Below are 56,505 nucleotides of genomic sequence, written 5' to 3' on the forward strand. Positions count from 1 at the left end.
TGTAGGCCGGATAAGGCGTAGCCGCCATCCGGCATACAGGCTGGAGTCTGGGTCAATAAAAACCCGGAGTCGGCGCGAGCGCCTCGTCCGGGTTACCGGTAAACGGGCATGTCTGCCGCCAACTCTCAGCGCCGGGAGCGCACCACCTGGTAGCGGCGGGTGAAATACTCTATCGGTGCGCTCCAGACGTGAACAAGTCGAGTGAACGGGAAGATAAGGAAGATAGTCATCCCCAACACCAGATGTACGCGATACACCCACGCGACGCCGTCCAGATGCGCTGATGCGCCGCCGTGGAAGGTGACCACCGCCTGCGCCCAATCCACCAGTTTGAGCATTTCGCTGCCGTCCGGATGCTGGGCTGAGAACGGTATAGTCGTTAGCCCCAGCGCGCACTGAATCAGCAGAATGCACAGGATCAGGATATCCGCGGTGGTGGAGGTGGCGCGAATACGCGGGTTGGTCAGGCGGCGCGCCAGCAGGCCAATGCCGCCGACCAGGGTCAGCACGCCGCAGACGCCGCCCAGCACCATCGCCATCACCTGTTTCTGCGACATCGGCAGGAACCATGAATAGACCCAGTGCGGCGTCAGCATCCCGAAGAAGTGGCCGAAGAAAATGCCGAGGATGCCGATATGGAATAAGTTCGACCACAGCACCATGCCCCGTTTATCGAGCATCTGGCTGGATGACGCGCGCCAGGTATACTGCCCGTAATCGTAGCGCAGCCAACTGCCCACCAGGAACACGGTACCGCAGAGGTAAGGGTAGATATCGTAAAAGAAGACGTTTAAGTACTGTATCATTTCGGGCCTCCGGCGCGGATGTCGACGTACTGCGGCGCCACATCCTGGCTAAAGCGTCGTTGATAAGCTTGCATTGGCGAGCTATCGCAAGCGGTTGCATTATCTTCAATAAACTTCACCTGTTCCTCTTCCCACACCGCATCCAGCGCCTGGCGGGTGTCGTCACGCTTCTCACTCGCTACCTGCCTGGTGACACTGTCACTATTGAGTGGGCTATCCGCCAGCGCAAGAAGGGTGTCAAAGAGTTGATAGTAATCGCATTCGCGCTGCTTTAAGCGTCCACCCAGCAACGCCAGAATAGGCGCGACGTTCTGCAGTCCTTCACGGGCATCGGCCAATGGGAGAGTGCTGAGATATTCAAGATATAAAGGCAGGTGGTCTGGTAGTTCGCGACAATCGATCTGCAGGCCCGCCTGTTCATACTGGTTCATCAGATCGACCATCGCCTGGCCGCGGTCGCGCGATTCGGCGTGTACATGTTCAAACAGCAGCAGCGAGGTGGCGCGACCACGCTCAAACACCTCACACCATTCGGCCTGACGGTCGAGCAGCGGCGCCGCCAGTAATCGCCTAACAAACGGCGTCAGGGCGGGCGCATCGGCGCTGACCAGCGCCAGCGCCTCCTCGCGGTTATCCCACAGCGCGTCGTCGGGATACTCCAGCAACAGAGCAATGACTTTGAGGATCCGCATTACTCGCCCTCCCCATGTCGACGTACGTCTCCTACATCAATCGCGTCGATGCGCCGACTGTTGAACAGATTGAATTTAGTATCAGAACCATGGCAACCATCGCCAAAAGTAAAGCCGCAGCCGTTGCGTTCGGGGAAGGCGTCCTCCGCCAGTTCGCGGTGGCTGGTGGGAATCACGAAGCGGTCTTCGTAATTAGCGATCGCCAGGTAGCGATACATCTCTTCCACCTGCTCGACGCTAAGACCCACTTCTTCAATGGCGCGGGTATCGGTCACGCCTTCAACGGTTTGCGAGCGTTTGTAATGGCGCATCGCCATCATGCGTTTTAACGCGCGCAGGACCGGGCCGGTATCGCCGGCGCTCAGCAGGTTCGCCAGATACTGTACCGGTATACGCAGGCTTTCTACCGCCGGCAGAATGTTGCCGTTGCTCGGCAGGCCGCCGGCGTCCGCGACTGACTGAATCGGCGACAGCGGCGGCACGTACCAGACCATCGGTAAGGTGCGGTATTCCGGGTGCAGAGGTAGCGCCAGCTTCCAGTCCATCGCCAGTTTATACACCGGTGATTTCTGCGCCGCTTCAATCACGTTATGCGGAATACCCTGTTTCAAGGCCTCTTCGATGACCGCCGGATCGTTCGGATTAAGGAACACATCGCACTGGCGCTCGTAGAGGTCGGTTTCATGCTCGGTGCTGGCCGCTTCTTCGATGCGGTCCGCATCGTACAGCAGCACGCCGAGATAGCGGATACGGCCGACGCAGGTTTCGGAGCACACCGTCGGTTGCCCGGACTCAATGCGCGGATAGCAGAAGATGCATTTTTCCGATTTGCCGCTCTTCCAGTTAAAGTAGATTTTTTTGTACGGACAACCGCTGATGCACATCCGCCAGCCGCGGCATTTATCCTGGTCGATCAGCACGATACCGTCTTCTTCGCGCTTGTAGATGGCGCCGCTTGGGCAGGTCGCCACGCAGCTCGGATTGAGGCAATGTTCGCAAAGACGCGGCAGATACATCATGAAGGTGTTTTCAAACTGGCCGTACATCTCCTTTTGCATCGCTTCGAAGTTACGGTCTTTGGCGCGTTTTTCAAACTCGCCGCCGAGTAACTCCTCCCAGTTTGGCCCCCAGGTGATCTTATCCATCCGTTCGCCGCTAATCAGCGAACGCGGGCGGGCGGTAGGCAAGTATTTGCCCTCCGGCGCGTTGTGCAGGTGCTGATAATCGTAGGTAAAGGGTTCGTAATAATCGTCAATCTGCGGCAGTACCGGGTTGGCGAAAATCTTCGACAACACGCTGACGCGGTTGCCCAGACGCGGAGTGAGCTTGCCGCTGATACCGCGGATCCAGCCGCCTTGCCACTCGTCCTGATCTTCCCAGTTTTTGGGGTAACCGATACCAGGCTTGGTTTCCACGTTGTTGAACCACGCATATTCCATCCCTTCGCGGCTGCTCCACACGTTTTTACAGGTGACGGAGCAGGTATGGCAGCCGATGCATTTATCCAGATTCAGCACCATTCCGACTTGTGAACGTATTTTCATTTCTTCGCCTCCTGTACCTGGTCGCGACCTTCGCCATCCAGCCAGTCAATGTTTTTCATTTTGCGGATCATAATGAACTCGTCGCGGTTGGAACCGACGGTGCCGTAGTAGTTAAAGCCGTAAGCCAGTTGGGCGTAGCCGCCAATCATATGCGTGGGTTTTGGACAGACGCGGGTGACGGAGTTGTGGATACCGCCGCGACGACCGGTCACTTCCGAACCTGGGATATTCATAATGCGTTCCTGGGCGTGATACATCATGGTCATGCCCGGCGGCACGCGCTGGCTTACCACCGCACGCGCGGTGAGGGCGCCGTTGGCGTTGAAGGCTTCAATCCAGTCGTTATCCTCAATCCCCAGTTCTTTTGCGTCGGTTTCGCTTAGCCAGACGATAGGCCCGCCGCGCGACAACGTCAGCATCAGCAGGTTTTCGCTATAGGTAGAGTGGATACCCCATTTCTGATGCGGGGTCAGGAAGTTCAGCGCTTTTTCCGGGAAGCCGTTTGGCGGCACATCTTTCATCTGGCTGACGCTGCGCGTATCGATCGGTGGTCGATAAGTCACCAGACTCTCGCCGAAGGCGCGCATCCAGGGATGATCCTGATACAGCTGTTGCCGCCCGGAGAGGGTGCGCCACGGGATCAGTTCGTGAACGTTGGTATAACCGGCGTTATAGGAGACATGTTCGCTCTCCAGACCAGACCACGTTGGGCTAGAGATGATCTTGCGCGGCTGCGCTTGAATATCGCGGAAGCGGATTTTCTCATCCTCTTTATTCAGCGCCAGATGAGTGTGGTCGCGGCCGGTAAATTCTCCCAGCGCTTGCCAGGCTTTCACCGCCACCTGGCCGTTGGTTTCCGGCGCCAGACTTAAGATGACTTCACTGGCGTCGATAGCGCTGTCGATACGCGGACGACCTTTAGCCGGACCGTCGGGCTTGACATAGTTAAGTTTGCCGAGGAAGTCGACCTCGCTTTGCGTATTCCACGAAATGCCTTTACCGCCGTTGCCGAGCTTATCGAGTAATGGCCCCAGCGAGGTGAAGCGTTCCCAGGTGGCAGGGTAGTCACGTTCAACCAGCGCAATTGACGGCGCGGTTTTGCCTGGAATGAGATCGCATTCGCCCTTGCGCCAGTCGAGGACATCGAACGGCTGTGACAGCTCAGCCGGAGAGTCATGCTGCAGCGGCACCAGTACTACATCGGTCTCTTTATCAAGGTGGCCGATGCACACTTCAGAGAAACTTTTTGCAATGTCCTTATAGATTTCCCAATCGCTTTTCGCCTCCCAGGCCGGATCGACGGCGGCGGAAAGCGGGTGGATAAACGGGTGCATATCCGAGGTGTTCATATCGTCTTTTTCATACCAGGTGGCGGTCGGCAAGACGATATCGGAGAACAGGCAGGTACTGGACATACGGAAATCGAGGGTCACCAGCAGATCGAGCTTGCCCTCAATCGCCGCGGTCTGCCAGTCGACTTCCTCCGGCTTCACGTCAGAGGAGGAGCCAAACTCCTCGCCCTGAATACCGTTATCGGTACCGAGCAGATACTTGAGCATGTACTCATGGCCCTTACCGGACGATCCCAACAGGTTCGAACGCCAGATAAACAGGTTGCGCGGGTGGTTGTTGCCGCTATCCGGCTGCTCGGCGGCAAAGCGAATATCGCCTGTTTTTAACGACTGGACGGTGAAATCGGCCGGGGATAGCCCGGCGGCGTCGGCCTGCTGCTTGATGCTCAGCGGGTTAACGTTAAGCTGCGGCGCGGAGGGCAGCCATCCCATGCGTTCGGCGCGAACGTTGAAGTCAATCATATGGCCGCTGAATTTGCTGGTGTCGGCCAGCGGCGACAGCAGCTCCTGAGCGGTTAGTTTTTCGTAGCGCCACTGGCTGGCATGGTTGTAGAAATAGGAGGTACTGTTCATCTGCCGCGGCGGACGAGTCCAGTCCAGCGCGAACGCCAGCGGCAGCCAGCCGGTCTGCGGGCGCAGTTTCTCCTGGCCGACATAGTGCGACCAGCCGCCGCCGCTCTGGCCGACGCAGCCGCAGAATACCAGCATGTTGATCATCCCGCGGTAGTTCATATCCATGTGGTACCAGTGGTTCACACCGGCGCCGAGGATAATCATCGAACGGCCATGGGTTTTATGCGCCGTATCGGCGAACTCGCGGGCGATTTGTTCGATATGTTGACGCGGTACGCCGGTGATCTGCTCGGCCCATGCCGGGGTATAGGCTTTGACATCCGCGAAGTCACGCGCGGTGTTGGCATCGTCAAGGCCGCGATCCAGACCGTAGTTAGCCAGCACCAGGTCATACACGCTCACTACCAGAGCGTTTTCTCCACTGGCTAGCGGCAGTTGTTTAGCAGGCAGTTGATGAAGCGTTATCGGCTCCTGCTTCACGCTGCGGAAATGCGGGTTTTCGTTGCCGCCGAAATAGGGGAAGCCCACCGACACCACGCTATCGTGCATATCCAACAGCGATAGTTTTAATTCGACGTCCCGGCCGTTAGCCCGTTGTTCGAGATTCCATTTGCCTTTTTCGCCCCAACGAAAGCCGATGGAGCCGTTCGGCGCGACCAGTTCGCCGTCAGCGTTAAAGGCGACGGTTTTCCATTCCGGGTTATTACTTTCTCCCAGCCCGTCAAGCAGGTCGGCGGCGCGTAGCATACGGCCCGGCGCATAGCTGCCGTCATCTCGACGGTCGAGCATCACCAGCATCGGCATATCGGTATAGGTACGGCAGTAGTTGAGAAAGTAATCGCTCGGATTATCGAGGTGGAAAGTTTTGAGGATCACGTGGCCCATCGCCATCGCAAGCGCGCTGTCGGTACCTTGCTTCGGCGCCAGCCACTGGTCGCAGAGCTTGGCGACTTCCGAATAATCCGGAGTAATGGCGATGGTTTTGGTGCCCTTGTAGCGCACTTCGGTGAAGAAGTGGGCGTCCGGGGTTCGGGTCTGCGGGACGTTTGAACCCCAGGCAATAATGTAGCTGGAGTTGTACCAGTCGGCGGATTCCGGCACGTCGGTCTGTTCACCCCAGGTCATCGGCGAAGCAGGCGGTAAATCGCAGTACCAGTCATAGAAGCTCAGGCAGGTACCGCCGATCAACGATAAATAGCGGGTACCCGCGGCGTAGGAAACCATCGACATCGCCGGGATCGGCGAAAAACCCGCGACGCGATCCGGACCGTAGTTTTTAATGGTCCAGACGTTGGCCGCGGCAATCAGTTGATTTAACTCTTTCCAACTGGAGCGAACAAAGCCGCCTTTACCGCGAATTTCTTTGTAGCTGCGGGTTTTCAGCGGGTCCTGCATGATGCTATCCCAGGCCAGTACCGGGTCGGGATGCTGCGCCAGGGCTTCGCGCCACAGCTCAATTAGCCGTTTACGCGCCAGCGGGTACTTAAGGCGGTTGGCGCTGTAGAGATACCAGGAGTAACTGGCGCCGCGCGGGCAGCCGCGCGGTTCGTGGTTTGGCAGGTCCGGCCGTGTGCGCGGATAATCGGTCTGCTGGGTTTCCCAGGTGACCAGGCCGTTTTTGACATAAATTTTCCAGCTGCAGGAGCCGGTACAGTTCACCCCGTGCGTGGAGCGGACAATTTTGTCGAATTGCCAGCGTTGCCGGTAGCTATCTTCCCAGTCACGGTTATTGTCGTAGACCTGACCGTGGCCGTTGGCGAAGGTTTCGCGTTTCTGCTTAAAGTAGCGAAAGCGATCCAGTAATTTACTCATGACATTTCTCCTGCTCCGCTAATGTCCGGCATCGTGCCATCCGGTAAATAGGTCGTTATGGCTGTGCTGGTTTACGGCGGCCGTAGACCAGCCAGGTCACCAGCACGCAAACCACATAGAAGACAAAAAAGACTTTCATCGCGCCTACCGGCGAGCCGGTCATGGCCAGAGAGGTACCGAAGGCTTTTGGGATAAAGAAGCCGCCGATGGCGCCGATAGCGGCGATAAAACCGAGCGCGGCGGCGGTATCGGTCACCGCTTCGTGCTGGGCCTGTTCGTCGCTGCCACCGCGCTTTTTCACACTGTCGATGGTGAGCTGGCGGAAGATCACGGCGATCATCTGGAAGGTGGATCCGCTACCGAGACCGGCGGTTAGGAACAGGCCCATAAACACCACGTAGAAAGCGAGGAAGCTGCCGGAACCGGATCCCGGCAGGGTGAGGAAAAGCAGGCCGGTAAAGACCGCCATCAGAACGAAGTTGACCAGCGTCACCCGCACGCCGCCCAGACGGTCGGAAATGATGCCGCCGAAGGAGCGCGCCAGCGCGCCGATAAACGGGCCGAAGAAGGCCAGTTTCAGGATATCGACATCCGGAAACTGGGTTTTCGCCAGCATCGCGAAGCCGGCGGAGAAGCCAATAAACGAGCCGAAGGTGGCCAGATACAGCAGACTTAGCAGCCACATATGCGGGCGCTTCAACACCGGTAGCTGATCGCGAATCGAGGCTTTAGAACTGGCAATATCGTTCATGCCGAACCACGCGAAAACGGTGGCGATGACCAGTAGCGGCACCCAAAGCAGCGGTGAGTTGCCGAGCCACAGCATGGCGCCGCCCGGTTGCTCAACGCCGCGCACGCCCAGAAAGGTAAAAATCGGCAGAAAGATAAAAATGGGGGAGACCAGTTGCATCACGCTGACCCCGAGATTGCCGAGCCCGCCGTTAATCCCTAACGCGCTGCCTTGTTTGGCTTTGGGGAAGAAGAAGCTGATATTGCCCATACTGGAGGCGAAGTTGGCGCCGGCAAAACCGCAAAGTAACGAAATAGCGATAAATACCCAGTACGGGGTAGTTGGATTTTGTACTGCCAACCCCAGCCATAAACAGGGAATCACCAGAATAACCGTGCTAATAACCGTCCAGTAGCGCCCACCCATTATAGGTACCATAAAGGAGTAGGGTACGCGTAATATTGCGCCAGAAAGCGAAGGTAGCGCCGTTAATAAAAAAAGCTGGTCGGTAGTGAAATTAAAACCCACTTTATTGAGATTGACCGCAACCGCGCTAAATAACATCCAGACGCAGAAGGCGAGTAACAGACAAAATACGGAAATCCATAAGTTCCTGCGTGCAATGGCTTTTCCTTTATTTTCCCAGAAGGCGTCATTTTCTGGTCGCCAATCCTTTAAAAGATAATGATTCTTTTTATCACCTTCTATCGACATAACACCCTCACTAAAGCGTACGAGATCAAAAGGATAAATAAAAAAACAGCTGAAGCTGTGCAGGCTGGAATTAAGGCTCAGCTGTTTTTAATAATTGTATTGTTTGAGAATAGATAAGATTCGAGACGTGAAAGAATTCACACCGGCAATGAAGGGTGGTCAATTGTTACTAAATGTAACCTAAGCTTGAGGCAGCTCTAGCGCTATGTAATGTGTTAAATAACGAGTAAACGCTGCATCGTCAATCGCTTGCATCCCCAGCGCGTAAATGCCATCCAGCCCGCAAACCAGGGCAATCAGACGCCAGGCGATATTTTCTGCTGTATCCTGCGGCTTAAATTCACCGGCGTCGGCGCCGCGATTAATCGCCGTTACCGTTTCGTCATGCCACATGCTCATGGTAAGCAGATACGCGGCCTTAATTTCCTCATCGCTATCGGACAAAATCTGCGCTTCCCGCCACAAGCGGATATAGGGCTCTAGACGGCCATCTTCGCTGCCGAGTAATGAAAACAGGCGTTCGCTCCAGGAGGCGTCATCGGTCAACAACTGGATATCGAGCATTTCGCGGATCAAGCGGACAAAGGCCTGCGCTTTTAGCTCGCCGGTCGAGGCAAAATGATGATGTAACTGACCTGCGGCGACGCCGGCCTCGCTGGCTATCTGGCGCACGGTCATGGCGCTGAATCCGCCGTTTAGCGCCACCCGCATGGCGGCCTGCATGATAACTTCCCGACGCGCTTCCCGATTTAAGTAGTGCATAGCGACCCGTGACAAAAAGGTGATAGGGCGATGGTAACAAAAAGTTGGACAGACGTTCAACAATCCGGCAGGATCGCAATCCTGGACGCGTGTCCAATTTCGAAAATTGAGGAAAAGTAGTATGTCTCGGCAATGGTTAACGCTGATGGCGATTTTGCTGGTTTATATCCCGGTAGCAATTGACGCAACGGTGCTGCATGTGGCCGCCCCGACGCTCAGCGTCGCGCTTGGCACCAGCGGCAATGAGCTACTGTGGATCATTGATATCTATTCGTTGGTGATGGCCGGTATGGTGCTGCCGATGGGCGCATTAGGCGATAAAATCGGCTTTAAGCGCTTGCTGCTGCTCGGTAGCGCCATTTTCGGCATCGCTTCGCTGTGCGCCGCGCTGTCGCCGTCGGCGATAATGCTGATTATCTCCCGGGCGCTGCTGGCGGTTGGCGCGGCGATGATCGTGCCGGCGACGCTTGCCGGGATCCGCGGCACTTTCGCCGAAGCCAGCCAACGTAACATGGCGCTGGGATTATGGGCCGCCGTGGGCTCCGGCGGCGCGGCATTTGGCCCGCTGGTGGGCGGCATGCTGCTGGAACACTTCTATTGGGGATCTGTTTTCCTGATCAACGTGCCAATCGTGCTGCTGGTCATCGCCATCAACGCTAAGGTCGTGCCCCGTCAGCCCGCACGCCGCGAGCAGCCGCTGAATCTGCCGCAGGCGCTGATCCTGATTGCGGCCATTCTGATGCTGGTATTTAGCGCTAAGTCAGCGTTAAAGGGGCAACTGGCGCTGTGGTTGATTGCGCTGGTGGCCATCGGCGGCGCGGCTATGCTGACCTGGTTTGTCCGCAAGCAGCTGTCGATGCCCACGCCGATGGTGGATATGCGTCTCTTCACCCACCGCATTATTTTGAGCGGGGTGATGATGGCGATGACCGCGCTCATTACGCTGGTCGGTTTTGAATTGCTGATGGCGCAGGAGCTGCAGTTCGTGCATCAGAAAACGCCGTTTGAGGCCGGGCTGTTTATGCTACCGGTGATGGTCGCCAGCGGCTTTAGCGGGCCGATTGCAGGAATGCTGGTGTCGAAACTGGGGCTGCGGCAGGTGGCGACCGGCGGTATGTTGCTGAGCGCTTTAAGCTTTTTAGGACTGTCGATGACCGACTTCAGCACGCAACAGTGGCAGGCGTGGGGGTTAATGACGCTGCTGGGCTTTAGCGCCGCCAGCGCGCTACTGGCGTCAACGTCGGCGATCATGGCGGCGGCGCCGAAAGAAAAGGCTTCGGCGGCAGGCGCCATTGAGACCATGGCCTATGAACTGGGCGCGGGGCTCGGTATTGCGCTGTTCGGCCTGATCCTGACCCGCAGCTACAGTTCGGCGATTGAACTGCCTGCCGGGATTGGCGGTGAAGCAGCGGTACAGGCCTCATCGTCCATCGGCGAGGCGATGAAGGTCGCGCAATCCCTACCTGCGATACCGGCGGATTCACTAATCGCGGCGGCGAAAACCGCATTCATCAGCGCTCACAGCATTTCTCTGGCAACGGCTGGCGTTCTGCTGTTGTTACTGGCGCTGGGGATCTGGCGCGGGCTGGCCAATACGCCGGCGCCACGGTAATGTCATAGCTGAAGAGAAAGCTCCATCGCCGCGCGACGCAGCGGCGCCAGGGCTTTCTCCTTCAGCGCCGCGGCGCTCATCGAAGAGGCGGGAACGCCAACGTTGAGCGCTGCCACCACCTGGCCGCTGCGCGACAGCAGCGGTACCGCGAGCGAGCATAATCCAACTTCAATTTGTCGGTCCGCCAGCGCATAGCCCTGCATGCGAACTTTGGCGATTTCCGCGCGCAATGCCGTGGGGTCGCACAGGGTATACGGGGTATAGCGCATAAGATGTGCTCGTGACAGTGTCACTTCAAGTTGTTCTTCTGGCAGCGCGCTCAGCAATACCCGTCCCATTGAAGTCGTCCATGCCGGGAGGCGGCTGCCGCGCCCCAGATCGACGCTCAGTAAGTTATTGATCGCCGCGCGGGCGATATACAGCACGTTGTCGCCATCAAGGGTGGCGGCGGAGCAGCTTTCACCTAACGTCTTACCAAGATTGTCCAGCGCCGTCTGCGCCACCTTCGCCAGCGGGGTTCCCGCCAGATAGGCATGGCCCACTGCCAGCACGCGCGGCAGCAGTTCATAGCTGCGGCCGTCCGGGCTGTGCACCATCCCCAGCGCCGCCAGGGTATACAGGCAGCGGCGCACCGCCGCGCGGGAAATTTGCGTTTTTTGACTTAACTGCGAAATGGTCAGCCGCTGGCGCTGCGGAGTAAAAGCATTGAGCACTTCCAGCCCGCGGGCGAGAGACAGCATAAAATTGGGGTCGTGCTCGGCCTGCCTGGCGCTCAGCGTAGTGTGGGTATTGTCGCTCATTGCATCTTTCTCCGTTGCAACTAAAAGCTCACGGGGCATCACTATACCGCGCGCAAACCAGGGCGCGCCGAATTGTGCCTGTTTTACCACCTCGATCACATTATTAACCGCAATTTAACAAGCGTGCCGATAATCGCACAACATTTCGATTATCGCCGTTGACCATCCGCCAGGCTGGACCCTATTGTCAAAGCACAGACATCCCCGTTATGGATGTGGGTACAAAAAGTTATGCATCTTTCAGGAACAAAAAATGACTGCGACCGTAGAACGCATTGAGAGCTGGTTAGTGGATGTACCGACTATCCGGCCACATAAATTATCGATGACCACCATGGGCTGCCAGACGCTGGTCATCGTGCGCATTACCCGTTCCGATGGCGTATGCGGTATCGGTGAAGCGACGACCATCGGCGGACTGAGCTACGGCGTCGAGAGCCCGGAGGCTATCTCATCGGCCTTGACCCACTATCTAACGCCGCTGCTGAAAGGGCAGCCGGCGGATAACCTGAATGCGCTTACGGCGCGGATGAATAGCGCCATTAAAGGCAATACCTTTGCAAAGTCTGCCATTGAAACCGCGCTCCTTGATGCCCAGGGCAAAGCTTTAGGGCTACCGGTTTCGGCGCTGCTCGGCGGCGCGTTGCAAACGTCGTTGCCGGTGTTGTGGACGTTAGCCAGCGGCGATACCGCAAAAGATATTGCCGAAGGGGAAAAGCTGTTAGCCGAGCGCCGTCATCAGGCATTCAAGCTGAAGATTGGCGCACGGGAATTAGCCACCGACCTCCGCCATACCCGCGCCATTGTCGAAGCCTTAGGCGATCGCGCCAGCATTCGCGTTGACGTTAACCAGGCCTGGGATGCGGCCACCGGCGCGAAAGGCTGCCGCGAGCTGGCGGCGATGGGGGTCGATCTCATCGAACAGCCGGTGAGCGCACAGGATAATGCCGCACTGGTGCGCCTGAGCCAGCAAATCGAGACCGCAATTCTGGCGGATGAAGCGGTCGCGACCGCTTACGATGGTTACCAACTGGCGCAGCAGGGCTTTACCGGCGCTTACGCGCTGAAAATCGCCAAGGCGGGCGGGCCGAATAGCGTGCTGGCGCTGGCCCGCGTCGCGCAGGCGGCGGGGATTGGCCTGTATGGCGGCACGATGCTGGAAGGGACCGTGGGGACCGTCGCTTCTCTGCACGCCTGGTCGACATTGTCGCTGCAGTGGGGAACCGAGATGTTCGGCCCGCTGCTACTCAAAGACGATATCGTCAGCGTACCGCTGACCTTTGCCGACGGTCAGGTGGTGTTGCCGCAAACGCCAGGGCTAGGTGTGGAGCTGGATGAAGACAAGCTGCGCTTCTATTCCCGTAAAGCATAACAGGAGAAAATAATGCTATTTAAAGTTGATATGACCGTTAATATTCCGATCGGTTTTCCTGCCGCCGAGGCGGATGAAATTAAACAACGCGAAAAAGCTTATTCGCAACAATTACAACGTGAAGGCAAATGGCGACATATCTGGCGCGTCGCCGGTCTTTACGCCAATGTCAGCATTTTCGATGTAAAAGATGCCGAAGAGTTGCATCAAATTTTAATGGGATTGCCGTTATATCCATTTATGGATATTCGCGTAGAGGCGCTGTGCCGTCATCCCTCGTCTATTCGTGAAGACGATAGCTAATAATAATAACGTCGACCTCATGCCGGGGGCACCCGGCAAATATCCTACAATGATAAGAGAGAATAATTATGAGTAATGCTTTCGTACAACAAGAAGCCGTGCAGAAATTATTACGTGAAGGCGCGGGGTTAAATGTTCCTGGCGGCAACGAACGCTTTAAAGCCATTGTCCACCGTTTGCTGGAAAATATCTGCACGCTGATCGATGACTATAACGTTACAGAAGAAGAGTTCTGGCACGCGGTAAACTATTTGCACGAGCTGGGTGGGCGCCAGGAAGCGGCGCTGCTGGCGGCAGGGCTAGGCCTTGAGCATTTCCTCGACCTGCGTCAGGACGCTATCGACGCGGCGGCACATCGTGAAACCGGCACCCCGCGCACCATCGAAGGGCCGCTGTATGTAGCCAATGCGCCGCTGGCCGACAGCCATGCCCGCATGGATGATGGCACCGATGCCGGCGAAGTGATGTGGCTGCACGGCCAGGTTAAAGATAGCCAGGGCCAGCCGATCGCTAATGCCATCGTTGATATCTGGCATGCCAATACTCTGGGTAATTATTCGTTCTTCGATCAGAGTCAGAGCGATTACAACCTGCGTCGTCGTATCCGCACCGGTGCCGATGGCCGTTACAGCGTACGCAGCATCATGCCGTCAGGCTACGGTTGTCCGCCGGATGGACCGACGCAGAAACTGCTGGACCAACTGGGTCGCCACGGCAACCGTCCGGCGCATATTCACTTCTTCGTCTCCGCGCCGGGCCATAAACATCTGACCAGCCAGATCAACCTCAGCGGCGACAAATACCTGTGGGATGATTTTGCCTTTGCCACCCGCGACGGTCTGATTGCCGACCCGGTGAAAGTGAGCGACCGCCAGACGATTGCACAGCGTGAACTGGACGGAGAACACACCGAAGTGCGCTTTGATTTCACCCTCTGTAAAGCGCTGAGCCCCGACGAAGAGCACCGCGGCACCCGTCTGCGCGCCAAAGAGTAATCTGCTTTAGCGGCCCCGGCTACGCTGCTGGCCCGGGCCGCGCTCTGCACCCGATAGTCACCACATTCGCCAAATATCTTTAATCCTGAATCCTGCAGGAGGAGTTAACTCATGCAAAAAACGCTATCAGCGCTTAAAGACAAAATTAACAACGCGTTAATTGTCGACCGTGAAAATCATATTTACCGTTGCCACCGTTCTATATTTACCGACCAGCAGTTATTTGATTTTGAAATGAAACATATCTTCGAAGGTAATTGGGTTTTTCTTGCCCATGAAAGTCAAATTGCCGAACCGGGAGACTATTATACCCTGACACTGGGACGGCAGCCGGTTATTATTACTCGCGATAAAAAGAATGAATTACATGCATTAATTAATAGCTGTGCCCACCGCGGCGCCATGTTATGCCGACGCAAAACCGGGAATAAAAATTCGTTCACCTGTCCGTTCCACGGCTGGACCTTCAGCAATAACGGTAAATTATTAAAAGCCAAAGATGAGAACACCGGTGCCTATCCCGATACTTTCAAACATGAAGGGTCTCACGATTTGCAAAAACTGCCGCGTTTTCAGTCTTACCGCGGCTTCTTATTCGGTAGCCTCAATGCGGACGTGCAGCCGCTGGAGGAGTATCTCGGCGAAACCCGCAAAATCATCGATCTGATCGTCGATCAGGCGCCGGAAGGGCTGGAAGTGCTGAAGGGCTCGTCGAGCTATGTTTACGAAGGCAACTGGAAGCTGGGCGCGGAGAACGGCGCCGATGGTTATCATGTCAGCGTGGTGCACTGGAACTACGCCTCTACCATGTCACGCCGCAACTATGAAGCGGAAGGGACGCATGCGGTTGACGCCAACGGTTGGTCAAAGAGCGTCGGCGGCGGCTACGGTTTTGACAATGGTCACATGTTGCTGTGGACCCGGGCGCTGAACCCGGAAGTGCGCCCGGTCTATGCCCACCGCGAGCGTCTGCAGGCGGAGTTCGGTGAACTGCGCGCCGACCAGATGGTTAACGAAACCCGCAATCTGTGCCTTTATCCCAACGTCTACCTGATGGATCAGTTCTCTACCCAGATCCGCGTGATCCGCCCGATTGCGGTCGATAAAACCGAAGTCACTATCTGGTGTTTTGCGCCGAAAGGGGAATCCGACCAGGCGCGGGCGTTACGCATCCGCCAGTACGAGGATTTCTTTAACGTCAGCGGAATGGGGACGCCGGACGATCTGGAAGAGTTCAGCGCCTGTCAGCGCGGCTATCTTGGCGAAAATCTGCCATGGAGCGACCTCAGCCGCGGCGCGCTACGTTGGGTCGACGGCCCGGATGAACACGCCAGGCACGCGGGCTTTACGCCGCGGCTAAGCGGGGTGAAATCGGAAGATGAAGCGCTGTATATCGCTCATCACCACCACTGGCAAACGGTCATGCTGGCGGCGCTGGAACAGGAACAGCAGCATTACGACCAGTCCATTACCCAGCGCGTGGAGGTGGCCTGATGTTGAATCTCGAACAAGTTCGCCAGTTTCTCTATTACGAAGCCCGTCTGTTAGATGACCGTCAGTGGGATGAGTGGCTGAGCTGTTACAGCCCGCAGGTGGTCTACTGGATGCCGGCATGGGGCGACGATGACCAACTGACGCGCGACCCGCAAAAAGAGATTTCCCTTATCTACTACCCCAACCGGGAAGGACTGGAGGATCGTGTCTACCGCATTAAAACCGAACGTTCCGGCGCCAGCACGCCGGAGCCGCGTACCACGCACATTATCAGCAATGTCGAGCTGATGGGCGAGAGCGATGAGGGGCTTGCGGTGCGCTACAACTGGGTTACGTGGAGCCATCGCTATCAACACACGGATGCCTATTTTGGCTCTACCTGCTGCACGCTAATTGAGCAGGACGGCAGGCCGCAGATCGTTCGTAAAACGGTACGCCTGAATAACGACTATATCCGTCAGGTTATCGACGTGTACCACATTTAAGAGGCGCTTATGACTTTTAATATTGCTCTTAATTTTGAGGACGGCATTACCCGCTTTATTCAATGCCATGCCGGGGAGAAGGTGCTGGATGCGGCCTATCGCCAGAAGGTAAACCTGCCGATGGACTGTTCGGACGGCGTTTGCGGCACCTGCAAATGCCATTGCGCCAGCGGTGAATACGATCTGGGTGAAGAATATCTCGACGAGGCGTTAAGCGATGACGAAGCGCAGGCTCGCCAGGTGCTGACCTGCCAGATGGTCCCGACCAGCGACTGTGTGATCGACGTGCCGGTGGCCGCCGCGCAGTGTAAAACCGCGCTGACGAACACCGGGGCGCAGGTACGACAGGTGAATTTACTGTCCGATACCGCCATCGAACTGGTGGTCGCGCTGGATGAGCCGCTGGCTTTTCTACCGGGGCAGTACATCAACATTCAGGTACCGGGCACGCCTCATGTGCGCGCCTACTCATTCAGCTCGCTACCGGGTTCTCTCGAAGGGCGCTTCCTGATCCGTAACGTGCCTGGCGGCATGATGAGCCAGTGGTTAACCCAGCAGGCGCGGCCCGGAGATCGTCTGACTCTCAGCGGCCCCATGGGCAGCTTCTATTTACGCAGCGGCGAACGCCCGCTGCTCATGCTGGCGGGCGGCACCGGGCTGGCGCCGCTGCTGTCCATGTTACACACCCTGCAGACACAGGGTAGCCCGCGTTCGGTGACATTACTGTACGGGGTGACCCGTGACGACGATCTGGTGAAAACCGACGCGCTGGATGCGTTTAACCAGCAACTGACGGGATATCGCTGGCTGCCGGTGGTGGCGGATGAAAGCAGTTCCTGCCCGCAGCGCGGCTTTGTGACTGAACATCTTGACGATGCCATGCTGAATAACGGCGACGTCGACATCTATCTTTGCGGACCGCCGCCGATGGTGAATGCGGTCGCCACGGCGCTGCGCGAAAGAGGAATTTCCCCGGCAGGGTTCTGGTATGAGAAATTTATCGCCAGCCAGAGCGCGGCGGCATAAGGAGGCATGATGCGTTTTACCGATAAAGTCGTCGCTATTACCGGCGCGGCGCAGGGCATTGGTCGCCAGACCGCGGAACAGGCGGCAACTGAAGGCGCCGCCCTGTTGCTGATTGACCGCTCGCCTTACGTGCACGAACTGGCTGCCGTTTTAGCCCAGGCCGGAAGCCAGGTACTGGCGCTGGAGGCTGACCTGGAGCAGTGGCAGAGTACCGAACAGGCGTTTGCCGCCGGGGTCGCGCATTTCGGCCGGCTCGACGTGCTCATCAACAACGTCGGCGGCACCATCTGGGCGCGACCTTTCGCCGAGTATCAGCCAGAACAAATTGAGAAAGAGATCCGCCGCTCGCTGTTCCCTACCTTGTGGGGCTGCCGCGCGGCGCTCCCCTGGATGCTGAAGCAGGGGAAAGGCAGCATCGTCAATATCTCGTCGGTGGCGACGGCAGGGGTGAACCGGGTGCCATACTCGGCGGCGAAAGGCGGCGTTAACGCGCTGACCCGGTCGATTGCTATGGAGTACAGCGGCAGCGGCATTCGGATTAACGCCGTCGCGCCGGGCGGCACGGAGGCGCCGCCGCGCCTAACGCCGCGCAACGATGAGCAGCCGAGCGAGCAGGAAAAGGCGTGGTATCAGCAGGTTGTCGATCAGACGGTGGAGAGCAGCCTGATGCATCGTTACGGCACGCTGGCGGAACAGGCGAATGCGATCCTGTTTCTCGCCAGCGATGAGGCCAGCTATATCACCGGCGTAACGATACCGGTGGCGGGCGGCGATCTCGGCTAGCGGCGGGTGGCATACCAGCAGAGCAGGGAGCCGAGACACACCATCCCGGCTCCCTGCCAGAAGGACCATGAGAGCGCGGCGCTGAGCAGTACTGCCGCCAGTGCGGAGGAGAGTACCGGCGTGAAGTACGAGGCCGCCGCCAGCAGGCTGACGTTGCCGTGCAGGATGCCAACGTTCCACGCCGCGTAGGCCAGCCCCAGCGCCACGGAGACCGTAATCAGCTTAATGACTACCGGCCAGCTAAACTGCATCGGCGGCTGCGTGCTGGCCAAAAACTTCAGCCACAGGGTCAGCGCCGTTAATAAGACGAAGAGGGTAATGCCATTTTTGCCTTTGGCATACTTCGCGGTCACCGTGCAGTAGGCTGCCCAGATAAATGCGCCGATAAATGCCAGAAAGTAGCTCAGCGGGCTCGAAATGACGTTATTGATAATTTCACTGAGGTTGAGTCCGTGCTCGCCGCCGAGCACCCAGCTCACGCCGAACAGCGCCAGTAGTAAGCCGGGGATCACCAGCCAGCTGCTTTTCTGACCGTTAAAAAGAATGGCGAATAAAATGGTCAGGCTGGGCCACAGGTAATTGACCATCCCCACTTCAATGGCCTGCTGGCGGGTGGCGGCGAAACCCAGCGACAGGGCGAGGCAGATCTCATAGCTGACAAACAGCACGCTGCCGGCCAACAGATAGCGGCGCGGGATTTGGCGCAGGTTGGGAAAGCCGACGGTAAAAATGAGCAGCAGGCCGCTAAGGCTATAAATCATCGCCGCGCCGCCGACAGCGCCTAGCCCTTCGCTGACGCCGCGGATCAAACCGACCATCGTGCTCCATAATATAATGGCGGCGAAGCCGATTGACGTCGCTCTCTTTTTTTCCATGTTTAACCTGATAGTGACTCACACGCAGCCAGAATTTATAACATCTTTTCGCTCCCGGCGGTCGATCTTTTCCGTAGCGCATAACTCTTTGGGGTTAGTCAAACTCGCTAGCGCTGACTCTTTAGGGGGCGAGCGTTGGCGACCTTGATTTGACGCAATAAAAAAAGGGACATTGCTGTTAGTTTCCTCCGCGCGATGAACACACATCCTGCATGGAGGAATCAATGGACGTCAGCCGCAGAAAGTTTTTTAAAATCTGCGCAGGCGGTATGGCCGGAACAACAGCTGCCGCACTGGGCTTCGCCCCAAAAATGGCGCTGGCTCAGGCACGCAATTTCAAATTGCTGCGCGCAAAAGAGATCCGCAACACCTGCACTTACTGCTCCGTGGGCTGCGGGCTATTAATGTATAGCCTGGGCGACGGCGCGAAAAACGCCAAAGAAGCGATTTATCATATCGAAGGGGATCCGGATCATCCGGTAAGCCGCGGCGCGCTGTGCCCGAAAGGTGCCGGTCTGCTGGACTACGTCCACAGCGAAAATCGCCTGCGTTATCCGCAATACCGTGCTCCGGGCTCGGATAAATGGCAGCGCATCTCCTGGGATGAAGCTTTTAACCGCATCGCCAAACTGATGAAAGCCGACCGCGACGCCAACTTTATTGAAAAGAACGAGCAGGGCGTGACGGTTAACCGCTGGCTTTCCACCGGGATGCTGTGCGCCTCGGCGGCGAGTAATGAGACCGGCATGCTGACGCAAAAATTTGTGCGCTCGCTCGGCATGCTGGCGGTAGACAACCAGGCGCGCGTCTGACACGGACCAACGGTAGCAAGTCTTGCTCCAACATTTGGTCGCGGTGCGATGACCAACCACTGGGTTGATATCAAAAACGCTAACGTCGTGATGGTGATGGGCGGCAACGCCGCGGAAGCGCATCCGGTGGGATTCCGCTGGGCGATGGAAGCGAAGAACAATAACGATGCCACGCTTATCGTTGTCGACCCACGCTTTACGCGTACCGCGTCGGTGGCCGATATCTATGCGCCGATTCGTTCCGGTACCGACATTACGTTCCTGTCGGGCGTGCTGCGCTACCTGATCGATAATAATAAGATCAATGCCGAGTACGTAAAGCATTACACCAATGCCAGCCTGCTGGTACGGGATGATTTTACCTTCGAAGATGGCCTGTTCAGCGGCTACGATGCGGAAAAGCGCCAGTATGATAAATCGTCCTGGAACTACCAGTTCGATGAAAATGGCTACGCGAAACGCGATGAAACGCTCTCCCATCCGCGCTGCGTGTGGAATCTGCTCAAGCAGCACGTTTCCCGCTACACCCCGGAAGTGGTCGAAAATATCTGCGGTACGCCGAAAGAAGACTTCCTCAAAGTGTGCGAGGTACTGGCTTCAACCAGCGTCGCGGATCGCACCACCACCTTCCTGTATGCGCTGGGCTGGACGCAGCACACCGTCGGCGCGCAGAACATCCGCACCATGGCGATGATCCAGCTGCTGCTCGGCAATATGGGTATGGCAGGCGGCGGCGTCAACGCGCTGCGCGGACACTCCAATATTCAGGGGCTGACCGATTTGGGCCTGTTGTCGACCAGCCTGCCGGGTTATTTGACGCTGCCGTCCGATAAACAGAGCGATCTGCAAAGTTATCTTCGCGCCAACACGCCGAAAGCGACGCTGGCCGACCAGGTGAACTACTGGAGCAACTACCCGAAATTCTTCGTCAGCCTGATGAAATCGTTCTACGGCGATGCGGCGCAGAAAGAGAACGACTGGGGCTTCAACTGGTTGCCGAAATGGGATCAGGCTTACGACGTTATCAAGTACTTCAATATGATGGATAACGGCAAAGTCACCGGCTATATCTGCCAGGGCTTCAACCCGGTTGCGTCCTTCCCGGACAAAAACAAAGTGGTTCGTAGCCTCAGTAAGCTGAAATATATGGTGGTTATCGACCCGCTGGTGACCGAAACTTCGACCTTCTGGCAGAACCACGGCGAGTCTAATGATGTCGACCCGTCGGCTATTCAGACCGAAGTCTTCCGTCTGCCGTCGACCTGCTTTGCCGAAGAGGATGGCTCGATCGCCAACTCCGGTCGCTGGCTGCAGTGGCACTGGAAAGGCCAGGACGCGCCGGGCGAAGCGCGCAACGATGGCGAAATTCTTGCCGGGATCTATCACCGTCTACGTGAGCTGTACCGTCGCGAAGGCGGTAAGGGCGCGGAACCGCTGCTGAAAATGAGCTGGAGCTATAAGCAGCCAGATCATCCGGAATCGGAAGAAGTAGCAAAAGAGAACAACGGCTATGCGCTGGCGGATCTCTACGATGGTAATGGGGTGCTGCTGGCGAAAAAAGGAGAGTTGCTGAATAGCTTCGCGCTGCTGCGCGATGACGGCAGCACCGCATCGTCCTGCTGGATCTACACCGGCTGCTGGACCGAGCAGGGTAACCAGATGGCGAATCGCGATAACGCCGATCCTTCGGGACTTGGCAATACGCTGGGATGGGCCTGGGCCTGGCCGCTCAATCGCCGCGTGTTGTATAACCGCGCATCAGCTGACATTAACGGCAGGCCGTGGGATGCGAAGCGGATGCTGATCCAGTGGAACGGCAGTAAGTGGGTCGGTAATGATATTCCGGACTTCAATACCGCGCCGCCGGGGAGTAACACCGGGCCGTTTATTATGCAGCAAGAGGGGCTTGGGCGCCTGTTTGCGCTCGATAAACTGGCGGAAGGGCCGTTCCCTGAACACTACGAGCCGATGGAAACGCCGCTTGGAACCAACCCGCTGCACCCGAATGTGGTCTCCAGCCCGGTGGTGCGTTTATACGAAGATGACGCCATTCGCTTAGGTAAGAAGGATAAGTTCCCGTATGTCGGTACTACCTATCGTCTGACCGAACACTTCCATACCTGGACCAAGCACGCGCTGCTCAATGCGATTGCGCAGCCGGAACAGTTTGTCGAAATCAGCGAAGGGCTGGCGAAAAGCAAAGGTATCGCTAATGGTGACTGGGTGAAAGTCAGCAGCAAGCGCGGCTTTATTCGCGCGGTTGCCGTAGTGACCCGTCGACTGCGCACGCTGAACGTCAACGGCCAGCAGGTAGAAACCGTCGGTATCCCGCTGCACTGGGGCTTTGAAGGTGTGGCGCGTAAAGGCTATATCGCCAACACCCTGACGCCTAACGTCGGCGATTCCAACTCGCAGACGCCGGAGTATAAGGCGTTTTTGGTCAACATCGAGAAAGCGTAAGGAGCGATTAAATGGCGATGGAAACACAAGACATTATTAAACGCTCCGCGACTAACCAGATGACTCCCGCGCCACGCGCGCGGGACTATAAGGCGGAAGTCGCCAAGCTTATCGATGTCTCCTCCTGCGTAGGCTGTAAAGCCTGCCAGGTGGCCTGTTCCGAGTGGAATGACATTCGCGATGAAGTGGGGCACTGCGTCGGCGTGTACGACAACCCGGCGGATCTCAGCGCTAAATCCTGGACGGTAATGCGCTTTAGCGAGACCGAACAGAACGGCAAGCTGGAGTGGCTTATCCGCAAGGATGGCTGTATGCACTGCGAAGAGCCAGGCTGCCTGAAAGCCTGCCCGTCCGCCGGGGCGATTATTCAGTACGCCAACGGCATCGTCGATTTCCAGCAGGAAAACTGCATTGGTTGCGGCTACTGCATTGCCGGGTGTCCGTTTAATATTCCACGCCTCAATAAAGAGGATAACCGGGTCTATAAATGCACGCTGTGTGTGGATAGGGTCAGCGTCGGTCAGGAACCGGCCTGCGTGAAAACCTGTCCTACCGGCGCTATCCATTTCGGCACGAAAAAAGAGATGCTGGAAGTGGCGCAGGAGCGGGTGGATAAGCTGAAAAAGCGCGGTTATGCCAATGCCGGGATTTACAACCCGCAGGGCGTTGGCGGCACCCATGTGATGTACGTACTGCATCATGCCGACCAGCCGGAGCTGTATCACAAGTTGCCGAAGGAGCCGCAGATCGACACCAGTATCAATCTATGGAAGGGGGCGCTGAAACCGCTGTCGGCAGCGGGCTTTATCGCTACCTTTGCTGGGCTGATTTATCACTACATTGGTATCGGGCCGAACAAGGAAGTTGACGATGACGAGGAGGAACACGATGAGTAAATCGAAAATGATAGTGCGCACCAAATTCATCGACCGCGCCTGTCACTGGACGGTGGTTATCTGTTTCTTCCTGGTGGCGCTGTCGGGGATTTCGTTTTTCTTCCCGACGCTACAATGGTTGACGGAAACCTTCGGCACCCCGCAGATGGGGCGTATCCTGCATCCGTTTTTCGGCGTGCTGATTTTTGTCGCGCTGATGTTTATGTTTGTGCGTTTTGTCCACCACAATATCCCTGATAAACAGGATATCCCCTGGCTGAAAGGCATCGTGGAGGTTCTGAAAGGCAACGAACATAAGGTTGCGCGCGTCGGGAAATATAACGCCGGGCAGAAGATGATGTTCTGGACCATTATGAGCATGATTTTTGTGCTGCTGGTGACCGGGGTGATTATCTGGCGCCCATATTTTGCGGAATATTTTCCGATTCCGATTATCCGTTACAGCCTGCTGATACACGCCACTTCGGCGATTATCCTGATCCACGCGATCCTCATCCATATGTATATGGCATTCTGGGTCAAAGGGTCGATTAAAGGCATGATCGAAGGCAAGGTGAGCCGCCGTTGGGCGAAGAAACATCACCCGCGTTGGTATCGCGATGTCGAACGTCTGGAAGCGCAAAAAGAGAGCCGTGAGGGAATGAAGTAAGCCTTTACGGGGGAAACCCGCTCCGAAGATATTGGGGCGGGCTCCCGGCATTCAGCAGTTAGTGATAAGTGTATCGATTGAATCAATGACCCCCTGACGTGCACAACTCAGATTACAGACGAAATCCTGTGGCTGGATTCGTTTATTATTTAAATTACTGATCATCGGCGTACAAAGTAAAAAGCTGTCAAACTCTATATTTATCCTTGGGGCGACATGCTGATGCCAACGAGGTAACTGTCGCGCCCGCATTAAAGGAATAATGACTCTAGTGGCCAGGTCAGCATAGTAATCATTCTGCACTATCATATAATACGGCAGGGTGTTATTTGTTTATGCAGAACAATTTCGATAGACATTGAATTGTTCAAGCATCATAGCACCCTGAAAAATTCATCATCTGTGAGAGTACCTGCTTTTGCAATAAATTCATTCATTGCGGCAATGAATTCCTTATGCTGTTGCTGTTTATCGGCTTCTCGTAAATCCTTTCCTGCCTGCGCTGACTCCTTCTGGGCTGGCACATCAATACATCTTTTACGTAGCGTATTACTTTTCATCGTAGGCTCCTTACTGGTGGTTCAGTGATTATTCTCTTTACTCACATAAAAATAAACCTCAGCAGTAAGTTTAATATTTATTTTGCGAGCCGGATTCCAGCGCAACGCAACAGATGAAATATTAACGTTTGTTGTAATAACCCTTTGCGCAGGGGGAATACTGCGCAAAGGTGATAAAACCATTCCATTAAAATTTCTCAGGAATAAACCGGAAAGGAAAATGAGTCGGTTTCACTTTGCCAATTTTACGTTTCGGTAGGGTAATGTGTTCCATTGGTAGCGACTCGTAGGGGATCTGCGAAAGCAGGTGGGTAATAATATTCAGGCGCACGCGTTTTTTATCTTCCGAGCGGGCGACAAACCACGGCGCCCAGGCGGTATCGGTGGCGGCAAACATCGCATCGCGCGCTGCGGTGTAATCATCCCAGCGGTTGAAAGATTTAATATCCATCGGCGATAGTTTCCAGATTTTGCGTCCGTCATCAATACGGTCGCGCAGGCGCCGTTCTTGTTCCTGCGGCGTCACCTCCAGCCAGTATTTCAGTAAAATAATGCCGGAATCGACCATCCCACGCTCCACCATTGGCGCGCCGTCGAGGAATTTTTGCACCTCCTCCTCGGTACAAAATCCCATCACCCGTTCAACGCCGGCCCGGTTGTACCAGCTGCGATCGAAAATCACTATCTCCCCGGCGGCGGGAAGATGTTTGATATAACGCTGAAAATAGAGCTGGCTGCGTTCGCGCTCGGTTGGGGCGGGCAGGGCGACAACACGGAAAACCCGCGGGCTGACGCGTTCGGTTATCGCTTTGATGGTGCCGCCTTTGCCGGCGCCATCGCGTCCCTCGAAGACGATGCATACCTTAAGCCCTTTATGCACGACCCACCGCTGTAGCTTGACCAACTCAACGTGCAGTTTACGCAATGCCTGCTGATATTCTTTCTCGCTTAACGGCTCCGTTTTGGCGGGTATGACGGGCGCAACGGCTTTCTTCTTGTTTCCCATGGCTGTCCTCATGCGTGGTGGCCTGAAAGGCAGGTCGCTGTTTAAAGTGTAATCAGAGCCAGACAAAGCGGCGGAAAACTTCTCATCTGCCTGAGAGAAAAGATAAGCATTAAGCGCGCCATCTCACTGCTGCTTAATCAGGAATCGGGTAGGATAGGCTGGTTAATTAACTGAAATCATTCAGGGAGAGAGTATGTCGAATAAACTTCTGCAAGTGCACTTTGCTTTTAGCGGCCCGTTTGGCGATGAAATGTCGACGCAATTAGCCGAACTCGCGCAATCTATTAACCACGAGCCCGGTTTTATCTGGAAGATCTGGACGGAGAATAGCGTTACGCAGGAAGCCGGTGGCATATATCTGTTTGAAGATGAACAAAGCGCGCAGGCTTATGCGAAAAAACACGCCGCCCGCCTGCGGCAATTTGGCGTGCAGGAGATGTTCTACAAAATTTTCGACGTCAATTTAGCGCTAAGCCAGATTAACCACGGGCCGCTCAATTAAAATGAGACCGTGGTTACATATAGCGTTCAAACTGCCAGGCCGCCACGGCTTCGAGGATAAACAGCCCGGATACCACGATTCCCGCCACGCGATGGCGGGAATAGAAAAGTATTCCCGCGACCACGGCTAACACCGGTAACGTAATGGGCCAGCAGGCGACAATAGTAATCCAGGCGATGATCAGATAATCCTTCATCATGGCGAATACTCCGTGGTCAATGTTTACCGGCGCGAACGCTGCGCCGGTATAAATCAGAATTCAACGACGCCGCCTTGTTCAATACGGTCAATATCATTGGTGACAGGATTCACCTTTTCGTTGTAATAGGTGTAGGCATTAACGTCGGGAGTCATCGTTAATTTTGGTTGTTCCGTTTTCGATTCAGGCGATTCTGTCTGTGGATTAGCGGCAAGGTCTGCCGGTTCCGGCGGCGTATAGTGTAACTGGTCGGCGAGACTGCCCGCCGCGAAGGCGCTAGCGTTAATAGAAAGCGCGCTGATGGCGATAATAATTAATTTTTTTAAAGTCATAAATTTCATCCATGAGACGAAACCCGCCACGGCGGCAGGTAAAAAGAGCAAGGTTTAAGATAATACGTAAAAGAAGTTAATGTTTCAAAGCGTAATCGCCCTCTGCTAGTATAAAGTTGCTACTCCTCGGTAATTCTTTATGGTAGCTACTTGTATTACCGAGCATTCCCCATGTCCTTGTCTTTAATTTCACATTAATGCAGCAAAATTTTCACTAGTTTTGATCATCTCCGCACTTTTGCACCAGCCCGGTGCGCAAGGTTGCTAAAGTCGTTCTATGTTTAGCTCACTGTCGGTATGGACACCAGCGTTCCCGGCAGGCCACGTGACGGCAACAGACCTCCTGACCTGTAAAGACTGGCGCATTGCCGGGTGGTACCGATTGCGGTCACGCTACGCGACTATTAGTAATCGATCTGGCGATACCTCTCTTCCTGGCGGGTTTTTTGCTTTATCTACCGAAGCCGCTACGGCTTATTCCAGCATTGGCACGTTACGCTGTAAGTGGTTTTTACTGCGCCAGTTTATGGCGTCTGTTCGATATCGCTGAGGACTATCCGAATGTCTTTAAAACTTAAAAAGTTGACTCTGCATTTTGCAATAGCAGGTTGTTTGAGCGCGGCATTTTACGCACAGGCGGATGTGAAGATTGGCGTGGCCGGCCCCTTTACCGGGCCGAATGCGACCTATGGCGCCCAATACTGGAAAGGGGCATCGCAGGCGGCGGCTGATATTAATGCCGCTGGGGGAATTAAAGGCGAAAAAATTGTGCTGGTGCAGGGCGATGATGCCTGTGAACCCAAGCAGGCGGTGGCGGTGGCTAACCGCCTGGTTGACGACTCCGGCGTCTCGGCGGTGGTAGGCCACTTCTGCTCTTCCTCGACAATGCCCGCCTCCGAGGTCTATGACGAAGCCGGGATCCTGACCATCACGCCGGGTTCCACCAATCCGCAAATCACCGAACGCGGAATGAAAGATATGTTCCGCATGTGCGGGCGCGATGACCAGCAAGGGGTGATTGCCGCCAACTACATGCTGGATGTGCTGAAGGCGAAGAAGATCGCCGTCATTCACGATAAAGACACCTACGGTCAGGGATTAGCCGACGCGACGCGCGCGGCGCTGGCTAAACGCGGGACGAAAGAGGTGTTGTATGAAGGCCTATCCCGCGGGGAAAAAGACTTTAATGCCCTGGTAACCAAAATCGGCGCCCTGAAACCGGATGTGGTTTATTTTGGCGGCTGCCATCCGGAAGCCGGCCCGCTGGTGCGCCAGATGCGCGAGCAGGGCGTCCAGGCTAAGTTCTTCTCCGGCGACTGCGTGGTGACCGAAGAGTTGGTTACCGCCGCGGGCGGGCCGCAGTTTACCAATGGCGTGTTAATGACCTTCGGTAAAGATCCGCGCACCATTCCTGAAGGTAAAGCGGTGATCGACAAATTCCGCGCCAGCGGTTTTGAACCGGAGGGCTATACCCTTTACGCCTATGCTTCAATCCAGGCTATCGCCGCGGCCTATAACGCTGCCGGTACCGATAATGCCAAAGCCAGCGAATGGTTGAAAAACCACAGCGTCGATACCGTGATGGGTAAAAAAGCCTGGGACGGCAAAGGCGACCTGAAAGTATCGGATTACGTGGTTTATCAATGGGATGATAAAGGCAAATATCATCAGCTGTAACCCAGGATTGTAGTGCGCATAACGCCCTCATCAGAGGGGCGTCGTACTACCGTAAGCAGCAGACGTTAAGGCCTCTGCGTCTGCTGCACCTTGACTGGCAGGATGGTTCCTATGGCGGCATTCTTTCTGCAACAACTGATCAATGGCTTAACGCTTGGCGCGGTATATGGGCTTATCGCCATTGGCTACACCATGGTTTATGGCATCATCGGTATGATTAACTTCGCCCACGGCGAGGTATATATGGTCTCAGCCTACCTGTGCGCTATCGGGCTGGCGCTGCTGGCCTACTTCGGTATTCACTCTTTCCCGCTGCTTATTTTCGGCACGCTGGTGTTTACGATTATCGTCACCGGGGTGTACGGCTGGGCCATCGAACGCATTGCTTATCGGCCGCTACGGAATTCAACGCGTCTGGCGCCGCTGATTTCGGCAATCGGCATGTCGCTGATTTTACAAAACTACGTGCAACTGAGTCAGGGCCCTAATCAACAGGGGATCCCGACGTTGATGCACGGCGTATTGCGGATTACGGTAGGTGATGGCGTGGTGCAAATCACCTGGACCAAAATCTTCATCCTGCTCGCCGCTTTCGTCGGCATGGTGGTGCTGAGCTGGATAATCAACCATACGCAGCTTGGGCGGGTATGCCGAGCGACCCAGCAGGACCGGCGGATGGCGGCCATTCTCGGCATTAACACCGATCGGGTGATCTCGCTGGTATTTATGATTGGCGCGGCCATGGCGGGACTCGCCGGGGTACTGGTGACCATGAATTACGGCACGTTTGATTTTTATATCGGTTTTATTATCGGCATTAAGGCCTTCACCGCCGCGGTACTGGGCGGGATCGGTTCGCTGCCGGGGGCGATGCTTGGCGGCCTGCTGCTGGGCGTCGCCGAGGCGCAGTTCGCCGGGTTAGTAAACTCGGATTATAAGGATGTCTTCTCGTTCGCATTGCTGGTGGCGATTCTGATTTTCCGTCCGCAAGGGCTGTTAGGCCGTCCTGTTGTGGCCAAGGTCTAAGGGGGGCATATGACCGATATTTCCCGTTTAGACGGCATCGACGTCAAGCGCAGCCTTATCGATAGCGTGCTGGCCGGTTTATGCGCGCTGATAGTCTTTGGCCCGATCGTGGGGATCGTGCTGAAGGGGTACAGTTTTACGCTTTCCCCACAGCGTGTCATCGTGCTGGTAGCGGTGGTAATGGTGGGGCGTCTGCTGCTCAGCCTGCTTTTGCAAACCCGCAGGGGAAAGCGGTTTGTCGGACGTTTTGAAGGCAACGACCAGGGGGTATTCGTCCGCCCCCCTGGCTATCGTAGTCGGCTGCGTTTTGTCCTGCCGCTGCTGGCGATCGTGGCTATCGCTTTCCCGTTAATGGCCAGTAAGTATCTGCTCACCGTGGCGATCCTCGGGCTTATCTACGTCCTGCTGGGGCTGGGATTAAACATCGTGGTGGGTCTCGCGGGGTTACTTGATTTGGGGTACGTCGCCTTTTACGCCATTGGCGCCTACGGTCTGGCGCTCGGCTATCAATACCTTGGCCTGGGGTTCTGGGCAATGCTGCCGCTGGGGGCGGTGATGGCGGCGCTGGCGGGGGCGTTATTGGGTTTTCCGGTTTTACGAATGCATGGCGACTACCTGGCTATTGTGACGCTGGGATTCGGCGAAATCATCCGTCTGGTGCTCAACAACTGGGTAAGTTTCACCGGCGGCCCCAACGGCGTTTCGGTGCCGTCGCCAACGCTCTTCGGCCTCGAGTTTGCCCGGCGAGCCAAAGAGGGCGGTACCCCGATTCATGAATTTCTGCATATTGCCTACAACCCCAACCTTAAATTTATTTTTATCTATGCCGTGTTGTTTATCGTGGTACTGATGGTGCTGCTGATAAAGCACCGCCTGACCCGAATGCCGATTGGACGTGCCTGGGAGGCGCTGCGGGAAGATGAAATCGCCTGCCGGGCGATGGGGCTGAATCACGTGCTGGTTAAGCTGTCCGCGTTTATGCTCGGCGCCTCGACGGCCGGCATCGCCGGTGTCTTTTTCGCCACTTATCAGGGCTTCGTGAACCCGACGTCGTTTACCTTTTTCGAGTCGGCGCTGATTCTCGCTATCGTGGTATTAGGCGGCATGGGCTCGACATTAGGTGTTGTGCTGGCGGCTTTCGTGCTGACTGTCACGCCGGAGCTGCTGCGCGGCTTTGACGAATACCGGGTTCTACTCTTTGGCGTGTTGATGGTTCTGATGATGATCTGGCGCCCGCGCGGGCTGGTGCGCACCGGGCGTACCGGGGTGGAAATCCGCAAAGGAGTCGCGCCATGAGCGATGCAATATTGCAGGTCGAGCATCTGATGATGCATTTTGGCGGGATTAAAGCGCTGAATGATGTCAACCTTGAGGTTGAACGCGGATCGATTACCGCCCTGATTGGCCCGAACGGCGCGGGGAAGACCACGGTGTTCAATTGCCTGACCGGGTTTTACCGCGCCAGCGGCGGCGCCATTCGGCTTAATGCCCGGCAACGAATGACCGATGTGATTCAGGTTCTCGGGCAGAAACTGCATGCCGATGATTTTTTCCATCCCGCGCGCCTGGGACGGCGGATGTACTACAAAATGTTCGGCGGCGCGCATCTGGTCAACCGCGCCGGGCTGGCGCGAACCTTCCAGAATATCCGCCTGTTTCGCGAAATGACGGTGATTGAAAATCTGATGGTGGCCCAGCATATGCAGGTTAACCGCCATCTGATCGCCGGGATCCTGAATACCCGAGGCTATCGGCAGGCGGAGAACCGCGCATTAGAGCGGGCCTTTTACTGGCTGGAAGTGGTGGAGATGGTTGACTGCGCCAATCGACTGGCGGGAACGCTCTCTTATGGCCAGCAGCGGCGGCTGGAGATCGCCCGCGCGATGTGTACCGGGCCGGAAATACTGTGTCTTGACGAACCCGCAGCCGGACTCAATCCGGCGGAAACGCGTGCCCTGAGCCGGATTATTCGTTTTCTGCGAGAACATCATGGCGTCACCATACTGCTGATCGAACATGATATGAGCATGGTGATGGAAATCTCCGATCGCGTGATTGTGCTCGACCACGGCGATGTTATTGCTCATGGCACCCCGGCTGAGATCCAGGCCAACCTGAGCGTGATCGCCGCATACCTTGGTACCGATGAACAGGAGATTGCCTGATGAGCCAACCGTTGCTGGAATTTCGCGAGGTTAATGTTTTTTACGGGCAAATTCAGGCGCTGAAGTCGGTATCGCTAACGGTCAATGAAGGCGAAACGGTGGCGTTAATCGGCGCTAACGGCGCCGGAAAATCCACGCTGCTGATGTCCATTTTCGGCCAGCCGCGGATTACCGATGGCAGTATTATCTATCGCGGACATGATATTAGCCGCCAGTCGACGCACTATATCGCCACCAACGGTATTGCCCAGGCGCCGGAGGGACGGCGCATTTTTGCCGATATGACGGTGGAAGAGAACCTGCTGATGGGCACTATTCCCATTGGTAATCGTTATCAGAATGAAGATAAAGCGCGGATGTATCAGCTGTTTCCACGGCTGGAAGAGCGTCGCGCGCAGCGGGCGATGACGCTCTCCGGCGGCGAGCAGCAAATGCTGGCGATCGCCCGCGCGCTGATGAGTCGGCCAAAGCTATTACTATTAGATGAACCGAGCCTGGGTCTGGCGCCGCTGGTGGTGAAGCAAATTTTCAGCATCTTGCGCGAGTTGACCGCCCAGGGGATGACGCTGCTACTGGTGGAGCAAAATGCGTACCACGCGCTAAAACTGGCTAACCGCGCGTATGTGCTGGTCAACGGCGAAATACGTCTGAGCGGTAGCGGCGCAGAGTTGCTGGATAACCCGGAAGTCAGAAATGCTTACCTGGGGATGGGTTAAGTTTTCGTCAGTCGTAGGGGGAGAAAACAGGGTGTGAAATCGGTTACACTAACGTCGTGAATGCACATTAAAGTGACCGACTAGATGAAGAAAACGATTTTTTCCTTAGCGCTGGGAACCTTTGGCCTCGGAATGGCGGAGTTTGGCATCATGGGGGTATTGCCGGAAATCGCCCATGATGTCGGTATTACCATCCCCGCGGCCGGCAACATGATCTCCTGGTACGCCTTTGGCGTGGTGTTTGGCGCGCCTGTCATGGCCTTGTTTTCCAGCCGTTTTTCGCTGAAATCGGTGATGCTGTTTCTGGTAGCGCTATGTGTGGCAGGCAACGCGTTATTTACCTGCTCCTCAAGTTATCCCATGCTGGCGCTCGGTCGCTTTATTTCAGGTTTTCCTCACGGCGCTTATTTTGGCGTCGGGGCGATTATTTTGTCGAAAATCGCCTCGCCGGGCAGGGTTACCGCGGCGGTCGCCGGGATGATAGCGGGAATGACGGTGGCAAACCTGCTTGGCGTACCGGCTGGCACCTGGCTTGGCCATCAGTTCAGCTGGCGCTATACCTTCACGGCCATCGCGCTATTTGATGTGCTGGTGCTATTGGCGATACTGCGCTGGGTGCCGACGCTATATGACAAATCCGCCTCCCGGCTCAGCGAACAATTCCATTTCCTTAAATCCCCGGCGCCGTGGTTTATTTTCGCCGCCACGATGTTCGGCAATGCCGGCGTTTTTGCCTGGTTTAGCTATATCAAGCCCTTCATGATGAATGTCTCCGGCTTTAGCGAGTCGGCGATGATGTTCATTATGATGCTGGTCGGATTGGGGATGGTTTTAGGTAATCTCTTTAGCGGCAGGATCTCTGGGCGCTATAGTCCGCTGCGTATTGCGGCGATGACCAACGGCGTCATTGTCGCGGCGTTACTGCTCATCTTTGCCTTCGGCATACAGCCTCTGGCTTCGCTGGCGCTGGCGTTTATCTGCTGCGCCGGGCTCTTCGCACTCGCCGCGCCGCTGCAAATATTACTGCTACAAAATGCCAGAGGCGGCGAAATGCTCGGAGCGGCGGGCGGGCAGATAGCGTTTAACCTCGGCAGCGCGATTGGCGCCTACTGCGGCGGGATGATGATTACCTTTGGCGCGGGTTGGCGTTCGGTTGCGCTGCCGGCGGCAGCGCTGTCGTTCCTGGCGATGAGTTCATTGCTGCTGTATGCGCGATATCAGCGGCGGGTAACGCGTCATCGCGTTACTCAGGCAGAGCAGGCCTGATTAATCTCGCCACGGTTCGCCAAGGGTTAGCATCAGGCGGTTAGCCCAGGCGAAGAATGCCGCCGATTGCAGCAGGTCCAGCTGTTCGACGATATCCAGCCCTTGCTTCTCCAGCGCGCTGAGATGCGCTGGGGTTATCGCGGGCGGGGTAACGGAAAGCGCGGCGGCGGCGTCAATCTCCGCCTGCCAACGCGGCCCTTGACCATCGCTGAGATTTTCCCCAGGCGTCACCGCCAGCAGGGTCTCCACCGCTCGCTCATCTTTTGACAACTGCGCCGCCTTGCGCGCATGTACCGACGCGCAGTAGATGCAGCCGTTGATTTTGCTTGCCACCGTTGCCGCCAGTTCACGTTCGGCGCGCGGCAACCCCCCCGGCGTATAGAAGATCCCTTTATCGGTTAGCGTGCGCTGTTCAAGCACCGGTTGGTTGCGCGCCAGCAGGCGGAAGTAGGGGGAGTCACTGTGGCCGAACTGCGCCAGTAGCGCCTGCTCGACGGGATTAAATTCAGCGAGCGGCTTATCGGCAATCCACGGTTCCCAGTGTAATTCATCGCGCGTAAAGGCCACCGGCGCAGGTTTACCGCTGGCCGTCCTGGGATGAGTGTGCCAGTATCCGGCGACCACCGGGGTCTCGGCTTCGGAAATTGATTTACCATTTAACAAACGCAAGCCGCTCAGCAATCGGCTTTGAAAACTGACAAACGCAATAAGCTGTGCCAGCGTCACAATGCCGCGCAGGCTCCAGCCCGCGTCGCTAAGCGTTTGTAACGCCGCTGGCGTCGCTTCCACCGGAGTAAAGGTCAGCAGGCGGGCAAATCCCAGCGCGGCGGCAAGCCGTGGGGTTGTCGGGTCGGCAAGGCCGAAACCGGCGTAATGCGCCGCCAGCGCATCTGCCTGATGAAGTCTGGCCACTTTTGCGGCGATGGCGAAACGTTCCTCGAGTGGAAAATCCTCATCCTGTTGGCTAAATAGCACCTCGTAGCTTCCCTGGGCGTGGCGGGTCGCAGCGTCGCGCAACGCGCGGGCCTTGCCCAGCGGTGAATCGGCGGCGATCTCCGCCAGTTCAGCCAAAATATCCTGACTTAAGCTCATAGCGACTCCTTATCTGAATTGCGGGGCAATGTGTTTAGCGATGAGTTCGATAGAACGCAGCGTGTCCTGATGCGATGGCTCCACCGAATGGACCTGAAACGAAATGTCAGTCACGCGGGTTAGCACGCTATCTTTGGCAAGCGATGCAAGCACATGTGGCGCATCGCCAATATGGGCATCAAGCTGGCGAGCATAATCCGTGACGTTGTCACCAATGATCTCATGACCGGCAGCGCGATGGGCTGCCGCCTGTTTACTTAATCCTGGCTCCGCGGTCTGTAGCGCGTACGCCTGGCTGTCAGCAATAAACGCGGTACGGGAGGCCAGAATTCGCGGCGACACGCCGGCAGGCAGCGCGGCGAGGTAGGCATCGATAATCGGGTTCTGAATCGCATCCAGCGGCAGCTCGCTTTGACCTGGCGGGCGCGGCTGCGTGCGCGATAGCATCAACCCATGGCCGGATTTAGCGGCCCGAATAGCGCCTTCAATCGAAAAGGTGGCGATCCAAATTCGCTCCGCCAGCTGCGGCGCGGGCGGATAAAGATGATTGTCAGGATGAGCCAACGTATCGCCGCGCCAGGCGCTTTCAATCAAATGCAGATGATCGGCGAAGACCGCGCCGCGTTGTTCGCAGGCCAGGCCAAAGGGGAGAAAGGAGGTTGGCGTCCCGCCGGAACCAAAACCCACTTCCAGGCGACCATCAGCGAGTAAATCCAACACTGCCGCGTCTTCCGCGACGCGCAGTGGGTTTTCCATCGGCAGTGTAATGATGGCGGTACCGAGACGGATCCGTTGCGTATGGGCCGCCGCGTGGGCAAGAAACACCAGTGGCGACGGTAAACCGCCTTCATTTTCATGGAAATGGTGTTGCGCCACCCAGGCGCTATCAAAGCCCAGCCGTTCCGCGTGGCGGATCTGCTCTGTCGCCAGGCGATAGCGCTCTTGCGGCGTGGCGCGGTCAAGTAGGCGGGTGAAAAATCCGAGGCGTTTAGGCATCATGCAATCTCCGTGCTGGGTGCGTGATAATGAGGAATGGCGGCAAGCAGCTCGCGGGTATAGTCGCGCTGCGGCGCGGCGAACAACTGCTTAACCTCGCCTTGTTCGATGACTTGCCCGGCGCGCAGTACCGTCACGCTATGGGCGATGCGGCTTACCGTCGCCAGATCGTGGGTGATGAACAGATAACTCAACCCTAGCTGTTGCTGTAATTGCAGCAACAGGGCGAGAATTTGCGCCTGCACCGTGACATCCAGCGCTGAGGTGGCCTCATCAAGCACCAGAATCGTGGGGTCGAGGATCAACGCCCTGGCGATAGCGACCCGCTGACGCTGGCCGCCGGAGAGCTCGCGAGCGGTTCGGTTGAGTAGCTCCGGCGCCAGCGCGACGCGGGCGGCGACGGACTCTACCCGTCGACGCCGCGCATCTTTGGTCAGGCGCTGAAAATTCTTCAACGGCTCTTCGATGATATCGAACAGGGTCTGGCGGGGATCGAGGGAGGCGAAAGGGTTTTGATAAACAAACTGAATTTTGCGCCGCAGCTGGCGCTGGGCCTCGCGGCTCAATTGTCCGCTGGCAATACCATCGATGGTCACCTGTCCGCAATCGGCCTGCTCAAAACCCAGCAAGATGCGGGCGAGGGTGGTTTTTCCTGAACCCGATTCGCCGACCAGCGCATGAGTACTGCCACGCGGTAAAATAAAGCTTACGTTATCCAGCGCCTGGAGATGACTCCCTCCTAACGCAAAGCGTTTGCTCAGGCCTTCAACCCGTATTGCCGGCGTAACAAACGGGCGAATGGCGGTGGTTAAGTGCAGGTTCTGTCCCTGCAGATCGCACAGCAACTGGCGGGTATAGCCGTGCTGCGGGGTGCGAATCACATCACCCGTATTGCCCTGCTCCTGAATTTCACCGTGACGAAAGACTACCAGCCGGTCGGCACGCTGCGCCGCCAGCGCGAGGTCATGAGTGACAAATAGCACCGCGGTGCCGGATTCACGACGCAGATGATCGAGCAGATCGAGGATTCTTTTTTGGACCGTCACGTCGAGCGCGCTGGTGGGTTCGTCGGCAATAATCAAATCCGGCTTCAGGGCGATGGCAATGGCGATCAGCACCCGCTGCTTCATACCACCGGAGAGCTGGTGCGGATACTGGTCGAAACGCTGCTCTGGATGGCTTAAGCCGACTTTTTCCAGCAGGGCGATAACCTGCTGTCGACGCTCGGTTTTACTGCTTTTTTGATGCAGGCGGAGTATTTCGCCGACCTGTGCGCCAATGGTTTGCACCGGGTTCAGCGAGTTGCCGGGATCCTGCGGCACCAGGCTGATTCTGGCCCCGCGCAGGCTATCCAGCCGCTTGCCAGACCAGCGGCTAATCTCTTCACCGTTGAGGCGAACCGCCCCGGCATCGAGGCGGGCGTTTTCCGCCAGCAGGCCGATAATCGCCTGAGCGGTTGTCGTTTTACCCGAACCGGATTCGCCGACGAACGCCAGCATCTCGCCGCGTTTAACCGTAAAACTCACCCGATGAACCACTTCGCGCCACTGCCCGCCCGAGCGGTAGCTAATGGTCAGGTTTTCTACGTTAAGCACGTTCATCGGCGATCCCTATTGAGTTGTTGGCTGATACGATTGGCTGCCAGTACCACGGCAATGACCGCGATCCCTGGGAAAGTGGTGAGCCACCAGGCGGTGGAAAGATAGTTACGTCCCTCGGCGATGAGTAATCCCCATTCCGGAACCGGCGGCGGAGTGCCGTAGCCGAGGAAACTCAGGGTTGAGAGGGCGAGAATAGCCTGGCCGAATTGTAGGGTGGCGAAAGCCAGCACCGGCGAAAGCGAGTTAGGCAGAATATGCCGCCAGAATACGGCTAAAAAAGTGCCTCCACTTCCGTAGGCCGCTTCGACATAGTCGCTGTGACGAATGCGGACGACTTCGGCGCGCGACAGACGGGCGAAACTGGCGATAGCGGCAACCCCGACCGCCATGGCGGCGTTCAGGGTGCCAAAACCGAGCAGTATGATTACCGTTAGCGAAAGCAGGAGCGAGGGGATAGCCAGCAGAATATCGACAATCCGCATGACGACCGCTTCGACCCGTCCGCCCAACGCGCCGGCAACAGTGCCCAACGCGGTGCCGACAACCAGTCCCATGGCGACGGCGGCCAGGGCCGCGGAAAGCGAATGCCCAGCGCCGTAGACGATGCGGCTCCACACATCGCGCCCGAGCTGGTCGGTACCCAACCAGTGTCCGGCCTGCGGCGCCAGACGCTGAGCGCCGGCGATGCCGTCGAGCGGATTAAACGCGGTGAACCATTGCGGCGCGCAAGCCATTAGTACCGTAACCGTCATCACCGACCATGCCAGCCACAGCCCCGGCTGCAAGGAAAAACGGCGCCAGTTGACCGGACGGCGTCGCACCGCCGAGGCGTAATCGACCAAACTCATAGCGCACCTCCGCGCAGGGGTTTTAAGCGCGGGTCGAGCATCGGCATCAGCAGATCGACCAGCAGATTGATCGCGACAAAGCCCAGCGCTGAAATCATCACCACGGCCTGAAGAATGGCAATATCCTGATTATTCACCGCCTGTTGCGTCAGTTGGCCGAGCCCGCTGCGGCCAAAAACGGTTTCGGTAATTAAGGCCCCGGCAATCAGTTCTCCCAACAGCAGGCCGGCAATGTTTAATGTCGGCAACAGGGCATTACCGATGACATGCCGCCATAACACCCGCGTTTCGCTCATTCCCTTGGCACGAGCAACGGCAACGAAGGGTTGTGCGGCGATGTGATCCATGGCGCGTAACAGAATTTGCGCCAGCGGCGCGGAAATCGGTATCGCCACCGCGATAACCGGCAGCACCAGCCCTTGCAGTGGTCCGGGATTGATAACCGGGACCCAGTGCAATTGGAATGAAAAGATCTGGATTAAGGCGATGCCGAGCCAAAAGGTCGGCAGTGAAATAAACAGCACCGGCAACGACGGTAGCAAATTGCTGATACCGCGTAGCCCCGGCAAACGCGAAGCGATAGCGATCGCAAAGGCCAGCAGAACCGCCAGCGCAAAGGCCGGCAACGCCAGCGCCAGCGTGTCGGGTAAATTGCTGGCAATCAGGGAACTGACAGGCAGTCCCGCTTGCAGTGAATAGCCGAAATCCCCCCGCAGCATGGCCAATAAAGTGTGGAAATATTGCCGCCACAGCGGACTGTCAGCACCATAGGCCACGCGCATTTCGGCGATCTGTTGCGGACTCAGCCCCAGATCGGGGTTCTGAAACTTAATCAAAATCGCGTCGCCGGGCAGGACCTGCAGCAGAAAAAAGGTTAGGGTGAAGGCCGCCCACAGCACCAGTACGCCTTGTGCCAACCGTCGCCAAAGATAGTGGCTAATGTTTATCCAGCCATGCGCCGTAAAACGACGGACGGCCCACGGCTTCAAAACGTACGCCTTTTACCCATGGCGCGCCGGCAAAGACCTGCGGTTCTTCAAAGATGGGAATGACGTAGGCGTTATCCAGCAGATAACGCTGCGCATCGCCAGTTAACTGCAGACGCTTTTGCGCATCCACTTCGGCAGAGATTGCGGTTAACAGGGCATTGAGCTTATCGTCACGGAAGGTTTTTACTTTGTCGCTCGAACCGCCCTGTTGCAGTAGGGCATCGCGGTTGGCGGGGAAGAACATACTCTTCACCACATCCGGGTCGGCGCGGCCGACTTCAGAAACGGTCAATGGCGTTTTCAGCGGGTCGAGATTATCCAGTACCCGGCTGCCGGCGTCGCCGGCTTTCACGCTTAAGGCCACGCCAACCTGACGCCATTGCTGCGCGACCAGCTGTAGCACCTCTTTGTTCTGCGGCTGCGGCAGGGATTCATAGACGGTTAGCGCCAGCCGTTGTCCCGCTTTTTGTCGGATACCATCCGCGCCCGCTGTCCAGCCCGCCTCATCCAGCAGCTGTTTAGCTTTCTGCTGATCGAAGGCCAGTTTGTCGCTCAAATCGACGTATCCCGCCGCGGTGCGGGCGATAACGGAACTTGCCTGCGGATAGTTTGGCGAGAAAAGGGTCTCAACAATCTGTTTGGCGTTGGTCGCATGCAGTAATGCCTGGCGTACTCGCTGGTCGGCAACCAGCGGGTTATCCGGACGGAAGCTCAGGCTATCGTTAACGCCGCGCGTCGGCGCGGCATAAATATTAAAGCCCTGGTCGGTTGCCTGTTTTTCATCATAGGCCTGCACCTGGCGAATAAATCCGGCCTGTCCCGCCAGCAGCGCGCCAATACGTACGCTATCTTCCGGCGTGACGATATAGGTAATGCCGTCGAGGTTCGCCGGGCCTTGCTGAGCAAGATTTTTCGGCCCCCATTGATAATCTTTACGCGCCACCAGCGTTAATTCGCGTCCCGGTTTTTCATCTTTTACCGTAAAGGGGCCTGAACCGATGATATTGCGGGCATCGCCCAGCGCCTCAAAGCTCCGCGCCAGGGTGCTGAGGGAAACCAGCCCGGAGCCAATCGTTGCGGTCCCTTGCAGGAATCCCGGTGAGGGCTTTTTGAAATAGAATTTGACGGTCAACGGATCGATGACTTCACTACGATCGTAATTGTTGATCACTTCGGAAACCGGCAGGCGCAGTGCTTTATTGCCCAAACCGTAGGTATCAAAATTCTTTGCGACCGCATTGGCATCGAGCGGGGTACCGTCAGAGAAGGTGACCCCAGGCCGCAGCTTAAAGGTATATTCGGTCTTCTCGTCGTTGCTACTCCAGCTTTCGGCGATCCACGGCTCGATAGCTAGCGTTTCCGGGTTCTGCCAGGTCAGCTTGTCGGTTATCTGATTGAGGATCCCGCCGTTAGGGTAAAAACCGCCGGCCGGCGGATAGAGATTGGTGTGCGGCTGTTGTTCCAGATAAATTAAGGTGCCGCCTTTGATCGGCGTTTGCGCAGCCGAAACCGAAAACGCGCCTGCGATAAAAAGGGCGGCAAGCGTAGGCAGGCGAAAGCGATTTTGCATGGTGAATTCCTTTGTTATCTATTGTCTTGCCATCATCGGGCGCGACGGAATACAAAGGAACCAACGATTTGCGCTAAGCATTTGCGAAATCTGACTATTCCCAAGATGCGGGAATAGTCAGCAGGTTAGACTTTTTCGTCTGGCAGAGTCAGACAGAATTAACGGCGGAAATCGATAACCATGCGGCCGCGGATTTGCCCCTGTTCCATCTCCTTAAAGATGGCGTTGATATCACCAAGCGGTCGCAGAGTGACTTTCGGCACCACTTTGCCTTCGGCGGCAAACTGGAAGGCTTCAATCAGATCCTGACGGGTACCTACCAGCGAACCTACTACTTCAATTCCGTCCAGCACCAGGCGCGGAATATCGAGGCTCATCGCTTCTGGCGGTAGGCCAACGGCGACGACGCGGCCACCGGCGCGAACCGCATCCACGGCGGAGTTAAATGCCGCTTTAGCAACGGCGGTAACCACGGCCGCGTGGGCGCCGCCGGTTTTCTCCTGAATGATTTTGGCGGCGTCTTCATTGCGTGAATTCACGGTCAGATCGGCGCCCATAGAGGCGGCAAGCTCCAACTGCCCGTCGTTGACATCAACGGCGATCACTTTGGCATTAAAGACGTTTTTGGCATACTGCAGCGCCAGGTTGCCCAGGCCGCCGAGGCCATAAATGGCAATCCACTGGCCGGGTTTGATATGCGAGACCTTCACCGCTTTATAAGTGGTAACGCCGGCGCAGGTGATGCTGCTGGCGGCGGCTGAATCCAGCCCATCCGGTACTTTGACCGCGTAATCAGCGGTGACGATGCACTCTTCGGCCATCCCGCCATCGACGGTATAACCGGCATTTTTCACCGAGCGGCACAGGGTTTCGTTGCCGCTGTTACAGTATTCGCAGTGGCCGCAGCCTTCGAAGAACCACGCCACGCTGGCGCGATCGCCCGGCTTCAGCGACGTCACGCCAGGGCCGACTTTTTCCACGATGCCGATGCCCTCATGGCCGAGAATGACGCCGGTTTTATCGCCGAAATCGCCGTTTTTCACGTGCAGGTCAGTGTGGCAGACCCCGCAGCATTCCATTTTCAGCAGCGCTTCGCCATGCTCCAGCGGGCGTAACTTTTTATCGGTTACATCAATCTGGTGGTCGTGGGTGACTACAGCAGCTTTCATGCGTTTCTCCTTGTTAATGATACGAAGGTGCTAGCAGCGAAAATAATACTCATTAAGGATTAGATCTTATGTCGCTAATTACAAGCGGTATGGTTGGGAATGGGGGGATTTGCCGCATATTTGGCACAATATTCATCCGTTTATACCAATTTTAGGGGGTTTGATCGGCATTGCTCTGCGTGCGTCAGATTTATTGACAGGGGGGAGTGAATGATGGTTGTATTGTGCAACTATCTTTATTCATGGATATCACCATGCCTGACACTTTACTTATCAATCAAATTCGTTCCGCATCACGATTGATGGTGCGCGAGCTCGGTTTTATGAACAGCACGCTGGCGGCGACCGACTATTCGCCTTCCGCGGTGCATGCGCTGCTGGAGATTTCTACTCATGGCGCGATGACCGCCGCGCAACTTGTGCAGGTATTGGGGCTGGACAAATCGAGCGTCAGCCGCATGCTTTCGCGCCTGCAGGCCGCTAACGAGATAGAGGAAAATGGTTGTGTTGATGACGGGCGTTTTAAACAACTCTCATTGACAACCAAAGGGCAGGCGACGGTCACCCGCATTCATGAGTACGGCGCCATGCGGGTGATTGAGGCGCTGGCGCATTTGGATAGCGCACAGCAGCAGATCGTTGCCGAGGGGTTGACGGCCTATTCGTGGGCGCTTGAGCGCTGTCGTCAGCAGCCGGTTACGAGCAGACCAAACGACATCACGATAGTTACCGGCTATCAGCCGGGAATGATTGGCCGCATTGCGCAAATGCACGGTGAGTATTATGCCCATCATTACGGTTTTGGCCATTTTTTTGAAGGTAAAGTCGCCAGCGGTCTGGCTGAGTTTTCTGGCCGTCTGAACAACCAACGTAACCAGATTTGGCTGGCGGTCAAAAATGGCGTCGTCGTCGGCTCTGTCGCCATTGATGGCGAAGATCTTGGTAATAATGAAGCGCATCTGCGCTGGTTTATTCTCGGCGATGGCTGTCGGGGCAGCGGCGTGGGGCGGCGCTTGCTGACTGAAGCCATTAACTTTTGTGATGATCAGCGCTTCGATGCGGTTCAGCTATGGACATTTAGCGGCTTGCAGGCGGCGCGTAAATTATATGAATCCTTTGGGTTTACGCTGAGCAAAGAGTGGCAGGGCGATCAATGGGGGAAGACCATGCTTGAGCAGCAGTTTACCCGCCGCTAAAGCTGTTATGCCACCGGGGCGCTGACGCTCCGGTGGCATAGGCATTTAACTCAACTGTATATTTATCTCCTCAATCTCCTGACGCCACTGCGCCTGTAGCTGCGGCTTCTGATGTTTCGGTTTGCGCTGCAGGTCGTCCGCCAACAACTGCTCCAGCATCACCAGACGTTCCAGCAAATCCTCTTGCAGCTCGTCGACGGGCGGCGCCTGCGGCGGCGTTTGCGTCGCCGGGCTCGGAAGGCGCTCGTAGCCGCGCAGACGGGCGTACACCTCGTCGACGTCGTGCCACTCGCTTAACCCGTCTTCATCAATTAGCCAGAAGCGGTTACAGCTCTGGCTGATGAGCTGTCGATCGTGGCTAACCAGCAGCAGGCCGCCGGGATACTCCCGCAACGTCGCCGCCAGCGCCTCTTTACCCTCCATATCCAGATGGTTGGTGGGTTCATCGAGCAGCAGCAGGCTATAGCTCGCCAGCGACAGGCCGACAAATAGCAGCCGAGAACGTTCGCCGCCGCTGAGAGTGCTGACCTTCTGTCCGTGTCGCGCCCAGCCGAAGCCGGCGGAAATCAGCGCGCGCTTGCGCGTTTCCGGCGAAGGCTCAAAGGGCTCCAGCGCCTCCAGCAGGCTGGCCTCATCCGCCAGTTGATGCAGGGTTTGATCGTAATAACCCGGATGTAGCCGCGGATGTAAACGCAACCCGGCTTCGGTAGCCGGTTGCTGCATTTGCCGCCATAACAGGCGCAGCAGCGACGATTTCCCGCCGCCGTTGCGCCCCATTATCGCTACCCGGTCGCCGCTTTGCAGCCGCGCCAGACCGGTGGTGAACAGGGCGGGGAGACCGGGCGCCGGCGGCACGGGGAGATTTTCCATCTCCAGCAGACGATCGGCGCGAACGGCGTCGCCATGCACCTCCAGACGCCACGGCGTGCCGGCGGTGAGCTCCGTCTGGCTATCCTTCAAGCGTGAAACCTGTTTTTCCATCTGCTTGGCTTTACGCGCCAGATCTTCGTTATCGTAAACCCGGCCCCAGATGGCCAGCCGTTTAGCGCTGGCAGCGACGCGGTCGATCTCCTTTTGTTCCGCTTTGTGGCGCAGAGCATCGCTTGCATCTTGCTCCTCCAACGCCCGACGGGCGGCACTGCAGGGTAGCGAGAAAGCGTGCAGCGTTTTATCGCGTAAAATCCAACTGGTATTAGTTACAGCATCCAGTAAGAGGTTATCGTGCGATACCACCACGAAGCTCCCCTGCCAGGTTTGCAAGAAGCTTTCCAGCCACAGCAGGGTCGGTAGATCGAGATGGTTGCCAGGCTCATCCAGTAACAGCAAATCGGGTTGTTGGATCAACGCGCGGGCGAGCAACAGACGGGTATGTTGCCCGCCGCTCAGGGTGGCGGCTTGCTGTTGGGTCTGTTGAACGGTAAAACCCATTTCAGCGAGCAGCCGCTCCGCTTGCCAGCGCAGCGAATCCCGTTCGCCAGGCGCCAGTTTTTCCAGTACCACCTGCAATAGCGGTTGGCTGAGTAGGGCGTCAGGCAGATGTTGTTCCACGCGCGCCAGCAGGCAGTGATTAGCCCGCGATACGCTGCCTGAATTCGGCGTGAGAGTGCCGTCCAGCACCTGCAATAGCGTGCTTTTCCCGCAACCGTTATAGCCGATAAGGCCAATGCGGTCGCCTTTTTTCAGGGTAAAGGAGAGGTCGTTGAAAAGTGGGCCAAAGGCCGTATCAACGTGGAGAGATTGTGCGCTTAAAAGTGTGCTCATTGTGAACTTACTCAAGAGTTACAGGCATGAGAATGCCTCGTCAAACATCGCTGACGATAACCCGGTAAGCCCGAGGAAGGGATTTAGACGTTGGCTTCTTCGCTCAAGCTAAAGTTATCGCAGCACGATACCGATAACGCTTGAGCTGGTGCGATCGCCAAATGTATGTGAAACATTAAACAGTTCACAGTACAGCATGGGGATCCTCCTTATTTTTTCAGTAGGTTGATGGATGCAGGGAGTGTAGTGGCTAAATTGTCTTTTGACCAGATACCAGCATTGAGGATCGCGCCGCCGGTCTCATCGGCGGCGGGTATGACGGTTAGGCCGGGGCCACGGTGAGAAGTAGGTTGGCAAAACGACGCTGTTCGCCGGAAGCAATGACCAGTTGGGTCAATGGCAACCGGGACTTTGCGTAGAAAGCTTCGCGTTCGACATATTCAAGCGGGCAGTTTGTCGGTAGAAGTTCCCGGTATTCACTGGCGATGGTGTTAGTGAATTCCGCTGGTGATGCCATCAGCGTCGCGTGTTCGACATTAACGCAGGTAAGCAGTTTTTCGACGATATAAGTTGCCGGAACCATGCCTGGCGCGAGGTTGAGCTGAATCAACGTGGCATCGGCATTGGCATTAACGCGACAGGCAAAATTGCTATCCGCGATGAGAATTTGTGATTTATGGCCGCAGCACGCCAGAGCAGCCAGCAATTGTGGATGGATAATTTCGAATTTGATCATCAGGAACTCCCTGGCGGGCGGCGATTTCTGGCCGCCCGGTTTGCATTACATGCGATAAATTCCGCCGTTAATGTCGATAGTGGCGCCGGAGATAAATCCGTCATACTCGCCGGCAAGGAAAGTGATAGCGCGGGCGACGTCATCGGGCGTTCCCGCGCGCTTAAGCGGAATTTGCCGGATGGTTTCGTCAGCCGAAGCCTGTGTGGTGTGGCGGTTATGAAAACGGGTGCCGAGGATAAGTCCTGGCGCAACCGCATTGACGCGCACGCCGTGCTCGCCCAACTCAGCCGCCAGCGAGCGTGTCCAGGTCAGAATTGCCCCTTTTGTGGTTGAATAGGCGAGAGAACCGGCATGCCCCCCGGAGCGCCCCGCCAGCGAGGCGAGGTTAATAATGCTGGCGCCATCCGTTGCCGATTTAAGCCAGGGAAGCGCCGCCTGGGTGACGTTAAGCATGGTGGTCATATTGACGTCTAACACCGTTTGCCAGAACTGACGATCAATTTCGCCAAGCCACTTACGCCCGACGATCCCGCCAACGTTATTCACCAGGATGTCGATACCGCCGAGGAATTCCGCGGCGGCCTGCACGCAGGCGGTCGCGTCCTCAGTGTCAATCAAATCCGCATAGCGCCAGGCCGCTTTTTGCCCTCGCGCGCTGGCGATAGCCGCCAATTTTTGCGGGCCTTCTTCTCCGCTGTGATAGTGCAAAAAGACATCGCATCCCGCCAGAATCAGTTTTTCCGCCGTAGCCCAGCCGATACCTTGTTCAGAGCCGGTGATAAATGCTTTTTTTCCAATAAGAGTTCCCATGATGTTTCCTTAAATTTTCAGGATTGAATGACGCCTTCGCGCTGTCTGGCGCAGTAGAAAATGCAAATCAGGCCGGTGATCAGCAGGCACATAGCGAGGAATATCAGGCCCGGCGTGCTGCTGTGGCTTAAATCGTTAAGGAGGCCGACCACGTAGGGAGCGACGAAGCCGCCCAGGTTGCCGATGCAGCTCACCACGGCGAGACCCGCGGCCGTCGCTGCGCCTGCCGAGACGTTGGCAGGCATCGATAAGAAACACGGTACCGCGGTATAGATACCAATGGCGGCAATGGTCAGGAATGAGAGTGAAATCGCGACGTTGAACTTAAAGAACACCACCGCGCCGGCGAGTCCTAATGCGGCGACGACCATACTGATACCGGCAAAAACGGCGATTTTTCGCGTTTTACTGGCCAGCATACTCCATGGATAAACCAGTAGCGCCGCCAGGCCGTAGGGGATGAGGGCAATCAGGCTAACGCGCAGAATATCATCGCCGGAAATGGCGGTAATAATCGACGGTAGCCACATCCCGAAGCCGTAAATCCCGCAAACCATCCCGAAGTTCAGCAGCGCATAAAGCAGATATTTGGGATTTTTAATACCGCTGGCAAACTCAGCCAGCGAGACTTTGCTACCTGATTTTGAACGGTTTGTACTACTCATTAACCACGCCTTTTCTTCAGCGTTGAGATAGCCGACTTCTTGCGGTGAATTCTTAATAATAAAAGGGATGAACAGGCCGATAACGATCGGCGGAATACCTTCGAGGATAAATAACCACTGCCAGGATTCAAGGCCAAACCAGCCGTTATCGATATGCAGAATTAAGCCTGAAATCGGTGAGCCGACGGCATTGGATAGCGGCTGAACAATAATGAACATGCCGAGAATTTTGGTCCGCCAGGCGGGCGGAAAAAAGATCGTGAAGTAGTACACCACCGAAGGGAAGAAACCGGCTTCGCACACGCCGAGCATAAAACGACAGATATAGAGTTCGGTCGGCGTTCTGACGAAACCCATCAAAGTGGCAAAGATTCCCCAGGTTATCAGAATACGCGCAAACCACAGCCGCGGACCGAACTTAATCGTGCCGGCGTTGCTGGGGATTTCAAACATAAAATAACCGATGAAAAATATTCCCGAAGCAAAGCCAAAGGCGGTGGCCGTCAGGCCAAGGCTATCTTCCAGCGCCATTGCGGCGTAGGCCATATTATTACGATCAAGAAAAGCCAGAAAATAAAGCAATATCATTAATGGAACAATGTGCCATGTCAATTTCTTAATGGCGCTCTTTTCTATATCTTGCGCAGATTGTAGGTTCATCGTTATTTCCGGTTATACTCGTTAAAGTACAAAAAAATGGGATGGGAATCCCGACATTAATATGCGTTTTGAATGTGATGGGGTGTAAGCCTCCCTGCAGATAATAAATATTATCTGCATCATGCTATTTTTATAAAAACAACTATGGTTGCTTTATTTTTACCGACTGCCGCTGAATAACTTCCGGAGCAAAGATAAATTCGTCGGTTTGTAATCCCGGCTCAGCAATTCTCTGGACGAGCCGCTCAACCATCATCGACGCCATTGCCGAAAGCGGGGCCATTACCGAAGTGAGGCCCGGTGACGATAACGCCGACAGGGAGATATTATCGATGCCAATCACCGAAATATCTTGCGCTATTTTCAGGCCCTGCGCGCGTAGCCCAACCATCAGACCGATGGCTAGAGCATCGTTAATCGCTACTACGCCATCCACTCGCGGCGTTAGGGCGCTAATTTTTTGCGCCAGGCTTACGCCCAGTTCGAACATTTCGGCGTCCCCGAACTCCCGATTGCCTTTGCCTTCTATCACCACGCCCCTGGCCGCTGTATCACTTTGGGCAAGCGCGGACTGAAAGCCGAGGATTTTATGGCTGCGTCCCAGCGTTAACCCGCTTTCGGTGGCGAAGACGATATTACGGCAACCGTTGTCCAGCAGATGTTGCGCCGCCAGACGTCCCGCTTCAACGTTGTCCATTGAGACACTATCGAAGTAGCGTGCCCTAGGCGGGACGCTTTCGGCCAACCGGTTATCATAGCTAATAATGGTCATGCCTTGTTCCGCTGCACGCACAAAGTGGGTTTTGCGTACGTCGCTGGCGGCGACAATCAACCCGCGTACGCCGTGGGAGAACATATCCGCGATAAAGGCTGACTCCTCGGCGGCATCGCGGCAGCAAATGCCTAATAACAGCCGGTGGCGAAACGCGCGTGCCGCAGTATCCAGTTCATGTGCCAGCGCTGAAAAGCTGGGATTGACGATAGACGGTACCATCAGGCCGAGCATTTTGGTTGCTGAGTCGGCGACCGGCGGGGCGCAACGCGCAGGGCGGTAATTTAGCTCAGCCATCGTTTTGACTATCCGCTGTCGGGTCTCTTCGCGCATCTGTTGCGTGCGATTATTAAGTACGTTGGACACGCTACTAATTGAAACTCCGGCCCGCCGGGCGACATCACGTATATTCGCCATACCAAAACCTTCTCTTTTTGCTGCGCGCTTATTTCAGCGCCGCGGTATCTGATTGCTAATTTATCGATGAGCGAACAGGCGGGCAAGGTATTTACCACCCGCCAAGCGAGTGAAATAAAACATCTGTGAAGCGCCTCGTAAGGATGGGCAGGTGTTTAGTAAACAAAGTGGAATAAATAACGGCAAAGGGCGGGGATAAAAAAATGGGCCCGGAGTTCGGGCCCGTAGAAATAAAGCGTTAAATCGAGGTTCGGCGATAGTTGCGATATTCCGGTTGCCAGAAATTATCGCTAATGGCTTGCAGCAGCGCTTCGGCCGATGTTTTCACCGCCACGCCCTGTTCCTGAGCCACTTTACCGACCGCAAACGCAATAGCGCGCGACACGGCCTGAATATCTTTCAGTTCCGGCAGTACCGGGCCTTCGCCGTTATTCACCAGCGGCGAGTGGTTGGCTAAGGTTTCGCTTGCCGCCATCAGCATCTCGTCGGTGACGCGCGATGCCCCCGCGGCGATCACGCCAAGGCCGATGCCCGGGAAGATATAGGAGTTGTTGCACTGCGCGATGGCGTACTGTTTTCCCTTAACCGTCACCGGGGTGAACGGACTGCCGGTGGCCACCAGCGCTTCGCCGTCGGTCCAGGTCAGGATATTCTGCGGCGTGGCTTCGACGCGGGAGGTCGGGTTCGACAGCGGCATGACGATCGGCCGCGGGCAGTGCTTGTGCATTTCACGAATAATTTCTTCCGTGAACAGCCCCGGCTGGCCGGAGACGCCGATCAGAATATTTGGCTTCACATTACGCACCACGTCGAGCAGCGAAAGCGCTTCGTTGGTCGTATCCCAACCTTGCAGGTTTTCGCGCTTCTGCACCAGCTTGCTCTGGAACGACAGCAGATTCGGCATACCGTCGGTCAACAGGCCGAAGCGGTCCACCATAAATACGCGCTGGCGGGCTTCTTCTTCGCTTAGCCCTTCGCGCATGATTTGCGCGATGATCTGTTCAGCAATACCGCAACCGGCGGAGCCCGCGCCGAGGAAGACAATTTTTTGCTCGCTGAGTTGGCTGCCCGCGCCACGGCTGGCGGCGATCAATGTGCCGACGGTGACCGCCGCGGTGCCCTGAATATCATCGTTAAACGAGCAAATCTCGTTACGGTAGCGGTTAAGCAGCGGCATGGCGTTTTTCTGCGCGAAATCTTCAAACTGCAGCAGCACGTCCGGCCAACGGTTTTTGATAGCCTGGATAACGTCGTCAACGAATTGATAATACTCGTCGTCGGTAACGCGCGGATGACGCCAACCCATATACAGCGGGTCGTCGAGCAGTTGCTGGTTGTTGGTGCCGACATCCAGCACGATAGGCAGGGTGTAGGCCGGGCTGATACCGCCGCAGGTAGTATAGAGCGACAGCTTACCGATAGGAATGCCCATACCGCCGATACCTTGGTCGCCGAGACCGAGAATACGCTCGCCGTCGGTCACAACGATCACTTTGACGTTATGGTTCGGTACGTTTTGCAGGATATCGTCGAGGTTGTGCCGATTCTGGTAGGAGATGAATACGCCGCGCGCGCGACGGTAGATTTCCGAGAAACGCTCACAGGCGGCGCCGACGGTGGGGGTATAGATAACCGGCATCATCTCATCGAGATGATTGCCAATCAGGCGATAAAACAGGGTTTCGTTGGTGTCCTGGATGTTGCGCAGATAAATGTGCTTATCGATCTCGGTTTTAAATCCCTGATACTGGATCCACGCGCGTTCAGCTTGTTCTTCGATGGTTTCGACCACTTCCGGCAGCAGGCCCAGCAGGTTGAAGCTGCTACGCTCTTCCATGCTGAAGGCGCTTCCTTTGTTGAGTAACGGAAACTCAAGCAGAACCGGGCCAGCGTAGGGGATATAAAGAGAACGGTTTTTTTTATAGATGAATTGCATCGCACTAACTCCTTGATGTTCACTTCAGACCCGGGCGCGGCGATAAGCGATCGGGCTGGCAGGAAATGCAGCGGGCAGAGTATAGAGCAGATGGTAACAAAAGAAGGATGCGAAGCGTGGGATTGTCTTAAAAAAACACCATCCTGTTTAGCGGATGGTGTTTTTATCATCACTCAGCTGAAAAATTAACCACCGCGGCGTTTGCGGCCTGTAGCATGGATATGGTTAACGGTAGTTTCTTCGTCGCCTTCCAGCACCACTTTTTTCTGGCGGGAAAGCTTGTAGTTCAGACCGAGAAGATGACGTGCCTGATGGTTCGATTTCATTCTTACTCCTTAATCCTGTTCTGGTTTCAAGGACAAGCCCGACGCAGGCCGGACGAAACGTAACCCTAAGTACGCCGCGCTTTTTAACGCGACGGGATTATCGTGGTCCATTTTTTTGCGAATAGCAACCTTGCGTCGGTAGATTAAGAGCGTTCTCGATTCAGGCGCGGGCGATTACCACTTCATTTCGCCGGTGTTCACTTTCGCGCTCAGCTCCAGCGAACTTTCTTCAGCGAGACCCGGATACTGCGCCTGCATGGCTTTAATGACGCTGGCGGAATCTTTATGCGCTTTCAGCGCCTGCTCGAATTTCTCCAGGTAGTCGCGGGTGAAGACGATAGCCTTGTCGCCCGCCGGCGGCGTGCCGAGGTAGTGGCCCGGGATCACCTGTTGCGGATGCAGCGCAGCCATATCGTTAAGGGTCTGGCGCCACTGCTGACGGCTCGCCGCGCTTTGGGTATCGGCGGTCCAGACGTGCATGCCCCAGGCGATGCCGGTGCCGCCAAGAATCGCTTTATTCGCCGGGATCCAGACGAATGCGCCGTAGTTCTGCGGCTGACGAATTTCCACTTTCTCGCCGTCGATGGTGAAGCTATCTGCGGCTAATACCTGCGGAACATAGACCTGCTTCGGCGCGCCGTCTTTCATCTGCGGGCCCCAGTATGCCAGCTTCGCCGCTTTGGTCTCTTCAATATGCTTAACCACTTGAGGGGTCGCTACCACTTTGGCCTGCGGGAAGGCTTTCACCAGCGGCTCAAGGCCAAAATAGAAATCCGGATCGCCAGAGGTGATCACAATGTGCGTGAGCTTCTTACCGCTTTTGTTGATCATCTCAACCAGCTTTTCGCCATCTTTAACGCTGAACTGGGCGTCAAACAATACCGCCTCGTGCGGGCCGGAGGCCAGCGTGGAGTTCACCGCGAAAATCGCGTTCTCCTGCGGGTTGTAGGTTTGCAGGGTCAACGGCGCGGCAAAAGCGGTGGTGCTGAACAGGGCGGTGGCGATGGCCAGGGCAGATACTTTCATGTTGGTTTTCTCTCTTTCAGGTGAATAGGTTTATTTTACGTCATTCTCGATTTGCGAAAATTCCTGAAAAAAGAGATGCTGAGTTTCATAAAACGTGCAGATGGATACGGATATGGATCGAGTTATCGCCGCCCAGGTATACATGCGGATATGCGAGCTGGGCAGTTTGAGCGCGGCTGCCAGGGCGCTTGGAATGTCGCGGCCGATGGTGAGTCGCTATCTGGAGCAGATGGAACATTGGGCCGGTACCCGTCTCATTCATCGTTCGACGCGCAAACTGACCTTAACCAGCGCAGGCGAAAAGGTATTGCAGAAAACGCGTAGCCTGACGCAATTGGCGGATGAGATAGCGGGGCAGACGGAACGCGCGGTGCCGAGCGGCACGTTGCGGGTCGCCTGCGCGCACTTTACCGCCATGCAGTTGCTCTCACCGCTGCTACCGGAGTTTTTGGCCCGTTACCCCCAACTGCGTCTCGAACTGGATATCAACAACCATCCGGTGAGCCTGATTGGCGAGCGTATCGATGTCGCCATCCGGATCACCGATAATCCGGAGCCGGGGGCAATAGCCCGGCGGCTCGGCATTTGCCGATCGGTACTCTGCGCATCGCCGCGATGGCTACAGCAGCATGGCCAGATAAATTCGCCGGAGGAGCTCAGTCAACATAACTGTTTGCACTATAGCCATTTCGCCACCCCAACATGGCAGTTTACCGATCCGCAGGGCGAACCCGTGTCGGTGGCCGTCTCCGGCAACCTGAGCGCCGGGATCTCCTCTCTGCTGATGGAAGCGGCGGTGGCGGGGTGCGGCATCGCCATGCTGCCGGAACTGGAAGCCCGGCGCGCGCTTAACAGCGGCGCGCTAAAACAGGTGCTGCCTGGCTATACGCCAAAATCCCTGGCCGTCTATGGCATCTATCTGTCACGAGATTATCAGCCCAGCGCGCTGCCGCTGTTTCTGGAGGCCATTCAGCAACAGTTGTCCCAGGTCAGCTAGAGCTGTCTATACTTAATCCTTTAACGTCAAAAAGGAGTGAAACGATGGCAATTCATAAGAAAGGTCAGGCGCATTGGGAAGGGGATTTGAAAAGCGGTAAAGGCACCGTCTCGACGGAAAGCGGTGCGCTGAACCAACAACCTTATGGTTTTAATACCCGCTTTGAAGGCGTTAAAGGGACTAACCCGGAAGAGCTTATCGGCGCGGCCCATGCTGCCTGCTTCTCAATGGCGCTGTCATTAATGCTCAGCGAAGAGGGCTATACGGCGACCTCTATCGATACCGTTGCGGTGGTCACGCTGGATAAGAGCGGCGGTGGCTTCGCCATCACGAAGATCGCGCTGCAGAGCAATATTGTCCTGCCGGGTATCGATAAAGCCGCCTTTGATCCGATTATCCAAAAAGCCAAAGCTGGCTGCCCGGTTTCGCAGGTGCTGAAAGCCGACATCTCCCTCGATTATCAGCTCAACGCTTAATCCGTGGCGCGCCCGCGGTAGCGCGGGCGCGTTGGCGTTTAAAGTCACCGTCGGCAAATGCCTGCCGCCGCGAATGGTGATATGTTGGTAGCGTTACGGATAGCGACGGATAACGCAATGACCAGCATACGCGGCATGATTGAATCGCAGGTCCTGGGTTTAACCGGGATGGCGCTAAAAGAGATTGATTTTGAAAACCCCAAGGGCGAGCCGGGTTTATTTGGCCCGCAGTCGGCTATCTGGCAGGTGCACGGCGACTTTACCTCAATGCTCTGCGGCGGCATTAGCGCGCTACTGTTACAGATGCTGCATCCACTGGCGCTGGCCGGTGTGTGGGATCATTCGCGTTTTCGTGAAGATATCTTTGGCCGCCTGCGCCGAACCAGTCAATTTATCTCAGCCACCACGTTTGGCACTACCGACGATGCCGAAAGATTAATCGCTAAAGTACAGGGGATCCATCAGCGTATCAGCGGCGTTGCGCCGGACGGTACGCCTTATCGCGCCAGCGATCCGGCGCTCTTAACCTGGGTTCACGTGGCCGAATGCAGCAGCTTTATGGCCTCTCATCTGCGTTATAAGCGCACCATCGTCACTGCCGCGCGGCAGGAGCAATACTACCGCGAAGCGGCGGAAGTCGCCCGGCGACTTGGCGCCGAAGACATCCCCGAAACGCCACGTCAGGTGGCGGAGTATTTGCAGGATATGCGCCCTCAGTTACGTTGTGATGAGCGAACGCGGGAGGTGGCGCAGGTGCTGCTCACCACCCGTCTGCCGGGCCGGCTAAGCCAGCCGGTAGGACGCTGGATGATGGTCGCCGGAATCGATCTGCTCCCCGATTGGGCGCAGCAGATGCTGGCGATCCCCATCAATCCGTTGCAGCGGCGAACAGCCAGAGTGGCGGTCAATGGCGTGGCGCGGGTGCTCCGCGCTTCGGTGCGCAATGGGGCTTATCATTGCGCTATGCGTCGAATGGCAACGTCATAAAAATAAATAATAGCCGCTCAATGTCGGCTATTTTTAAAGCGCAATCATTCGCATTTATATATTATAACTCAGGCTATTTATTTTAAATTTATTATCAACAAGCTATTAATATTGAATATCGCTGATTCATATCAGGCTATCATCCACACTTTATTCGGGAGGGATGATGGAAAATAAAAAACAGCAGAGTGATAATAAATATCATCAGCGTTCACAGGCTGCGCGAAAAAGCACCCTGGTCAGCGTAGTCGTTAATCTGTTTTTATCGACCGGGCAAATTATCGCCGGCCTGTTTTCAGGGTCACAAGGGCTTATTGCCGATGGCATCCACTCTCTTTCCGATTTAATTGCTGATTTTGTAGTTCTGATTGCCAATAAGAAAAGCCGTAAACCTTCCGACAGCGATCATCATTATGGCCACTGGCGCTACGAAAATGGCGCGTCGCTGATATTGGGCGCGATTTTAATGGTTGTCGGCGTGGGCATGTTGTGGTCGGCGGTGGATAAACTACTCCATCCGGAAACCATTCAATCCGTGCATATTACGGCACTTTGGGTGGCCCTGACGGCGCTGATCGCAAAAGAGACGCTGTTCCGTTACATGCTGGCGGTAGCAAAGCGCATTCAATCGTCATTATTAATTGCGAACGCCTGGCATGCGCGCTCGGATGCAGCATCGTCGGTAGTGGTGGCGGTGGGGATCGTTGGCAATCTCGCGGGGATGGTCTGGTTGGATCCTATAGCGGCATTGTTAGTAGGGGTATTGATTTCCCGAATGGGTTACACTTTTGCCGGCGATGCTTTACATGATTTAATGGATCGATCGGTCGACGCGCAAACCCAGAATGCGATACGCGACACCATTGCCGCAACCGGCGGCGTTGTGGGTCTGCATGATCTAAAAACTCGTAAGGCGGGCGACCTGATCCTCGTCGATGTCCATATAGAAGTTCCGGGCGAGCTGTCGGTTCGCGCAGGCCATGCTATCGCGCTGGCGGTGCGGGAAAATGTGCTCGCGCGCCATGAGGTGCTACAGGTGATGATTCACATTGATCCCTACGAAGCGCCCGGCGGCGAACCGGCTCACGCGTAAACAACATTTCGACTCCTGCCTGCAGGAGCCAACGCTACCTTGCCGTTAATTGGCAATAACAGAGGATGATATGAAAATTAACGAACCTCAGGCGATTACTTTACCCCTGCCGCGAACGGCGATATTTATCGTCGCGACCGTAGCGCGCAGCGCAGAGAGCCTGAGCCGCGTGCGCGGCTGGTGCGATGATTTCGCCGCGGTGGTGCGTTCCGTTGGTACCCGCATGCCGGAGGCGGGGATTTCCTGCATCTGCGGATTTGGCGCTGAAATCTGGCCGCAGTTGTTTGGCCAGCCCACCCCGCAGCAGCTGCATCCTTTTCGCCGCGTGGGCAGCGGAGAGCGCGTGGCGGTCTCTACGCCGGGCGATCTGCTGCTGCATATCCGTTCCGATGATATGGGGCTTAGCTTCGAACTGGCGACGCAGTTGATGGACAAGTTGGGGGATGCCGTAACGGTTGTCGATGAAGTGCACGGCTTCCGCTATTTCGACCGTCGGGCGATGATCGGTTTTGTGGACGGCAGTGAAAATCCGCAGGGGCGCGCGGCGGCGGATTTCACCATTATCGGCGATGAAGACCCGGATTTCGCCGGTGGTAGCTACGTGATTGTGCAGAAATATCTGCACGATATGGCGGGCTGGAATGCGTTAACCGTCGAGCAGCAGGAGCGTATTATCGGGCGTAAAAAAATGACCAACATCGAACTGGATGCCGACGTCAAACCAAGCTGTTCGCACAGTTCGCTCACCACCCTTGAAGAGAACGGCGAGGAGATTAAAATCCTGCGCGACAACATGCCGTTCGGCAAACCCGGCATGGGCGAGTTTGGTACCTATTTTATCGGTTATGCGCGCAGCCCGGCGCCCATCGAACAGATGCTGGAAAACATGTTTGTCGGTCGCCCAGTCGGTAATTACGATCGACTGCTCGATTATAGCCGCCCGGTTACCGGCAGTCTGTTCTTTGTACCTTCTGCGACGCTACTTGAAGAATTATCCAGTCGTCAGGCTGAATAACCCTGCATAATATCCGCCATTACGCAGCCGCTGATGGTTTATTTCTCCGGCCTGCTTTGCAGGCCGAATATTGCGTGAAAAATAAAAACAGCCCATAATTAAACCACCATTAATTCATCGCTAATTAATGGCGGTTATCAACGCGATGTCGTGTTTGTGTACAATAAAATTAACCAATGGCTTAATAGATAATATCTATACCCATCATCTTTCATTAGGGTATGCACTGAGCATCATTGGGTCTTCAGGAAGTAATACAATGATCATCCGGCCAGAACAACACTGGTTTTTTCGTCTGTTTGACTGGCACGGTTCCGTGCTGTCAAAAATTGTTTTCCGCCTGCTATTGAACGTCCTGATGTCGGTCATCG

General features: G+C 56.0%; 52 protein-coding genes and 1 pseudogene (1 of these 53 only partly in view). 25 read left to right on the forward strand and 28 right to left on the reverse strand.

Features of this window, described 5'->3' with window-relative positions:
- Positions 1-125: 125 nt before the first annotated feature.
- From narI to ACSEMK_RS02840, 6 genes are all read right to left on the reverse strand, one after another.
- Positions 126-806, reverse strand: coding sequence for a respiratory nitrate reductase subunit gamma (gene narI / locus ACSEMK_RS02815; RefSeq protein ID WP_015366445.1), 681 nt, complete (start codon positions 804-806; stop codon positions 126-128).
- The gene (gene narW / locus ACSEMK_RS02820; protein WP_395226290.1) at positions 803-1,498 is read right to left on the reverse strand and encodes a nitrate reductase molybdenum cofactor assembly chaperone; all 696 of its coding nucleotides are present in this window, start codon (positions 1,496-1,498) and stop codon (positions 803-805) included. Before narW ends, narI begins: the two co-directional genes overlap by 4 nt.
- Positions 1,498-3,042 (reverse strand): nitrate reductase subunit beta, encoded by a 1,545-nt coding sequence (narH, locus tag ACSEMK_RS02825; protein ID WP_047080849.1) that lies wholly within the window; start codon positions 3,040-3,042, stop codon positions 1,498-1,500. Before narH ends, narW begins: the two co-directional genes overlap by 1 nt.
- Positions 3,039-6,779: a nitrate reductase subunit alpha gene (locus ACSEMK_RS02830; protein ID WP_113373298.1), complete on the reverse strand. Its 3,741-nt coding sequence runs from the start codon at positions 6,777-6,779 to the stop codon at positions 3,039-3,041. The genes narH and ACSEMK_RS02830 overlap by 4 nt, the downstream gene beginning before the upstream one ends.
- A gap of 55 nt (positions 6,780-6,834) precedes the next feature.
- Positions 6,835-8,223: a NarK family nitrate/nitrite MFS transporter gene (locus ACSEMK_RS02835; protein WP_213793974.1), complete on the reverse strand. Its 1,389-nt coding sequence runs from the start codon at positions 8,221-8,223 to the stop codon at positions 6,835-6,837.
- Positions 8,224-8,403: 180 nt separating this feature from the next.
- Positions 8,404-8,985 carry a TetR family transcriptional regulator gene (locus ACSEMK_RS02840; RefSeq protein WP_087859567.1) on the reverse strand — a complete coding sequence of 194 codons (582 nt, stop codon included), beginning with the start codon at positions 8,983-8,985 and terminating at the stop codon, positions 8,404-8,406.
- Between the two features lie 121 nt (positions 8,986-9,106).
- Between ACSEMK_RS02840 and ACSEMK_RS02845 the strand changes: the two genes are divergently transcribed.
- Complete coding sequence (locus ACSEMK_RS02845) at positions 9,107-10,597, forward strand: MFS transporter (protein ID WP_316423973.1); 1,491 nt, start codon at positions 9,107-9,109, stop codon at positions 10,595-10,597.
- A gap of 2 nt (positions 10,598-10,599) precedes the next feature.
- Here the strand turns inward: ACSEMK_RS02845 and ACSEMK_RS02850 are convergent, their stop codons facing one another.
- A complete protein-coding gene (locus ACSEMK_RS02850; protein ID WP_430915095.1) occupies positions 10,600-11,436 on the reverse strand; it encodes an IclR family transcriptional regulator domain-containing protein in 837 nt (278 codons plus the stop codon).
- 170 nt (positions 11,437-11,606) lie between these two features.
- On the opposite strand from ACSEMK_RS02850, the pseudogene ACSEMK_RS02855 reads away from it, so the two are divergent.
- From ACSEMK_RS02855 to ACSEMK_RS02885, 7 genes and pseudogenes are all read left to right on the forward strand, one after another.
- Positions 11,607-12,769 (forward strand): annotated as a pseudogene (locus tag ACSEMK_RS02855) (muconate cycloisomerase family protein).
- Between the two features lie 12 nt (positions 12,770-12,781).
- Complete coding sequence (catC, locus tag ACSEMK_RS02860) at positions 12,782-13,072, forward strand: muconolactone Delta-isomerase (protein WP_015366454.1); 291 nt, start codon at positions 12,782-12,784, stop codon at positions 13,070-13,072.
- Between the two features lie 68 nt (positions 13,073-13,140).
- A complete protein-coding gene (gene catA / locus ACSEMK_RS02865) occupies positions 13,141-14,067 on the forward strand; it encodes a catechol 1,2-dioxygenase (protein ID WP_087859571.1) in 927 nt (308 codons plus the stop codon).
- A 111-nt stretch (positions 14,068-14,178) separates the two neighbouring features.
- A complete protein-coding gene (locus tag ACSEMK_RS02870) occupies positions 14,179-15,561 on the forward strand; it encodes a Rieske 2Fe-2S domain-containing protein (protein ID WP_430915096.1) in 1,383 nt (460 codons plus the stop codon).
- A complete protein-coding gene (benB, locus tag ACSEMK_RS02875; RefSeq protein WP_015366457.1) occupies positions 15,561-16,046 on the forward strand; it encodes a benzoate 1,2-dioxygenase small subunit in 486 nt (161 codons plus the stop codon). Before ACSEMK_RS02870 ends, benB begins: the two co-directional genes overlap by 1 nt.
- A 9-nt stretch (positions 16,047-16,055) precedes the next feature.
- Positions 16,056-17,072 carry a benzoate 1,2-dioxygenase electron transfer component BenC gene (gene benC, locus ACSEMK_RS02880; RefSeq protein WP_430915097.1) on the forward strand — a complete coding sequence of 339 codons (1,017 nt, stop codon included), beginning with the start codon at positions 16,056-16,058 and terminating at the stop codon, positions 17,070-17,072.
- A gap of 9 nt (positions 17,073-17,081) precedes the next feature.
- A complete protein-coding gene (locus ACSEMK_RS02885; protein WP_271032596.1) occupies positions 17,082-17,855 on the forward strand; it encodes a 1,6-dihydroxycyclohexa-2,4-diene-1-carboxylate dehydrogenase in 774 nt (257 codons plus the stop codon).
- Here the strand turns inward: ACSEMK_RS02885 and yddG are convergent.
- Positions 17,852-18,730 (reverse strand): aromatic amino acid DMT transporter YddG, encoded by an 879-nt coding sequence (gene yddG / locus ACSEMK_RS02890; RefSeq protein WP_113373304.1) that lies wholly within the window; start codon positions 18,728-18,730, stop codon positions 17,852-17,854. The two genes, ACSEMK_RS02885 and yddG, sit on opposite strands and share 4 nt — an antisense overlap.
- A gap of 224 nt (positions 18,731-18,954) precedes the next feature.
- On the opposite strand from yddG, the gene fdnG reads away from it, so the two are divergent.
- The 3 genes from fdnG to fdnI are packed head-to-tail and all read left to right on the forward strand — an operon-like array spanning position 18,955 to position 23,547.
- Positions 18,955-22,002 (forward strand): formate dehydrogenase-N subunit alpha, encoded by a 3,048-nt coding sequence (gene fdnG, locus ACSEMK_RS02895; protein ID WP_430915098.1) that lies wholly within the window; start codon positions 18,955-18,957, stop codon positions 22,000-22,002.
- Between the two features lie 11 nt (positions 22,003-22,013).
- Entirely contained in the window at positions 22,014-22,898 is an 885-nt protein-coding gene (gene fdxH / locus ACSEMK_RS02900; RefSeq protein WP_395226283.1) for a formate dehydrogenase subunit beta, read from the forward strand.
- On the forward strand, positions 22,891-23,547 hold the full coding sequence (gene fdnI / locus ACSEMK_RS02905) for a formate dehydrogenase-N subunit gamma (protein WP_430915099.1): 657 nt from the start codon (positions 22,891-22,893) through the stop codon (positions 23,545-23,547). The genes fdxH and fdnI overlap by 8 nt, the downstream gene beginning before the upstream one ends.
- A gap of 51 nt (positions 23,548-23,598) precedes the next feature.
- On the opposite strand, the gene ACSEMK_RS02910 is transcribed toward fdnI, so the two are convergent.
- The 3 genes from ACSEMK_RS02910 to ppk2 all read right to left on the reverse strand — a co-directional run bounded on the left by ACSEMK_RS02910 (position 23,599) and on the right by ppk2 (position 25,113).
- Positions 23,599-23,868 (reverse strand): CcdB family protein, encoded by a 270-nt coding sequence (locus tag ACSEMK_RS02910; protein WP_430915218.1) that lies wholly within the window; start codon positions 23,866-23,868, stop codon positions 23,599-23,601.
- Between the two features lie 53 nt (positions 23,869-23,921).
- The gene (locus ACSEMK_RS02915; protein ID WP_113373308.1) at positions 23,922-24,107 is read right to left on the reverse strand and encodes a hypothetical protein; all 186 of its coding nucleotides are present in this window, start codon (positions 24,105-24,107) and stop codon (positions 23,922-23,924) included.
- A 187-nt stretch (positions 24,108-24,294) separates the two neighbouring features.
- Positions 24,295-25,113: a polyphosphate kinase 2 gene (gene ppk2, locus ACSEMK_RS02920; protein ID WP_430915100.1), complete on the reverse strand. Its 819-nt coding sequence runs from the start codon at positions 25,111-25,113 to the stop codon at positions 24,295-24,297.
- A 193-nt stretch (positions 25,114-25,306) separates the two neighbouring features.
- On the opposite strand from ppk2, the gene ACSEMK_RS02925 reads away from it, so the two are divergent.
- Positions 25,307-25,615 (forward strand): monooxygenase, encoded by a 309-nt coding sequence (locus ACSEMK_RS02925; RefSeq protein ID WP_308958442.1) that lies wholly within the window; start codon positions 25,307-25,309, stop codon positions 25,613-25,615.
- A gap of 13 nt (positions 25,616-25,628) precedes the next feature.
- On the opposite strand, the gene ACSEMK_RS02930 is transcribed toward ACSEMK_RS02925, so the two are convergent.
- Both ACSEMK_RS02930 and ACSEMK_RS02935 read right to left on the reverse strand, forming a co-directional pair.
- A complete protein-coding gene (locus tag ACSEMK_RS02930) occupies positions 25,629-25,814 on the reverse strand; it encodes a hypothetical protein (protein ID WP_045382390.1) in 186 nt (61 codons plus the stop codon).
- Positions 25,815-25,867: 53 nt separating this feature from the next.
- Complete coding sequence (locus ACSEMK_RS02935; protein ID WP_087859583.1) at positions 25,868-26,146, reverse strand: hypothetical protein; 279 nt, start codon at positions 26,144-26,146, stop codon at positions 25,868-25,870.
- A 561-nt stretch (positions 26,147-26,707) separates the two neighbouring features.
- On the opposite strand from ACSEMK_RS02935, the gene ACSEMK_RS02940 reads away from it, so the two are divergent.
- The 6 genes from ACSEMK_RS02940 to araJ all read left to right on the forward strand — a co-directional run bounded on the left by ACSEMK_RS02940 (position 26,708) and on the right by araJ (position 32,996).
- Complete coding sequence (locus tag ACSEMK_RS02940) at positions 26,708-27,823, forward strand: branched-chain amino acid ABC transporter substrate-binding protein (RefSeq protein ID WP_015366474.1); 1,116 nt, start codon at positions 26,708-26,710, stop codon at positions 27,821-27,823.
- 111 nt (positions 27,824-27,934) lie between these two features.
- Entirely contained in the window at positions 27,935-28,849 is a 915-nt protein-coding gene (locus tag ACSEMK_RS02945; RefSeq protein ID WP_032711708.1) for an ABC transporter permease subunit, read from the forward strand.
- Between the two features lie 9 nt (positions 28,850-28,858).
- Complete coding sequence (gene livM, locus ACSEMK_RS02950; RefSeq protein ID WP_411324950.1) at positions 28,859-30,145, forward strand: high-affinity branched-chain amino acid ABC transporter permease LivM; 1,287 nt, start codon at positions 28,859-28,861, stop codon at positions 30,143-30,145.
- On the forward strand, positions 30,142-31,014 hold the full coding sequence (locus ACSEMK_RS02955) for an ABC transporter ATP-binding protein (protein WP_063447145.1): 873 nt from the start codon (positions 30,142-30,144) through the stop codon (positions 31,012-31,014). The genes livM and ACSEMK_RS02955 overlap by 4 nt, the downstream gene beginning before the upstream one ends.
- Positions 31,014-31,730: an ABC transporter ATP-binding protein gene (locus ACSEMK_RS02960; protein WP_087859587.1), complete on the forward strand. Its 717-nt coding sequence runs from the start codon at positions 31,014-31,016 to the stop codon at positions 31,728-31,730. The genes ACSEMK_RS02955 and ACSEMK_RS02960 overlap by 1 nt, the downstream gene beginning before the upstream one ends.
- 84 nt (positions 31,731-31,814) lie before the next feature.
- The gene (gene araJ, locus ACSEMK_RS02965) at positions 31,815-32,996 is read left to right on the forward strand and encodes an MFS transporter AraJ (RefSeq protein ID WP_430915101.1); all 1,182 of its coding nucleotides are present in this window, start codon (positions 31,815-31,817) and stop codon (positions 32,994-32,996) included.
- On the opposite strand, the gene ACSEMK_RS02970 is transcribed toward araJ, so the two are convergent.
- From ACSEMK_RS02970 to adhP, 7 genes are all read right to left on the reverse strand, one after another.
- Positions 32,997-34,088: an alkylhydroperoxidase domain protein gene (locus tag ACSEMK_RS02970; RefSeq protein WP_430915102.1), complete on the reverse strand. Its 1,092-nt coding sequence runs from the start codon at positions 34,086-34,088 to the stop codon at positions 32,997-32,999.
- 9 nt (positions 34,089-34,097) lie between these two features.
- Positions 34,098-35,084 (reverse strand): putative FMN-dependent luciferase-like monooxygenase, encoded by a 987-nt coding sequence (locus ACSEMK_RS02975; protein ID WP_183269077.1) that lies wholly within the window; start codon positions 35,082-35,084, stop codon positions 34,098-34,100.
- Entirely contained in the window at positions 35,084-36,685 is a 1,602-nt protein-coding gene (locus ACSEMK_RS02980; RefSeq protein ID WP_430915103.1) for a dipeptide ABC transporter ATP-binding protein, read from the reverse strand. The genes ACSEMK_RS02975 and ACSEMK_RS02980 overlap by 1 nt, the downstream gene beginning before the upstream one ends.
- Positions 36,682-37,533 (reverse strand): ABC transporter permease, encoded by an 852-nt coding sequence (locus ACSEMK_RS02985; protein ID WP_430915104.1) that lies wholly within the window; start codon positions 37,531-37,533, stop codon positions 36,682-36,684. The genes ACSEMK_RS02980 and ACSEMK_RS02985 overlap by 4 nt, the downstream gene beginning before the upstream one ends.
- Positions 37,530-38,474, reverse strand: coding sequence for an ABC transporter permease (locus tag ACSEMK_RS02990; RefSeq protein ID WP_430915105.1), 945 nt, complete (start codon positions 38,472-38,474; stop codon positions 37,530-37,532). The genes ACSEMK_RS02985 and ACSEMK_RS02990 overlap by 4 nt, the downstream gene beginning before the upstream one ends.
- Complete coding sequence (locus tag ACSEMK_RS02995; RefSeq protein WP_113373318.1) at positions 38,470-40,092, reverse strand: TIGR04028 family ABC transporter substrate-binding protein; 1,623 nt, start codon at positions 40,090-40,092, stop codon at positions 38,470-38,472. Before ACSEMK_RS02995 ends, ACSEMK_RS02990 begins: the two co-directional genes overlap by 5 nt.
- A gap of 158 nt (positions 40,093-40,250) precedes the next feature.
- Entirely contained in the window at positions 40,251-41,261 is a 1,011-nt protein-coding gene (gene adhP / locus ACSEMK_RS03000) for an alcohol dehydrogenase AdhP (RefSeq protein ID WP_015366486.1), read from the reverse strand.
- A gap of 254 nt (positions 41,262-41,515) precedes the next feature.
- On the opposite strand from adhP, the gene ACSEMK_RS03005 reads away from it, so the two are divergent.
- The gene (locus ACSEMK_RS03005) at positions 41,516-42,457 is read left to right on the forward strand and encodes a bifunctional helix-turn-helix transcriptional regulator/GNAT family N-acetyltransferase (RefSeq protein WP_183269072.1); all 942 of its coding nucleotides are present in this window, start codon (positions 41,516-41,518) and stop codon (positions 42,455-42,457) included.
- Positions 42,458-42,502: 45 nt separating this feature from the next.
- On the opposite strand, the gene ACSEMK_RS03010 is transcribed toward ACSEMK_RS03005, so the two are convergent.
- From ACSEMK_RS03010 to ACSEMK_RS03045, 8 genes are all read right to left on the reverse strand, one after another.
- Positions 42,503-44,218 carry an ABC-F family ATP-binding cassette domain-containing protein gene (locus ACSEMK_RS03010; RefSeq protein WP_430915106.1) on the reverse strand — a complete coding sequence of 572 codons (1,716 nt, stop codon included), beginning with the start codon at positions 44,216-44,218 and terminating at the stop codon, positions 42,503-42,505.
- Between the two features lie 322 nt (positions 44,219-44,540).
- Entirely contained in the window at positions 44,541-44,954 is a 414-nt protein-coding gene (locus tag ACSEMK_RS03015; protein ID WP_045360957.1) for an RbsD/FucU domain-containing protein, read from the reverse strand.
- A 45-nt stretch (positions 44,955-44,999) separates the two neighbouring features.
- On the reverse strand, positions 45,000-45,764 hold the full coding sequence (locus tag ACSEMK_RS03020) for an SDR family NAD(P)-dependent oxidoreductase (protein ID WP_087859597.1): 765 nt from the start codon (positions 45,762-45,764) through the stop codon (positions 45,000-45,002).
- Between the two features lie 17 nt (positions 45,765-45,781).
- Positions 45,782-47,089, reverse strand: coding sequence for an MFS transporter (locus tag ACSEMK_RS03025; protein WP_087859598.1), 1,308 nt, complete (start codon positions 47,087-47,089; stop codon positions 45,782-45,784).
- Between the two features lie 142 nt (positions 47,090-47,231).
- Positions 47,232-48,278, reverse strand: a complete 1,047-nt coding sequence (locus ACSEMK_RS03030; RefSeq protein WP_213316127.1) for a LacI family DNA-binding transcriptional regulator — start codon at positions 48,276-48,278, stop codon at positions 47,232-47,234.
- A 238-nt stretch (positions 48,279-48,516) separates the two neighbouring features.
- Complete coding sequence (locus tag ACSEMK_RS03035) at positions 48,517-50,214, reverse strand: NAD-dependent malic enzyme (RefSeq protein ID WP_015366493.1); 1,698 nt, start codon at positions 50,212-50,214, stop codon at positions 48,517-48,519.
- Between the two features lie 185 nt (positions 50,215-50,399).
- Entirely contained in the window at positions 50,400-50,540 is a 141-nt protein-coding gene (gene sra / locus ACSEMK_RS03040) for a stationary-phase-induced ribosome-associated protein (RefSeq protein WP_015366494.1), read from the reverse strand.
- Between the two features lie 174 nt (positions 50,541-50,714).
- A complete protein-coding gene (locus tag ACSEMK_RS03045; protein ID WP_087859600.1) occupies positions 50,715-51,566 on the reverse strand; it encodes a Vmh family MBL fold metallo-hydrolase in 852 nt (283 codons plus the stop codon).
- A 112-nt stretch (positions 51,567-51,678) separates the two neighbouring features.
- On the opposite strand from ACSEMK_RS03045, the gene ACSEMK_RS03050 reads away from it, so the two are divergent.
- The 6 genes from ACSEMK_RS03050 to ACSEMK_RS03075 form a co-directional block, all read left to right on the forward strand.
- A complete protein-coding gene (locus ACSEMK_RS03050) occupies positions 51,679-52,563 on the forward strand; it encodes a LysR family transcriptional regulator (protein WP_015366496.1) in 885 nt (294 codons plus the stop codon).
- A 44-nt stretch (positions 52,564-52,607) separates the two neighbouring features.
- Positions 52,608-53,039, forward strand: a complete 432-nt coding sequence (locus tag ACSEMK_RS03055; RefSeq protein ID WP_015366497.1) for an OsmC family protein — start codon at positions 52,608-52,610, stop codon at positions 53,037-53,039.
- A 117-nt stretch (positions 53,040-53,156) separates the two neighbouring features.
- Positions 53,157-54,026 carry an oxygenase MpaB family protein gene (locus tag ACSEMK_RS03060; protein ID WP_213316125.1) on the forward strand — a complete coding sequence of 290 codons (870 nt, stop codon included), beginning with the start codon at positions 53,157-53,159 and terminating at the stop codon, positions 54,024-54,026.
- A gap of 166 nt (positions 54,027-54,192) precedes the next feature.
- A complete protein-coding gene (locus tag ACSEMK_RS03065; protein ID WP_430915108.1) occupies positions 54,193-55,119 on the forward strand; it encodes a cation diffusion facilitator family transporter in 927 nt (308 codons plus the stop codon).
- A gap of 70 nt (positions 55,120-55,189) precedes the next feature.
- Complete coding sequence (locus tag ACSEMK_RS03070; protein ID WP_430915109.1) at positions 55,190-56,134, forward strand: Dyp-type peroxidase; 945 nt, start codon at positions 55,190-55,192, stop codon at positions 56,132-56,134.
- A 259-nt stretch (positions 56,135-56,393) separates the two neighbouring features.
- Positions 56,394-56,505, forward strand: partial view of a bestrophin family protein gene (locus ACSEMK_RS03075; protein ID WP_087859604.1) — the beginning only. It continues 806 nt past the right edge of the window; 112 of the gene's 918 nt are visible here — the first part of the coding sequence; the start codon lies at positions 56,394-56,396; its stop codon lies beyond the right edge, outside the window.

The organism is Klebsiella sp. K-3, assembly GCF_051207495.1.
In the GTDB taxonomy this organism is placed as follows: domain Bacteria; phylum Pseudomonadota; class Gammaproteobacteria; order Enterobacterales; family Enterobacteriaceae; genus Klebsiella; species Klebsiella aerogenes.

Excerpts from the sequence above, each read along its gene's own strand:
- ACSEMK_RS03060 (WP_213316125.1), top strand. The coding sequence starts at position 53,157 with ATGACCAGCATACGCGGCATGATTGAATCGCAGGTCCTGGGTTTAACC.
- fdxH (WP_395226283.1), top strand. The coding sequence starts at position 22,014 with ATGGCGATGGAAACACAAGACATTATTAAACGCTCCGCGACTAACCAG.
- ACSEMK_RS02940 (WP_015366474.1), top strand. The coding sequence starts at position 26,708 with ATGTCTTTAAAACTTAAAAAGTTGACTCTGCATTTTGCAATAGCAGGT.
- ACSEMK_RS03025 (WP_087859598.1), bottom strand. The coding sequence starts at position 47,089 with ATGAACCTACAATCTGCGCAAGATATAGAAAAGAGCGCCATTAAGAAA.
- ACSEMK_RS03030 (WP_213316127.1), bottom strand. The coding sequence starts at position 48,278 with ATGGCGAATATACGTGATGTCGCCCGGCGGGCCGGAGTTTCAATTAGT.
- ACSEMK_RS03020 (WP_087859597.1), bottom strand. The coding sequence starts at position 45,764 with ATGGGAACTCTTATTGGAAAAAAAGCATTTATCACCGGCTCTGAACAA.
- ACSEMK_RS03015 (WP_045360957.1), bottom strand. The coding sequence starts at position 44,954 with ATGATCAAATTCGAAATTATCCATCCACAATTGCTGGCTGCTCTGGCG.
- ACSEMK_RS03065 (WP_430915108.1), top strand. The coding sequence starts at position 54,193 with ATGGAAAATAAAAAACAGCAGAGTGATAATAAATATCATCAGCGTTCA.
- ACSEMK_RS02955 (WP_063447145.1), top strand. The coding sequence starts at position 30,142 with ATGAGCGATGCAATATTGCAGGTCGAGCATCTGATGATGCATTTTGGC.
- ACSEMK_RS02830 (WP_113373298.1), bottom strand. The coding sequence starts at position 6,779 with ATGAGTAAATTACTGGATCGCTTTCGCTACTTTAAGCAGAAACGCGAA.
- ACSEMK_RS02935 (WP_087859583.1), bottom strand. The coding sequence starts at position 26,146 with ATGACTTTAAAAAAATTAATTATTATCGCCATCAGCGCGCTTTCTATT.
- livM (WP_411324950.1), top strand. The coding sequence starts at position 28,859 with ATGACCGATATTTCCCGTTTAGACGGCATCGACGTCAAGCGCAGCCTT.
- ACSEMK_RS02870 (WP_430915096.1), top strand. The coding sequence starts at position 14,179 with ATGCAAAAAACGCTATCAGCGCTTAAAGACAAAATTAACAACGCGTTA.
- benC (WP_430915097.1), top strand. The coding sequence starts at position 16,056 with ATGACTTTTAATATTGCTCTTAATTTTGAGGACGGCATTACCCGCTTT.
- ACSEMK_RS02885 (WP_271032596.1), top strand. The coding sequence starts at position 17,082 with ATGCGTTTTACCGATAAAGTCGTCGCTATTACCGGCGCGGCGCAGGGC.
- ACSEMK_RS02970 (WP_430915102.1), bottom strand. The coding sequence starts at position 34,088 with ATGAGCTTAAGTCAGGATATTTTGGCTGAACTGGCGGAGATCGCCGCC.
- catC (WP_015366454.1), top strand. The coding sequence starts at position 12,782 with ATGCTATTTAAAGTTGATATGACCGTTAATATTCCGATCGGTTTTCCT.
- fdnI (WP_430915099.1), top strand. The coding sequence starts at position 22,891 with ATGAGTAAATCGAAAATGATAGTGCGCACCAAATTCATCGACCGCGCC.
- ACSEMK_RS02985 (WP_430915104.1), bottom strand. The coding sequence starts at position 37,533 with ATGAGTTTGGTCGATTACGCCTCGGCGGTGCGACGCCGTCCGGTCAAC.
- yddG (WP_113373304.1), bottom strand. The coding sequence starts at position 18,730 with ATGGAAAAAAAGAGAGCGACGTCAATCGGCTTCGCCGCCATTATATTA.
- ACSEMK_RS02840 (WP_087859567.1), bottom strand. The coding sequence starts at position 8,985 with ATGCACTACTTAAATCGGGAAGCGCGTCGGGAAGTTATCATGCAGGCC.
- adhP (WP_015366486.1), bottom strand. The coding sequence starts at position 41,261 with ATGAAAGCTGCTGTAGTCACCCACGACCACCAGATTGATGTAACCGAT.
- ACSEMK_RS03005 (WP_183269072.1), top strand. The coding sequence starts at position 41,516 with ATGCCTGACACTTTACTTATCAATCAAATTCGTTCCGCATCACGATTG.
- narI (WP_015366445.1), bottom strand. The coding sequence starts at position 806 with ATGATACAGTACTTAAACGTCTTCTTTTACGATATCTACCCTTACCTC.
- ACSEMK_RS02980 (WP_430915103.1), bottom strand. The coding sequence starts at position 36,685 with ATGAACGTGCTTAACGTAGAAAACCTGACCATTAGCTACCGCTCGGGC.
- ACSEMK_RS03045 (WP_087859600.1), bottom strand. The coding sequence starts at position 51,566 with ATGAAAGTATCTGCCCTGGCCATCGCCACCGCCCTGTTCAGCACCACC.
- ACSEMK_RS02930 (WP_045382390.1), bottom strand. The coding sequence starts at position 25,814 with ATGATGAAGGATTATCTGATCATCGCCTGGATTACTATTGTCGCCTGC.
- ACSEMK_RS03055 (WP_015366497.1), top strand. The coding sequence starts at position 52,608 with ATGGCAATTCATAAGAAAGGTCAGGCGCATTGGGAAGGGGATTTGAAA.
- sra (WP_015366494.1), bottom strand. The coding sequence starts at position 50,540 with ATGAAATCGAACCATCAGGCACGTCATCTTCTCGGTCTGAACTACAAG.
- araJ (WP_430915101.1), top strand. The coding sequence starts at position 31,815 with ATGAAGAAAACGATTTTTTCCTTAGCGCTGGGAACCTTTGGCCTCGGA.
- benB (WP_015366457.1), top strand. The coding sequence starts at position 15,561 with ATGTTGAATCTCGAACAAGTTCGCCAGTTTCTCTATTACGAAGCCCGT.
- narW (WP_395226290.1), bottom strand. The coding sequence starts at position 1,498 with ATGCGGATCCTCAAAGTCATTGCTCTGTTGCTGGAGTATCCCGACGAC.
- ACSEMK_RS02995 (WP_113373318.1), bottom strand. The coding sequence starts at position 40,092 with ATGCAAAATCGCTTTCGCCTGCCTACGCTTGCCGCCCTTTTTATCGCA.
- ppk2 (WP_430915100.1), bottom strand. The coding sequence starts at position 25,113 with ATGGGAAACAAGAAGAAAGCCGTTGCGCCCGTCATACCCGCCAAAACG.
- ACSEMK_RS03035 (WP_015366493.1), bottom strand. The coding sequence starts at position 50,214 with ATGCAATTCATCTATAAAAAAAACCGTTCTCTTTATATCCCCTACGCT.
- ACSEMK_RS02915 (WP_113373308.1), bottom strand. The coding sequence starts at position 24,107 with ATGAAAAGTAATACGCTACGTAAAAGATGTATTGATGTGCCAGCCCAG.
- ACSEMK_RS02925 (WP_308958442.1), top strand. The coding sequence starts at position 25,307 with ATGTCGAATAAACTTCTGCAAGTGCACTTTGCTTTTAGCGGCCCGTTT.
- ACSEMK_RS02945 (WP_032711708.1), top strand. The coding sequence starts at position 27,935 with ATGGCGGCATTCTTTCTGCAACAACTGATCAATGGCTTAACGCTTGGC.
- ACSEMK_RS02960 (WP_087859587.1), top strand. The coding sequence starts at position 31,014 with ATGAGCCAACCGTTGCTGGAATTTCGCGAGGTTAATGTTTTTTACGGG.
- ACSEMK_RS03070 (WP_430915109.1), top strand. The coding sequence starts at position 55,190 with ATGAAAATTAACGAACCTCAGGCGATTACTTTACCCCTGCCGCGAACG.
- ACSEMK_RS02845 (WP_316423973.1), top strand. The coding sequence starts at position 9,107 with ATGTCTCGGCAATGGTTAACGCTGATGGCGATTTTGCTGGTTTATATC.
- ACSEMK_RS02835 (WP_213793974.1), bottom strand. The coding sequence starts at position 8,223 with ATGTCGATAGAAGGTGATAAAAAGAATCATTATCTTTTAAAGGATTGG.
- narH (WP_047080849.1), bottom strand. The coding sequence starts at position 3,042 with ATGAAAATACGTTCACAAGTCGGAATGGTGCTGAATCTGGATAAATGC.
- catA (WP_087859571.1), top strand. The coding sequence starts at position 13,141 with ATGAGTAATGCTTTCGTACAACAAGAAGCCGTGCAGAAATTATTACGT.
- ACSEMK_RS02850 (WP_430915095.1), bottom strand. The coding sequence starts at position 11,436 with ATGCCCCGTGAGCTTTTAGTTGCAACGGAGAAAGATGCAATGAGCGAC.
- ACSEMK_RS03010 (WP_430915106.1), bottom strand. The coding sequence starts at position 44,218 with ATGAGCACACTTTTAAGCGCACAATCTCTCCACGTTGATACGGCCTTT.
- ACSEMK_RS03050 (WP_015366496.1), top strand. The coding sequence starts at position 51,679 with ATGGATCGAGTTATCGCCGCCCAGGTATACATGCGGATATGCGAGCTG.
- ACSEMK_RS02975 (WP_183269077.1), bottom strand. The coding sequence starts at position 35,084 with ATGCCTAAACGCCTCGGATTTTTCACCCGCCTACTTGACCGCGCCACG.